Genomic DNA, 55,189 nt, shown 5'->3' on the forward strand with positions numbered 1-55,189 from the left:
ACCGAGCTGGAGACCTTCTTCCCCTTCAGGTCGGCCAGCGTGTGCGCGGGCGAGTCCTTCGGCACCACGACGGAGTTGAGCGCGCCGAGCAGGTTGTAGCCGGTGACCGACACCAGCCGGGTGCCGGGTCCGCCGGCCGCCTGGGCGCGGGAGCCGTTGATCAGCAGCGGGTAGTCGCCCATCGAGCCGATGTCGATCTTGTCGGCGAGCATCTGCGCGGTGATCGGCGCGCCCGCGTCGTAGTCCTGCCAGACCACCTTGTACTGCCGGCCGTCCTGCTCGCCCAGTTCGGCGAGCTGCTGCTCGAAGTAGCCGCGGGCCCGCAGCAGCGTCCCGGCGGTGACGGTGTTGATGGTCTTCGACTGGTAGCCGACCACCACCTCGACGGTCTTCGAGTCGCCGCCCGCGGAACACCCGGCGGCCCCCGCGAGCAGCCCGGCGACCGCCGCCAGCACACCCAACTTTCTTGCTGCACCAGACATGTGACGCATCCTCAGCGAATCAGGTAAGGCATGTTGACGGTGACCGCCCCGGTGGGGCAACGGGCGGCGCAGGGGCCGCAGTACCAGCACTCGTCCACGTGCATGTACGCGGTGCCGCTCTGCTCGTCGATCGCCAGCGAGTCCAGCGGGCACATCTCGACGCACAGCGTGCAGCCGGCGATGCACAGCGAGGCGTCGATGGTCACGGGCACGTCGGTGCGGTGCTCGGCGAGCGCCATCGGTCCAACTCCAAGGTGAGGAAGGTCGGTTCAGGTGAGGTCGCGGAGCAGCCGGCCGCGCATGGCCAGCCGGTCGCCGCGGAAGCGTACGTACTCCAGGTCCACCGGCCGTCCGTCGGCCAGGGTGGTGAGCCGCTCCAGCATCAACAGGGCCGCCCCGCGCGGGACTTCGAGCACCGCGGCGGAGTGCGCGTCGGCGTTGACGGCCTCCAGGGTGATGTCGGCGGCGCCCAGCGGCTGCCCGGCGGCCTCCTCGATCAGCCGGAACACGTCCCGGTGCGCGAGGTCGGCGGGCTCCAGCAGCGCGCCGATGTCCGGCGCCAGGTAGGTCAGGTCCAGCGACAGCGGCAGCCCGTTCAGCCGGCGCAGCCGCTCGACGTACACCACGTCCGCGCCGTCCGGCAAGCCGAACCGGCGGGCCACCGCCCCCGGCGCCCGGACCGGCCCGAACGAGCGGACCTCGTTCACCACCTCGCCGTGCTCGTGCAGGGTCTCGGCCAGGCCCTCCAGCCGGTTCAGCCCGTGCGGCACCTTCTCCGCCGCCACCAGCGTCCCCGACCCGGGCACCCGGCGCACCAGGCCCTCCCCGCGCAGCAGGTCCAGCGCCTGCCGCACGGTGTTCCGGGACGCCCCGAACTCCCGCGCCAGCACGTCCTCGTGCGGCAGCGGCCCGGTCCCGAACGCCTCGCTCAGCACCTGCTGCCGCAGCACGTCCGCGACCTGCCGGGCCCGGTCGGCCCGCGGCCGCCTGGCCGCGCCGCTGTTCCGGCTGCGAACGGTGTTGTCGCTGGTCATCGGGTCTGCTCCGGCCCTCGGCTGCGCTGTCGGCGGCAACCCTAGGGCCGGGCGGTCCCGGTTTTCGTTGCCGCACCATTACGCCACCTGACGACCCGTCGGAACCGCCCCCCACCTGCGCGGACACCGCCCCCGCCGGATGAACCGCCACCCGCCGCGCCGATGCGCCATGCTGGGAGGAGCGGCTGCCCACGAGCGGAACGGGGAACACGATGATCGGCACACTGCAGTGCGTGGTGCTGGACTGCCACTACCCGGCGGGCCTGGCCCAGTTCTACGCCGCCCTGCTCGGCGGCGAGGTCGACCGCCCCGACCCGCGCTGGTCGCTCGACGGGGAGTGGTCCACCGTCCACCTGCCCGACGGCCGGGTGCTCGGCTTCCAACGGGTCGAGGACTACCGCCCGCCGATCTGGCCCGACCCGGCCCACCCGCAGCAGCTCCACCTCGACATCGACGTCCCCGACCTGGCCGCCGCCGAGACCGCCGCGGCCGCGCTCGGCGCCGAGGTCAAGGCCCGGCACGAACGCTGGACGGTGCTCACCGACCCGGCCGGCCACCCCTTCTGCCTGGTCCCGCGGACCGGGGCCCCGCAGCGTCCGGCCTGAGGCTCAGGCCAGCGACAGCGCGTCCCCGACCCGCAGCCGCCCCGACCGGGCCACCGTCGCCAGCGCCCCCAGCACGCCGTCCCGCTCGTGGGCGATCGTCTTCAGGATCTCCGGCGCCTGCGGCAGCCCCGGCTGCGCCACCCCCACCATCACGCACCGGGTGCTGGCGCGGACGAACGCCAGCCGCGCCCCGGCCCTCACCCGGCCCTCCCGGCCGTACCAGCCGTCCTCGACGAACGGCGGCGTCCCCGGCGGGGTGCGCAGCAGCACGTTCGGCCGGAACCGGCGCTCGTCCACCACCGCCGACGGCACCGCCCGCGCCACCCACTCCAGGGTGGCCGTGGTCAGCACGCTCACCGGCAGTTCGTCGAAGTGCGAGACCGCGTCCTCGCGGGCCAGCGCCACGTCCTCCTGCTCCAGGTACGCGCGCAGGAAGGCGTCCGCGTCCGGCACCGGCATGCCCAGCGGGTCGAACAGCTCCGGGCCGTCGATCCGCGGACCCAGTCGGGCGCCCAGCCGCAGCAGGCCGTCCATCCGGCGGAAGCGCCGGGTGCTCTTCCCCGAGCCGAGCTTCCCGGCCCCGTCGCGCACCGCGTACAGGCGGTCGCCGACCAGGCCGCGGTCCTCCACCCCGACGGTGTCGAGCAGCTCGCCGCCCATGGACTTCACGGGGTAGCGCCACAAGCGCTCGACCACACCGACGATCTCAGGCATGGCGGGAGCCTAGCGGGGCGCTCCCGGGATGGTCTAGACCAAGTCCCGGAGCCGACGGGGCCGTTGGGACCCCCGGCCCGGCCGCCCCGCGCGGCGGCCCCGCTCAGCCGATCCGCGCCACCGCCCGCACCGGCGCCCCGTCCGCCGCCGTCAGCCGCAACGGGAACAGCGAGACCTCCACCGGCGTCCCCGCCGCCTGCGCCGCCAGCAGCGCCGACAGGTCGGTCAGGTTCTCCGCGATCACCCCGCCACCCTCCGGCCCCAGCAGCACCCGGTGCGCCGTCAGCGTCGCCTGCTCCGGCTCCGGGTCGTGCTCGTCCGCCAACTCGGCCAGCAGACTCGCCACTTCCGGGTCCGACGGCCCCGGATCCGGCGTCGGGTCCACCGACAGCGCGTCGATGCCCACCGTCCGGACCCCCGCCGCGACGATCGCCTCGGCGGCCTCCTCGGTCAGGTACGGGTGCGCGAAGTACCGGTCCGTCCCCCAGTACCGCGGCCACCCCGTCGCCAGCAGCAGCACCGTTCCCGGCCCCGAGACCGCGAGCGCCGCCGCCAGGTGCCCCGCCGTCACCCGCCCCCGGGCCGGCAGCCCCCGCAGGTCCACCACCACCGCGGGCCCCGTGAACAACTCCAACGGCAGCCCGTCCAGCGTCGGCCACCGCACGTCCAAGTGGTACGGCGCGTCCACGTGCGTCCCCGTCTGCGACCCCAGGTGCACCGCCAGCACGTTCACCCCCTCCCCCTCCACCGTCAGCGCCGCCCGCAACTCCACCCCCGGATCCCCCGGATACACCGGCATCCCGGACACCACCGGATGCGTCAGATCCACCAACTCGGCTGCCATGTCCCCATTGTGATGCGCATCCAGGGCTCGGGGAACTGTCGGCAGACGAGCATGCACCACCAGGGGCCCGGGGAACGGCGGGTCGATGCTGCTGACGGCCGGAGCCCATCGAAGGTCCGTGCTGCTGCGTGTAGTAACAGAACCCGAAGCCGATGCGCGCCACGGCAGTGCACCGCCCGCAGCCACGGCCTCGCCGTTCCCCGAGCCCCTGGCGGGGCTCTTCGCCGTCCCCCGAGCCCCCGCCACCAGCCCCCACAATGGGAATCATGAGCACCACCCGCACCCCCTGGGTCGTCGGCGTCTCCGGCGCCAGCGGCACCCCCTACGCCGCCTCGGTGATCCGCGCGCTGCTGGACGCCGGGGAGTCCGTCGACCTGATCGTCAGCCGGGCGGCGCGGCTGACCATCCTGGACGAGACCGGCATCTCCTTCCGGGACGCGCACTGGCGGGCCGACCTGGCCGCCTGGCTCGGCACCGGCGAGGAGGCGCTGCACGACGTCCGCCACTGGCCCGCCGGGGACTTCGCGGCGGGCCCGTCCTCCGGCTCGTACCCCGCCAAGGGCATGCTGGTCGTCCCGGCGACCACCGGCGCCGCGGCCGGCATCGCGCTGGGCCTGTCGAAGGACCTGCTGCAGCGCACCGCCTCGGTCACCCTCAAGGAGCGCCGCCCGCTGGTCCTGTGCCTGCGCGAGACCCCGCTGACCGGCAGCACGCTGCGCCACCTGGTGGCGCTGGACGAGCAGGGCGCGGTGGTCCTGCCGGCCTCCCCGGGCTTCTACGCGGGCGGCTCGACCGCCCGCGAACTGGTGGACTTCGTGGCCGGCCGGGTGCTGGACGCGGTGGGCGTCCCGCACGGGCTGTACCGCCGCTGGTCGGGCACCCTCGGCGGGGCCGCGAGCACCCCGGTGCGGAGTCCGGAAACCGCCCCGCGCCGGGGCGAGTGAGCGGGCACGCTACGGGAGAGTATGTTCTCTGGGATACCCGGGTTGATCGGTGCGCAGCGCCTTGGATTCCGGATAATGATCTGTGGTTCCGGTGAGGTTCGGAAGGACGCGGCAGGCAATGGACTCTGTGGACAGACAGCTCATCCAGGCACTCCGGGAGAACGGTCGGGCCTCGTACGCCGAGCTGGGCCGCCTGGTGGGCCTGTCCGGGCCGAGCGTGACGGACCGGATCAACCGCCTGGAGCAGGCGGGCGTGATCACCGGGTACCGGGCGACGGTCAATCCGGCGACGCTCGGTTACGGGGTGACGGCGCTGATCGGCCTGCAGCTCACCGACGCGGCCGACCACGACGACGTCTCGCACCGGCTGAAGGACCTCCCGGAGGTGGAGGACTGCTGGTTCATCGCGGGTGACGACTCGTACATGCTGAAGGTCCGGGTGCCGGACGTGGAGGGCCTGGAGTCGGTGGTCAAGCGGCTGTCCGGCACCAAGGGGGTGGCCCGCACCCGCACCACGGTGGTGCTCTCCACCAAGTGGGAGAACCGGGTCAGCGAACTCCCGCTGCACCCCGCCGAGTAGGAACCCCCGTCACAGCACCGGAGGAAGCCCCCGCCATGACCCTGGTCGACCTGGAAGACCTGCGCGCCGCCCAGCGCCGGATCGCCGGCACGGCGGTGCGCACCCCGCTGCTGCCCTGCCCGTGGGCCGAGGACGGCGGGCGGCGGCTCTGGCTGAAGCCGGAGAGCCTCCAGCCGACCGGGGCGTTCAAGATCCGCGGGGCGACGAACCGGCTGGCCGCGCTCACCGGGGAGGAGCGGGCCAGGGGAGTGGTGGCGCAGTCCAGCGGCAACCACGCCCAGGCGGTGGCGTACGCGGCGCGGCGGCTCGGGATCAAGGCGGTGATCGTGATGCCCGACACCTCGCCCGCCGTGAAGATCGAGAACACCCGCTCGTTCGGCGCCGAGGTGGTGATCGTCACCGCCGAGCAGCGCGACACCGTCCCGGCCGAGCTGGCCGCCGAGCACGGCTACGTCTGGGTGCCGCCGTACGACGACCCGTACATCGTGGCGGGCCAGGGCACGGTCGGCCTGGAGATCGCCGAGGACGCCCCGGACGAGCTGGACACCGTGCTGGTGCCGGTCTCCGGCGGCGGCCTGATCTCCGGGACGGCCGCCGCGCTCAAGCTGGCCTGCCCGGGCGTCCGGGTGGTCGGCGTGGAGCCGGAGCTCGCGGCGGACGCGCAGCAGAGCCTGCGCGCGGGCGTCCGCACCGCCTGGCCGGTCGCCGACACCTACCGGACGATCGCGGACGGCCTGCGCACCCCGTCGGTGGGCGTGCTGCCGTTCGAGCACATCACCGCGTACGTGGACGACATCGTCACCGTCTCCGAGGACGAGATCCGCTCCACCGTCGCCCTGCTGGCCCGCCGCGGCCGGCTGGTCGCCGAGCCCTCCGGCGCGGTCGCCCCGGCCGCCTACTTCCACCGGGCCGGTGAGCTGGGCGGGAGGGTGTTCGCGGCGGTCGTCAGCGGCGGCAACCTCGACCCCGCCCTGCTGGCCGGTCTGCTGGCTACCTAGGCGTAGTCTCGGTCCCGGCAACGAATCGAAGTCGCAAGGAGGCGGAGCGCCGCATGGACGCAGGGCTCAAGCGCGAACTGGAGGCGAAGGTCCACGCCGGTGAGCGGCTGACCCGCGAGGACGGGATCGCGCTCTACGCGAGCGACGACCTGGCCTGGCTGGGCGGGCTGGCGCACCACGTGCGGACGCGGAAGAACGGCGACGTCGTCCACTTCAACGTCAACCGCCACCTGAACATGACCAACGTGTGCAGCGCCTCCTGCGCGTACTGCTCGTTCCAGCGCAAGCCGGGCGAGAAGGACGCGTACACGATGCGGATCGAGGAGGCGGTCCGGCTCGCCAAGGCGATGGAGTCGGAGTCGCTGACCGAGCTGCACATCGTCAACGGCCTGCACCCGACCCTGCCGTGGCGCTACTACCCGCGCTCCCTCAAGGAGCTGAAGGCCGCGCTGCCGAACGTCTCGCTGAAGGCGTTCACCGCCACCGAGATCCACTGGTTCGAGCGGATCAGCGGTCTGAGCGCGAGCGAGATCCTGGACGAGCTGATCGACGCCGGCCTGGAGTCGCTGACCGGCGGCGGCGCGGAGATCTTCGACTGGGAGGTCCGCCAGCACATCGTCGACCACGACACCCACTGGGAGGACTGGTCGCGGATCCACCGCCTGGCGCACGAGAAGGGCCTCAAGACCCCGGCCACCATGCTGTACGGCCACATCGAGGAGCCCCGGCACCGGGTCGACCACGTGCTGCGGCTGCGCGAGCTGCAGGACGAGACCGGCGGCTTCCAGGTCTTCATCCCGCTGCGCTACCAGCACGACTTCCACGACTCCAAGGACGGCAAGGTCCGCAACCGCCTGATGGCGCGCACCGAGATGGCCACCGGCGCCGAGGCGCTGAAGACCTTCGCGGTGTCCCGCCTGCTGTTCGACAACGTCCCGCACGTCAAGGTGTTCTGGGTGATGCACGGCGTCACCACCGCCCAGCTGGCGCTCAGCCACGGTGCGGACGACATGGACGGCTCGGTGGTCGAGTACAAGATCACCCACGACGCGGACAACTTCGGTACCCCGAACAAGCTGGGCCGCGACGACCTGCTCGGCCTGATCCGGGACGCCGGTTTCCGCCCGGTCGAGCGCAACACCCGCTACGAGATCATCCGCGAGTACGACGGCCCGGACCCGGACCGCCGGGAGGCCCCGCAGGCGATGCGGCTCTGACCCCCGCGCGGCGGGGCGCCCCGCGGCCCCGCCGCCCTGACGCCCCGCCGCCCTGACGCCCCGCCACGCGCGCGGCCCGCGCCCGGTGACCGGTTTTCGGCCACCGGGCGCGCGGCATTCCCGGGGGCGTACGGGGTAGAGGCGCACTACCGGGGCGGGCTGCTGAGCGGAGAAACGTTTCCTTGGCGGGTATGCTCACAGGCTCATCACACGGCCCGGGTTCCGTCTCGTCCCCGTGGTCTGGGAGGATCGTTCGCATGTCCGGTTCCCATCGCACCTCCTCGTCCCGCCGATCGGCCTCCGCGCCGACCAACCGGGACGAGGCAGAGCAGCCCCAGGGCCGAGCCGCCACCCGCCGCAGCCGCCGCAAGCCGAAGCCGCGCCGGGCCCGCAAGTTCACCGTCGGCACCGCCACCCTGCTGGCCCTCGCCGCGGGCTGGTTCACCGTCGGCCCCGGGCGGACCTTCCAGGGGAGCACCGCCGCCGCGGCCCCGGACCACGAGCCCGAGGTGGTGCCGATGCAGGCCGCCGACGCCGGGCAGCACACCGTGGCCCCCGCCGCGGACCGCTCCGACCGGGAGCGGATCACCACCATCCCGGGCATCGGCGACTCCTGGATGGCCAAGGTCCCCGCCGAGACCCGCCAGCTGCTGGTCGCCAGCGGCCAGGGCAAGGACTCCTCGGACAACACCGTCACGCTGTGGACCCGCGGCGACGACGGCAGCTGGCAGGCCGGCCAGGCCTGGCCCGCCCACAACGCCTACAAGGGCTGGACCACCGACCACCGCTCCGGCGACCTGCGCAGCCCGATCGGCCTCTTCTCGCTCACCGACGCCGGCGGCCGCGAGGCCGACCCGGGCGCCAAGCTGCCGTACGACCACAACAAGAACTTCGTGATGTCCGGGCGCGGGTTCAACAACGAGCCGCTGGCCGGCTCCTTCGACTACGTGATCGCGATCAACTACAACCGGGTGGAGGGCAGGTCCCCGCTCGACACCGCCTACCCGGAGGGCGCGGCCAAGGGCGGCGGCATCTGGCTGCACCTCGACCACGGCGGTCCCACCCACGGCTGCGTCTCGCTGACCGAGGACCACATGGTCGAGCTGATCAAGACCCTGGACCCGGCGCTGCACCCGATGATCATGATGGGTGACGCCCAGTCGCTCGCCGCCTGAGCGCGGTCGCCCGCCGCCCGGGCGGGCCCCGTTGTCAGGGACCTACAGCATCCGGCACCCGATCCTGTGCAGGGCCGTCACCTCCTGACTCGTCGGTAACCCGGTTGAGTGGGTGGTATGACCGCCTCCCGCATCGTGGCGCTGGGCCACCATCAGCCGTCGAAGATCCTGACCAACGACGAGCTCTCGACGCTGGTCGACACCGACGACGAGTGGATCCGCTCCCGGGTCGGCATCCGCACCCGGCACATCGCGGAGGACGAGACCCTGGTCGACCTCGCGGTGGCCGCCGCCGAGAAGGCCCTCGCCAACTCGGGGTTGACGCCCGACCAGATCGACCTGGTCGCCGTCGCCACCTGCACCGCCATCGAGCGCAGCCCCAGCACCGCCGCCGCCGTCGCCGCCCGGCTCGGCATCCCCACCCCCGCCGCCTACGAGCTGAACACCGCCTGCTCGGGCTTCTCCTACGCCCTGGCCACCGCCGACCACGCGATCCGGGCCGATGCCGCCACCCGGGCGCTGGTGATCGGCGTGGAGCGGATGTCCGACACCCTGGACTGGACCGACCGCACCACCTGCGTGATCTTCGGCGACGGTGCCGGCGCGGCCGTGCTGGAGGCGGTGCCGGACGACCGGGCCGGCGTCGGCCCGGTGGTCTGGGGCTCCGAGCCGGAGAAGGGCGACGCGGTGCTGATCGGCGGCGGCTGGAAGCCGGTCATCAGCCAGCAGGGCCAGACCGTGTTCCGCTGGGCCACCACCCAGGTCGCCCCGCTGGCCCGCAAGGCGTGCGAGAAGGCCGGCGTCGACCCGTCCGAGCTGCGCGGCTTCGTCGCCCACCAGGCCAACCTGCGGATCATCGACGCCATCGCCGGCAAGCTCGGCCTGGCCGAGGACGCGGTGGTCGCCCGCGACGTGGTCGACTCCGGCAACACCTCCGCCGCCTCCATCCCGCTCGCGCTGTCCAAGCTGGTCGAGCGCGGCGAGCTGTCCAGCGGCGACCCGGTGCTGCTGTTCGGCTTCGGCGGCGGGCTGGCCTACGCCGGGCAGGTCGTGCGCTGCCCCTGACCGGCCGCACGCGGAAACGACAGGGGCGGCCGGGAGGAGGAATCCTCCCGGCCGCCCCTGTCGTCCGTTGCAGGACGGCGCTCCGCGGTACGTCGGCGAACCTCCCCCGAGGCACGGCCGCATCCGACACACCCGGACAGGAACCGGGGCCGAGCGCCGATGGGCTGGGTTCTTACTTCGGCGGCTTCTTTCCGGTGACTCCCAGGTACACCTGGAGCGCCAGGTTGGGCTTGAGGTCCTTGACCTTCACGCCCCAGGAGGTGAACGCCTTGCCGTGCTCGGCCGCCGCGGCGAGCAACGACACCAGGGCGCCGGCGACCGCCGACGGTTCGACCGTCTTGTCGGTCTTGCCCTGGTTGTTGCGGACCGCTTCGGCCAGCGGGCCCGCCACCGAGTTGAGGACCTTCATGCGGATCTTGAAGAACCGCTTGTCCCCTTCGGCGGCACCGAGTGTGACCACTCGGAGAATGGCGTCATTCTTGCGCCAGAAGGCGAGGAATCCGTCCACCAGTTCTTCGGAAGTGGTGAAGCCGGACTTTCCCGCCCAGGACTTTCCATCGACGAGCTCTTTGAGCCCGCCGCTGTCCTCGGCCATTTCCTCGGCGATCTCAAGGACTGCGCCCTCGACATCCGGGAAGTACTGGTAGAAGGTCGCGGGGGAGGTTCCCGCCATACGGGCGACGTCGATGACCTTGACGTCCCGGTACGGCGACGTGCTGAGCATCTCGCGGAGGCAGTCGAGCAGCTTCTGCCGCGTCTCCTGTCCGCGCCGCCCGGCGACGCGACCGTCGACGGTGCGAACTTGTCCTGTCATGTCGTCAGCTTACAGTGGCACGATCTTGGCGCTAATCGGTAGTGCGACTATTAGTCCGGCTGAGGGGGAAACGATGCCATTTCCGCGCGGAGTTGTTGCCCCCCCGTGTGCTGATGACCCCACAGCGTGACGACAAGTCAGCTGGGGCCGGTCCGGGAGCCCCCGCGGGCGGGTGCGGAGGCGGCGCCTCCGGTACCCGGGGGCGTGTCACGGGCGGGGGAGATTGGCTCCCGGGCGGCGGGCATTGGAGAATCGGGGGGCGCCACCGCCGGGGGGCGCTGGCGGAATGGGGAGGTGGCTGCGGAGTGGACCAGCTGACGGCGCACGATCCGAGGCGGATCGGGCCCTTCGAAGTGCTGGCCCGGCTCGGCGCGGGCGGCATGGGCCTGGTGTACCTGGCCCGGTCGGCCTCGGGCCGGCGGGTGGCCATCAAGACCGTGCGCAGCGAGCTGGCCGAGGACAACCTGTTCCGGGTCCGCTTCGCCCGCGAGATCGCGGCCGCCAAGACGGTCGGCGGCTTCTACACCGCCGCCGTGGTGGACGCGGACGCCGACGCCGCCGTCCCGTGGCTGGCCACCGCGTACGTGCCGGCGCCCTCGCTGGAGGACCTGGTCCACGACTGCGGGCCGCTGCCCGCCGACGCGGTGCGCTGGCTGACGGCCGGCATCGCCGAGGCGCTGCAGTCCATCCACGCGGCCGGGCTGGTGCACCGGGACCTCAAGCCGTCCAACGTGCTGGTGGTCGAGGACGGGCCGCGGGTGATCGACTTCGGCATCGCCGCCGGGGTCTCCAGCACCCGGCTGACCATGACCAACGTCGCGGTCGGCACGCCCGCCTACATGTCGCCCGAGCAGGCCCGCGACAGCCGCAGCGTCACCGGCGCCAGCGACGTGTTCTCGCTCGGCTCGCTGGTGGTGTTCTGCGCCACCGGGCACCCGCCGTACCGCGGCTCCAACCCGGTCGAGACGGTGTTCCAGCTGCTGCGCGACCAGCCCGACCTGTCCGGGCTGCCGGTCGAGCTGGTCGACCTGGTCCGGGCCTGCATGCGGCCGACGCCCGAGCACCGGCCGACGCCCGCCCAGATCCAGGCCGAACTGGCCCCGCACCTGTTCTCCCGGGCCGACGCCTCCGGCGAGGCCGGGGACTGGCTGCCGCCCGCCGCGCTCGACCTGATCGAGGCCAAGCGCAGCAGCAGACGGCACGTCAACGCCCAGCAGCAGGCCCAGGCCCGGTCGCAGCCGCCGGTGGTGCTGCCGGCCCAGCCGGTCGGGCCGCCGTCCGTGCCGCCGGTCCCGGCCCCGGTCGGCCCGGTCTCCGAGGCCGAGGTGGCCACCGAGCGGGTGCGCCCGCACCCGCTGTCGGCCCCCGCGCCGGTGGCCCCGAGCGACGGCGAGATCCGGCTGCCCGGCGCGCACGTGCCGATAGGACCCGGGCCCCGGGCGGAACCGGCCGCGCCCTCGGTCGCCCCGGTCGGCACCGACTGGGTGCGCCGCAGCTCCGCGCCGTCCGCCGCCCCGCCGCAGCCCGCGGCCCGCTGGCGGCCCTGGCGGTTCCGGATGTCCAACGACGTGTGGGGCACCCCGGTGGTCGCCGACGGCACGCTGTTCGCCTCCAGCTTCGAGGTGCACGCGCTGGACATCGGCTCCGGCGAGCGCCGCTGGAAGACCCGGGACGTGGCCTGGGCGCTGGCCGTCGACGCCGGCCTGCTGCACGCCGCCGACGGCCCGCACCTGTACACGGTGGACGCCGGGGACGGTGCCGAGCGCTGGCGGCACTCGCTGGACGGCTGGGTGTACTCGCTGGACGCCGCCGACGGCGTGCTGTGCTGCGGCGTCCGCGGCGGCGGCGTGCAGCTGCGCTCGGCGGTCACCGGCGCCGAGCTGTGGCGGGCCGACGACGCCCAGCAGGAGTACGAGAACCCGCAGTCCGGCCCGGCGCTGGTCGGCGGCGCCGCCTACTACCAGGGCGGCGGCCGGCTGTACTGCGTGGACCCGCGGCGCGGTGCGGTGCGCTGGGCGGTGCCGGTGGGCGGCAAGGTGCCGTCCCGGCCGGTCGAGCAGGGCGGCATGCTGTACGTCACCTCGGGCCAGCAGGTGTACGCCCTGGACGCCTCCTCCGGCGCCGAGCGCTGGCGCTTCGACGCGCCCGTGGTGCTGTTCACCCCGCCCGCGGTGGACGGCCGGGCGGTGTACGTCGCCGACTACCTCGGCACCCTGTACGCGCTGGACGCCGTCACCGGCCACGGCCTGTGGCGGGCCGCCACCGCCGCCCGGCAGGGCGCCGAGCCGGCCGTGGTCGCCGACGGGACGGTGCTGCTGGGCTCCGGCGACACCCTGTTCGCCTTCGAGGCGGCCGGCGGCCGGGAGCGCTGGCGCTACACCACCCGGGGCGACCTGGTCGGCTCCCCGGCGGTCGCCGAGGGCCTGGTCCACCTGGGCAGCCGGGACCACTCGCTGCACACCCTGGAGCTGGCCACCGGCCGGCTGCGCTGGGAGCTGGGCACCAAGGGCGAGCTGACCGGCTCCCCGGTGGCGGTCGGCGGCCGGGTGTTCGTCGGCTCCAAGGACCGCTGCGTGTACGCGCTGGACTCCTTCTACGGCACGGCCGTCCCGCAGTAGCCGCCGCAGGAACGGTACGGCCCCGGACCGCGCGGTCCGGGGCCGTCCTGCCGTCTCCTGCCGTCTCCTGCCGTCCGGCCTACGGGTGGAGGTGCTGCCAGCCCGCCCAGGCCGAGGTGACCATCGAGCGGACGTCGTGCCGGGCGCTCCAGCCCAGCTCGCGGCGGATCAGTTCGGCCGAGGCCACCACCCGGGCCGGGTCGCCGGGACGGCGGGGGGCCGTCTCGGGGGCGATCCGGATGCCGGTGACCTCGGTGATCTCGTCGACCATCTCCAGCACCGAGGCGCCCCGCCCGGTGCCGATGTTGAGGGTCAGTCGGACCCGCTCCGCGGGGCCGGCCGCCTCCAGCCGGCGGACGGCGGCCAGGTGCGCGGAGGCGACGTCCGAGACGTGGATGTAGTCCCGGACGCAGGTGCCGTCCGGGGTCGGGTAGTCGTCGCCGAAGACCAGCGGCGGCAGCCCGGCGGTCAGCCGCCGGAAGACCAGCGGGACCAGGTTGGCCGCGCCCGGGTCGGACAGCTCGGGGGCGGCGGCGCCCGCCACGTTGAAGTAGCGCAGGGACACCGCGGAGAGGCCGTGCGCGGCGGCGCAGGCGTTCAGCAGCCACTCGCCGGCCAGCTTGGTCTCGCCGTACGGGTTCATCGGCAGGCAGGGAGTGGACTCGTCGACCAGGTCGACGTCCGGCATGCCGTAGACGGCGGCGGAGGAGGACAGCACCACCCGGCCCACGCCCGCGTCGACCGCGGCGGCCAGCACGGTGCGCAGGCCCTCCACGTTCTCGTGGTAGTAGAACAGCGGCCGTTCGACCGACTCGCCCACCTGCTTGCGGGCGGCCAGGTGCAGCACGCCGGTGACGCGGTGCTCGGCGAGGGTGCGGTCCAGCAGCGGGCGGTCCAGCGTCGAGCCGGTCACCAGCGGGACGCCCGGCGGCAGGTGGGCGGTCCGGCCGCTGCTCAGGTCGTCCAGCACGACGACGGGGACACCGGCCGCGGCCAGCTCCCGGACGACGTGGCCGCCGATGTAACCGGCCCCTCCCGTGATCAACCAGGTCATGGCGCCGATCCTACGACGGCGCCTTTCGGCGGGGCCCCTGGTGTGTCCGTACGGGCATTCGGACATTTCGGTGAAATAGTGGCAAAGCTCTGTCCAGCGACCGGAGGTGGCCGCCGTGCGCCCGAAGAAGGAACCGACCCGTCCGAACCCGGCCGGCCCCCGGCCCACCGGCCCCAAGCTGTGGCTGGGACCTGCGGCGGTTATCGCCGCGGCGGCGCTGCTGGCCACCGGTTGCTCCAGCTCCGGCTCCGGGTCCAGCTCCACCGCGGCGGCCAGCGGTTCCTCGTCCGCGCCCGCCCCGTCCAGCAGCAACCAGCTGGAGCAGGACTACCAGCAGGTGATCTCCCAGGTGCTGCCCTCGGTGGTGCAGATCACCGCGGGGGACAGCCTCGGCTCCGGGATCGTCTTCGACGACAAGGGCGACATCGTCACCAACGCGCACGTGGTCGGCAGCGCCACCACCTTCACCGTGACGCTGGCCAACAGCACCAAGCCGCTGGACGCCACCCTGGTCGGCAGCTACCCGGAGTCCGACCTCGCGGTGATCAAGCTCGGCAGCACGCCCGGCGGCCTCAAGCCCGCTGCCTTCGCGGACAGCGCCAAGGTGTCGGTCGGGCAGATCACGCTGGCGATGGGCAGCCCGCTCGGCCTGTCCAGCAGCGTCACCCAGGGCATCGTCTCGGCGGTCGGACGGACGGTCAGCGAGCCGCAGTCCGCCGGCTCGCCCGGCGCCACCATCGGCAACATGGTGCAGACCTCGGCCGCGATCAACCCCGGCAACAGCGGCGGCGCGCTGGTCAACCTCTCCAGCCAGGTGATCGGGATCAACACGCTGACCGCCGTCGACCCCGAGCTGAACGGCTCGGCCGCGCCCGGCATCGGCTTCGCCATCCCGGCCGCCACCGTGACCAGCATCGCCAACCAGCTGATCAAGGACGGCAAGGTCAGCAACTCCGGCCGGGCCGGGCTCGGGGTGACCGTCCGCCCCTACTTCGACGCGAACTTCCAGCCGGCCGGCGCCGCGGTGGTCTCGGTGGTCGACGGCGGCCCGGCCGCCTCCGCCGGGCTCCAGGCGGGCGACGTGATCACCAAGGTCAACGACACCGCGATCACCAGCCCCGCCGCGCTGACCACCGCGCTGGCCTCGCTCAGCCCCGGCGACAAGGTCACCGTCGGCTACCAGCGGGACGGGCAGGGCAAGACCGCGGAGGTCACCCTCGGGACGCTGTAGCGCCCGGGGCCCGGACCCGACGAGGCCCGGAGCCCCCGACAGACCCGGGCCCGGAGTGCCGTACCGCGCAAGGGAGGCGGCACTCCGGGCCCGTCCACGTCCGGACGCCCCCCGAGGGCGCCCGGACGTCACTTCTTGGCGGGGCCCGAGCGGGTGTGCCAGGGCAGCTCGACCGTCACCGAGGTCGGCCCCTCCGCCGGGCTGTCGACCACGAACACGCCGTCCACCGACTCGGCGCGCTCGGCCAGGCCGGCCAGCCCGCCGCCCGGGTGCACCCGGGCCCCGCCGCGGCCGTCGTCACGGACCGTCAGCATCAGCCGGCCGTCCTGGCGCCAGACGTCCACCGAGGCGGTGCGGGCGCCGGAGTGCTTGGCGGCGTTGGTGAGCAGCTCGGTGACGGTGAAGTAGGCGATGCCCTCGACCGCGGAGTCCGGCCGCTCGCCGCCCAGCTCGACGTGCACCCGGACGCCGCCGGGCAGCGCGGTGCGGGCCGCGACCGAGGAGAGCGCCGCGTCCAGCCCGCGGTCGGTGAGCACCGCGGGGTGGATGCCGCGGGCCAGGTCGCGCAGCTCCTGCAGGGCGAGCTTGACCTCGCCGTGCGCCGCGTCGACCATCTGCCGGGCCGCCGCCGGATCCTCCGTCAGCTTCTCCTTGGCCAGGCCCAGGTCCATCGCCAGGGCCACCAGCCGGGCCTGCGCGCCGTCGTGCAGGTCCCGCTCGATCCGGCGCAGGTCGGCCGCGGCGGTGTCGACCACCACACCCCGGTCGTCCTCCAGCTCGCGGACCCGCTCGGCCAGCGCGCCCGGGGACAGCAGCACCTCGACCAGCCAGCGGGAGACCCCGGAGATCGCCCGCATCGCCCAGGGCAGCACCGGCCAGCCGACCACCAGCAGCACCAGCGTCAGCACGAAGCCGAGGATCCCCCAGATCAGCAGCACCACGCAGTACAGCGCGGAGCGCCAGCTCAACCCGTCGCCCAGGGCGGCCGTCACCCGGCCGGCCAGCCCGCTCCGGGTCGGGCGCAGCGGCTCCGGCTCGGCCACCGGGCTGCCCAGCTCGGCCCGGGCCCGGGCCCGGCCCAGCCGGCCGAACCAGCGGCAGCAGGCCAGCCCGAAGGCCAGCAGCGGCAGCCCGACCAGCGTCACCGCCAGGCCGAGACCCGCGGTCAGCAGCACCGCCGTCACGACGAACCCGGCCACTCCGATCGGCAGGTTCAGCAGCGCGTTGCGCACCTGCCGCCACAGCGGTGCCCCGTACAACGACGGGCGCTTCGCCTCGTTCTCCATGGTCGGCGCCCTCTCCTGGTGTTCTCGCCGTCGCTTGTCGATCACCAGCATCCCGGTCGGCGACCCCCTCCCGCCATGGTGCTGCACTCCCTCTCCGTCCGGGGGTTATCCCCACCCCCCGCCCCGCGCCCGGCTCCCGGACCGTCCGCAGACGGAATTCCGTCCGGTGTCCGGCGGGAGTCCACCGGCCGTCTTGCAGGACGGGCGGGTGACGGAGTAAACGGACGGTGCACATAGACTCCCGCGATAGCGATGGTTATGGACGGGCAAAGAAGAAGGGCGTGACCCATGGAGTGGCAGCCGCTCGCTGCCGACCCCGCCGCCGGCAGCGGCTACTTCGACGCCTACGCGGCGGTCGGTCTGCTGGCGGTCATCGGCGTCCTCTTCGTCGCGGTGGCCTTCACCGCGAACCGCCTGATGCGACCGGTGGTCGACACCCCCGAGAAACTCCTCGCCTACGAGTGCGGGGTGGACCCGGTCGGTGAGAACTGGGCGCACACCCAGATCCGGTACTACGTCTACGCCTTCCTGTACGTGATCTTCGCGGTCGACGCGATCTACCTCTTCCCGTGGGCCACGGTGTTCGCCGCCGCCGGCTTCGGGGCGGCCACGCTGGTGGAGATGTTCGTCTTCATCGGCTTCCTCGCGGTCGGACTGCTCTACGCCTGGAAGAAGGGCGTCCTGGAATGGACGTGACGCACTCGCACGGGACGCCCGGCAACGGCCCCGTCCCGCTCGGCATCCCCGATCCGGCCCGCCCCGGCGCCGCCGTCGAACAGCGCCGCCTCGGCCCGCTGGCCCGGCTCGCCCCGGACCCGGTCAAGGTGGTGCTCAACTGGGGCCGCCGCTACAGCCTCTGGTGCTTCAACTTCGGACTGGCCTGCTGCGCGATCGAGTTCATCGCCGCGTCGATGGCCAAGCACGACTTCATCCGGATGGGTGTCATCCCGTTCGCGCCCGGCCCCCGGCAGGCCGACCTGATGATCGTCTCGGGCACCGTCACCGACAAGATGGCCCCCGCGGTCAAGCGCCTGTACGAGCAGATGCCCGAGCCGAAGTACGTCATCTCCTTCGGCGCCTGCGCCAACTCCGGCGGCCCGTACTGGGACTCGTACTCCGTCACCAAGGGCGTCGACCAGATCATCCCGGTCGACGTCTACGTGCCCGGCTGCCCGCCCCGGCCCGAGGCGCTGCTCCAGGGCATCCTCAAGCTGCAGGAGAAGATCGCCGCCGAGGACGTCCCGCAGCGCTACGCCCCGTCCGCCGACGCGCTGCGCCGCCCGCTGCGGTCCGCGCCGGACGCCACCGGGGAGGGGAAGCGGTGACCGACACCCCCGAGACGTCCGGGACGCCCGAGGTGCCCGGGACGCCCGCCGAGCCGGTGCCCGCGCCCGAACCGACCCCCGCCGAGCGGACCGCCGCGTCCGTCGGACCCTGGGCGAGCGCCACCGAGGCGTACGACCTGCTCACCGTCGACGTGCCCGCCGAGCACTGGACCGAGGCGCTCACCGCCGCCCGCGACGTCCTCGGCCTGGCCTTCCTGGACTGGCTGAGCGCCGTCGACGACCTCGAACGCGGCTTCGCCGTCTGCGCGCACCTGGCCGCGGTCGGCGGGCCCGGCGGCGTGCGCCGGCTGCTGCTGCGCACCCGGGTGCCGCGCGAGAGGGCCGTGCTGCCGACCGCCGTCGGGGTGTACGCCGGTGCCGCCTGGCACGAGCGGGAGACCCTGGAGATGTTCGGCATCGAGTTCACCGGCCACCCGCACCCCGTCACCCTGCTGCTGCCGGACGGCTTCGAGGGCCACCCGCTGCGCAAGGACTTCGTGCTGGCCGCCCGGGTCGCCAAGGACTGGCCCGGCGCCAAGGAGCCCGGCGAGTCCGCCGACCACGGCGGCCCGGCCCGGCGCAAGATGCAGCCCGCCGGCGTCCCCGACCCGAACGAGTGGGGCCCGCTCAAGGGCACCCTGCCGCCGGTCGCCGAGCGCCCCGCCCGCGGTGCGCGCGCCGCCGGAGCGGCCGGGGCCCGCGCGGCCGGAGCAGCCGGAGCAGCCGGGGTCGACCGCCCGCGCCGCGCCCGCAGCGTGGAGGCCGGCTCCGCGAGCCAGGCCGCCGCGCCCGACGCGGCGGCCGCGCCCGAGACCGCCCCGCCGGTGCGCGCCGACCGGCCGCGCCGCACCCGCAGCGTCGGCGAGGGATCGGTCAGCCAGGGCGGGCCCGAGGCCCCGGCCGAACGGCCCGAGGCCCCGCGGCGCACCGCCCGCACCCAGTCGTCCGACGCCCCCTGGCACGCGCCCGTACCGGCGCGGGACGGGAAACCGGAGCCCGAGCGGTCGGAGCGGCAACCCGCCGAGCAGCCCGAGCAGCCCACCGAACAGCCCGAACAGCCCACCGAGCAGCAGGACGGAGACGGCGCGTGAACCTCCTCGACACGCTGCTGCGCTGCGTCGGCACGCTGGTGGCGTTCCTGGTGCTGCCGCTGGTGGTCGGCCAGGCCGAGCACAAGGTGATGGCGCACATGCAGGGCCGGCTCGGCCCGATGTACGCGGGCGGGTTCCACGGCTGGGCGCAACTGGTCGCCGACGGCGTCAAGTTCGTCCAGAAGGAGAACATCGTCCCGGCGGGCGCCGACCGGAAGGTCTTCCAACTGGCCCCGGCCGTCGCGCTGCTGCCCTACCTGCTGGTGCTGCTGGTGATCCCGGTCGGCCCGGACGGGATGGTCGGCCAGGTGGTCGACGCGGGCATCTTCTTCGTGCTGGCCGTGATGGGCGTCGGCGTGCTCGGCTCGCTGATGGCGGGCTGGGCGTCGGCCAACAAGTTCTCGCTGCTGGGCGCGCTGCGCACGGCCGCGCAGCTGATGTCGTACGAGCTGCCGATGCTGCTGGCCGCCGCCTCGGTGGCGATGGCGGCGGGCACCGTCTCGCTGCCCGGCATCGTGGACGCCTTCCACTGGTGGTGGGTGCCGTGGCAGCTGATCGGCGCCTTCGTGTTCTTCACGGCCGGCCTGGCCGAGCTGCAGCGCCCGCCGTTCGACATGCCGGTGGCCGACTCGGAGATCATCTTCGGCGCGTACACCGAGTACACCGGCCTGCGCTTCGCGCTGTTCCTGCTCTCCGAGTACGCGGGCATCGTGGTGCTCTGCGGCCTGACCACGGTGCTGTTCCTGGGCGGCTGGCACGGCCCGTTCGAAGACGGCCTCGGCTGGCTGTGGACGCTGGTGAAGACCTTCGCGCTGGCCTTCGTGGTGCTCTGGCTGCGGGTCACCTACCCGCGGCTGCGCGAGGACCAGCTGATGCGCTTCGCGTGGACCGGCCTGATCCCGCTCGCCCTGGTCCAGCTCGCCCTGACCGGCATCATCAAGGTGGCGATCTCGTAATGGGAATTCCCGGCTCCGGCCTGGCCAAGGGCCTGGCCGTCACCATGCGCACGATGATGCGGAAGACCGTCACCGCGCAGTACCCCGACGTGCAGCCCGACCTGCCGCCGCGCAGCCGCGGCGTGATCGCGCTGCTGGAGGAGAACTGCACGGTCTGCATGCTGTGCGCCCGCGAGTGCCCGGACTGGTGCATCTACATCGACTCCCACAAGGAGACGCTGCCCGCCGCCGACCCGAACGCCCGCGCCCGCACCCGCAACGTGCTGGACCGCTTCGCGATCGACTTCTCGCTCTGCATGTACTGCGGGATCTGCGTCGAGGTGTGCCCGTTCGACGCGCTGTTCTGGTCCCCGGAGTTCGAGTACGCGGAGACCGACATCCGCGAACTCACCCACGAGCGCGAGCGGCTGCGCGAGTGGATGTGGACCGTCCCGCCGCCGCCCGCGCACGACGCCGCGGCGGAGGAGCCCAAGGAGATCGCCATGGCCCGCAAGGCCGCCGACAAGCTGGCCGCCGCAGCCGCGGCGGCAGCCGCCGCCGAGGAGGGTGGGGAGAGTTGAGCACCCTGCTGGCCGCGGCGGGCTCGCTGGAGCCCGCCGCGCGCTCGTACCTCTCGCCGACCGGGCAGGAGATCGTCTTCCTGCTGGTCGGTGTGCTCGTGCTCGGCGCCGCCGTGGTCTCGGTGACCACCCGCCAACTGGTGCACGCCGCGCTGTGGCTGGTGGTCGCGCTGGGCGGGCTCGCGGTCGAGTTCCTGCTGCTGACCGCCGAGTTCGTGGCCTGGGTGCAGGTGCTGGTGTACCTGGGCTCGGTGATCGTGCTGGTGCTGTTCGGCCTGATGCTGACCCGCGCCCCGATCGGCCGCTCCCCGGACGCCGACTCCGGCAACCGCCCGGCCGCGCTCGCGGTCGGCGCAGCCTCCGCCGCCACCCTGGTCACCCTGGTCGTCGACGCGTTCCGCTCGTCCTGGATCGACCTGGGCGGCGCGGCCGGCACCACCCGGCTCACCGGCGAGTACCTCTTCTCGCACTGGGTGCTGCCGTTCGAGGCGCTGTCGGTGCTGCTGCTGGCCGCCCTGGTCGGCGCGATCGTGCTCTCCCGCACCGGGGACGGCCGGACGAAGCCGCGGGCCGGGAAGCTGCGCACCGGCCCGACGAAGCAGAAGGAGCGCTGAGGTGCACCTCGCCTACCCCGCCGTCCTCGCCGTGCTGCTGTTCAGCGTCGGCGTGTACGGCGTGCTCGCCCGGCGCAACGTCATCCTGGTGCTGATGTCGGTCGAGCTGATGCTCAACGCCGTCAACCTCAACCTGGTCGCCTTCGACGTCTGGCTGCGCGACACCCTGCACGCCGGACAGGCGCTCACCCTGTTCACCATCACCATCGCCGCCGCCGAGATCGGCCTCGGCCTGGCGATCGTGCTGCTGGTCCACCGCACCCGCCGCACCGCTGCCGTCGACGGGGTCACCGCGCTCGGCGACCGCCACGAGGCGGACACCGAGGAGGTCGCCCGATGAACCTCGCGCTGCCGATCCTCGTCCCCGTGCTGCCCGCGCTCGGCGCCGCGGCCGGCCTCGCCACCGGCCGCCGCCACCCCGGCCTGGCCCGCCCGCTGGCGGTGCTGCCGGTCGCGGTCTCCGCCGTGCTCGCCCTGGTCACCGCCCTCCAGCTGGGCACCGGCGCCACCCTGGACGCCGCCACCCGGCTCGCCCCCACCGGCGGCCCGGAGATCTCGCTCGCCCTGCACCTGGACGGCTTCTCCTCGCTGATCTCGGTGCTGGTCGGCCTGGTCGCCACCTGCGTGCAGGTGTACTCGACCGCGTACCTGAAGGACGACCCGCGCTACCCCTCGTACGCGGCCCTGGTCTCGCTGTTCACGGCCGCGATGTTCCTGGTCGTCTACTCCGGCGACCTGATCGTGCTGCTGGTCGGCTGGGAGGTGATGGGCATCTGCTCGTACTTCCTGATCGGCCACCACTGGGAGACCGCCGACGCCCGCAGCGCCTCGCTGAAGGCGTTCCTGGTCACCAAGCTCGGCGACGTGCCGTTCCTGTTCGGCCTGTTCCTGCTCGGCGCGGACGCCGGCACCTTCCGGATCACCGAGGTGCTGCGCACCGCCGCCGACGGCGGGCTCGACCACCCGACGCTGATCGCGCTGCTGCTGCTCGCGGGCGTGGCCGGCAAGAGCGCCCAGTTCCCGCTGCACACCTGGCTGCCGGACGCGATGGCCGGCCCGACGCCGGTCTCCGCGCTGATCCACGCCGCCACCATGGTCGCCGCCGGCATCTACCTGGTCGCCCGGCTGCTGCCGGTCTTCCTGCTGTCCTCCGCCGCGCTGCTGGTGCTGGCCGTGATGGCCGCCGTCACCATGGTCGGCTCCGCGCTGTGCGCGCTCGCCCAGGACGACCTCAAGCGCGTCCTCGCCTACTCCACCGTCGGCCAACTCGGCTACATGGCCGGGGCGCTGGCCGCCGGCGACCGGCAGGCCGCCGTCTTCCACCTGGTCGCGCACGGCGCGTTCAAGGCGCTGCTGTTCCTCACCGCCGGCGTGGTCATCCACGCCGCGCACACCAACTCGATCAGCGCGATGTCCCGGATCGACGGCCTGCGCCGCCGCGTCCCCGACGCCTACTGGACGATGGGCATCGGCCTGGTCGCCCTGGTCGGCCTGCCCCCGTTCGCGGGCTTCTTCTCCAAGGAGTCGGTGCTCACCGCCGCCGAGCACGCCGCCCACGGCGAGGCCCTCACCGGCACCCTGGGCCCCGCCTCGGCCGTCCCCGCCGCCGCGGGCTGGACGGTCCTGGTCGCCGGACTGCTCACCGCCCTGCTCACCGCCGCCTACGCCACCCGGCTCTGGCTGGTCGCCTTCCACACCGGGCCGGCGGCCCCGGTGGCCGCCCCCGCCGACGCCCCGTACTCCCCGGAGATCGACGAGGCCGACCCGGCGCACGCCGAACCCGCCGCGATGCGCTGGCCGCTGTGGGTGCTGGCCGTGCCCACCACGGGCTTCGGCCTGCTCGGGCTGCGCACCGACTGGCTGCCCCGGCTGCTCGACGGCGAGAGCCTGCGCCCCGGCACCGAGACCATGGTGCTCGGCACCGGCGCCGCCCTGATCGGCCTGCTGCTCGCCTACGCCGCCTGGCGCACGGCCGGCACCCGGGCCGCCGCCGGACAGCCCGCCACCGACCCCGGACGCCTGCTGCTCGGCCCGCTGCACGGGCCCGCCCGGCACGGCTTCGGCGTCGACCGGCTCTACACCGCGCTGTTCGTCCGGCCCACCGCGGCCGCCGCCCGGCTGGTCCGGTTCCTGGACCGCGCCGTGGTGGAGACCTACGTGCGCGGCGCCGGCGCCGCCCCCGGCTGGCTCGGCCGCGCCGTCCGCTTCGCCCAGACCGGCAACGCCCAGGGCTACCTGAGCGCGCTGCTGGCCGGAGCCGTCCTGCTCGCCGTCCTGGTGGCGGTCGGCTCATGACCCGCCCCCACCTCCCCGTCCCGGCACGCCCTTGGAGCCCCCGATGAACGCGGTCCTCATCGCCCTCCTGGCCCTGCCGCTGCTCGGCGCCGCCCTGACGCTCGCCCCGATCGGCGACCGGCGGGCGCTGCACCTCGGCACCGCCGTCACCGGCGCCACCCTGCTGCTGGCGGTCGCCCTCGCCGCGGGCTTCGACCACGACGACCCGAGCCGGATGCAGGCCGTCACCGACGTCTCCTGGATCCCCGCGCTGGACGTCCGGCTGCACCTGGGCACCGACGGGATCTCGCTGCCGCTGCTGGTGCTCACCGCGCTGCTCACCTTCCTGTGCGCGCTGTACTCGGTGAAGAAGCTCCCCGCGGGCCCCGGCGGCCGGGCCTTCACCGGCCTGCTGCTCCTGCTGGAGACCGGCATGCTGGCCACCTTCGCGGTGCTCGACCTGGTGCTGTTCTTCCTGGCCTTCGAGATCGTGCTGATCCCGATGTACTTCCTGATCGCGCGCTGGGGCAGCGGGAAGAAGACCGCCGCCGCCAACCGGTTCATCCTGTACACCCTGCTCGGCTCCGCCGTGATGCTGCTCGGCTTCCTGCTGATCGGCGTCAAGGCCGGCACCTTCGACATGGTGGAGCTCGCCGACGCGCACGGCTCCGGCCTGTCGCACACCACCCAGCTGATCGCCGCGCTGGCCATCCTGATCGGCCTCGCCGTGAAGGCCCCCGCCTGGCCGCTGCACTCCTGGCTGCCCGACGCGCACACCGCCGCCCCCACCGCGGGCTCGGTGCTGCTGGCCGGCGTGATGCTCAAGATGGGCACCTACGGCCTGGTCCGGGTGCTGCTGCCGGTCGTCCCCGACGGCACCGCGACCTTCGCCCCCTACCTGGGCGCGTTCGCCGCCGTCGGCATCGTCTACGGCTCGCTCGCCTGCCTGGCCCTGGCCCGGCCCGGCGCCAAGGGCGACCTGAAGCGGCTGATCGCGTACTCCTCGGTCGGCCACATGGGCTTCGTGCTGCTCGGCATCGCCTCGCTCACCCCGACCGGCCTGAACGGCGCGCTGTTCGCCAACATCGCGCACGGCCTGATCACCGGCCTGCTGTTCTTCGTGGTCGGCGCGGTCAAGGACCGCTACGGCACCGCCGACCTCGACACCCTCGCCGGGGCCACCGGCGCCGCCCTCTACGGCCGCGCCCCGCGGATCGGCGCGCTGCTCGCGTTCGCCGCCGTCGCCAGCCTCGGCCTGCCCGGCCTGGCCGGGTTCTGGGGCGAACTGCTCGCCATGTACGGCGCGTTCGACCCGGCCGCCGGGCTCTCCCGGCCCGCGTTCGTCACCTACATGGCGCTGGCCGGACTCGGCACCCTGCTGACCGCCGGCTACCTGCTGGTCGTGGTCAAGCGGGTCTGCATGGGCGACCCGGAGCAGCCCGCCCCGGTCACCGAGCTGCCCGACCTCAAGGGCTACGAGGCCGCCAGCTGGACGCCGCTGGCCGCGCTCACCCTGCTCGCGGGCCTGTGGCCGGCCCTGCTCCTCGGCCTCTCCGACCCGGCCGTCAAGCACCTCCTCGGAGGCGGCTGATGACCACCGCTCACGACCTGGGGCAGCCCCTCATGACTCCGCTCGCCGTCGCCGACCCGGGCGGCCTGATCCAGTCCGTCGACTGGGTGGCCGTCGCCCCGCCGCTGATCGCCGCGCTCGCCGCCCTCGCCGTGCTGGTCGCCGACCTGTTCCTGCCCGAGGCCCGCAAGCGCCTGCTCGGCTGGCTGAGCGCGGCCGGACTGCTGGCCGCGCTGGCCGCGCTGATCCCGCTGGTCGGCGACACCCGCTCGACGTTCTGCTTCAAGAGCCCCGGCGGCGGCTGCTCCTACACCGCCGACCACTTCGCGCTCGCCTTCCAGCTGCTGGTGCTGGGCGGCGCGCTGCTGACCGTGCTGCTCTCGCTGCACGCCGTCGAAGAGGACGCCCTCCCCGGCGGCGAGTACTGGTTCCTGCTGCTCTCCTCCGCCTGCGGCGCCGCCCTGCTGCCCGCCGCCCGCGACCTCGCCACCCTGGTGATCGCCCTGGAGGTGGCCACCCTGCCCGCGTTCGCGCTGGTCGGCCTGCGCCGGGACGGCCGGGGCGCGGAGAGCGCGCTCAAGTTCTTCCTCTCCTCGGTCACCGCGACCGCCGTGATGCTGCTCGGCGTCAGCTTCGTCTACGCCGCCGCCGGAACGATCCAGCTGCAGGGCGTCGCCGACGGGCTGGCCCACGCCCCCGGCCAGTTGAAGCCGCTCGCCGAGGCGGGCGCGGTGCTCACCCTGGTCGGCTTCGCGTTCAAGGCCGCCGCCGTCCCGTTCCACTTCTGGGTCCCCGACACCTACGTCGGTGCCCCGCTCCCGGTGGCCGGCTACCTCTCGGTGGTCGGCAAGGCGGCCGGCCTGTCCGGCCTCGCCCTGGTCACCACCGTCGCCTTCCGCCCGTACGGCCACACCTGGGGCCTGGTGCTGGCGGTGCTCGCCGCGCTCACCATGACGGTCGGCAACGCGGCCGCGCTGCGCCAGCGCACCGACACCCGGCACGGGGCGGTCCGGCTGCTGGCCTGGTCCTCGGTCGGCCAGGCCGGCTACCTGCTGGTGCCGCTGGCCGCCGCCGGGTACGCGGGCTCGGACGGGCCGCTGGGCGCGACCGTGGCGTACGCGCTGATCTACGGCCTGGTGAACCTCGGCGCGTTCGGCGTGGTCGCGCTGGTCGGCGGCTCCGGGCGGCTGGACGGCTTCCGCGGCCTGGCCGGGCGCAACCGGTGGGCGGCGTTCGCGCTGGCGTTCTTCCTGCTCTGCCTGGCCGGCCTGCCGCCGGGCGTGGTGGGCCTGTTCGGCAAGGTCGTGGTGTTCCGCTCGGCGGTGGACGCTGGCCTGGGCTGGCTGGCCGTGGTGATGGCGGTGAACGTGGTGATCGCGCTCGCCTACTACCTGAAGTGGACCGCGCTGCTGTTCGCGCCCGCCGAGACCGAGTCCGAGTCCGAGCCCGCGTCCGGGTCCGCGCCCGCCCCGGAGGCCCCCGGCCCGCGCCGCGTCCCGGCCCCGCTGACCGCCGCGCTGAGCCTGGCGGCGGCCGGAGCGGTGGTGCTCTCGGTGGCTCCGCAGCTGGTGCTGAGGGTGGTGTCGGGCAGCCTGTTCTGAGCCGTGGTCGAATGCCGGGGGGAACGAACCGACCGGTTCGCCGCGTTGATCCCGGCAGAGGGAGGCGGCTCCACGGCTTCCACCGGCACCACAGGAGGGCCCCGCAGTGCACAGCCACCACAACGGATTGCGGACGGCCGTCCTGCTGGGCGGCCTGTCCGCACTGGTCCTGGTGATCGGCGGTCTCTTCTTCGGCCGCACCGGGCTGCTGGTGGCGCTGCTGGTCGCGGTCGGCACCAACGCCTACGCGTACTGGAACAGCGACAAGCTGGCGCTGCGCGCGATGCGGGCCCGCCCGGTCAGCGAGATCGAGGCGCCGCAGCTGTACCGGATCGTCCGCGAGCTCTCCACCTCGGCCCGCCAGCCGATGCCCCGGCTGTACATCTCGCCCACGCCCGCGCCGAACGCCTTCGCCACCGGCCGCAACCCGCGCAACGCGGCGGTCTGCTGCACCGACGGCATCCTGCAGCTGCTGGACGAGCGGGAGCTGCGCGGCGTCCTGGGCCACGAGCTGAGCCACGTCTACAACCGGGACATCCTGATCTCCTCGGTGGCGGGCGCGCTCGCCTCGGTGGTGATGTTCCTGGTGAACTTCGCCTGGCTGATCCCGATCGGCCGCTCGGACGACGACGACGGCCCGGGCCTGGTCGGCATGCTGGCGATCATGATCCTGGGGCCGGTCGCCGCCGGCCTGATCCAGCTGGCCGTCAGCCGCTCCCGCGAGTACCAGGCGGACGCCGACGGGGCCCGGATCACCGGCGACCCGCTGGCCCTGGCCAGTGCCCTGCGCAAGCTGGACGCCGGTACCCAGCGGCTCCCGCTGCCGCCCGAGCCGCAGTTGCAGACCGCCAGCCACATGATGATCGCCAACCCGTTCCGGCCCGGCGAGCGCGGCGCGAAGCTGTTCTCCACCCACCCGCCGATGCGCGAGCGGATCGCCCGGCTGGAGCGGATGGCCGGGCACTGACCTCTTCGGGCGAGCCTGCGGCGAGCGTCCGCCGGGCGCCCCCGCCCCGCTGGTAGGGCTGAACGCACTGACCAGTCCGAGGCCGGAGGTGCGGTGCGGTGACCATGCTGCCGAGCGATGCCGAACTGGGCGGCCCGTCCGGCCCGCCCGTCCCGCAGCAGCCCCCGCGCCGCCGCTTCGGCCGGGCCTCCCGCCCGCGCCGGGGCCGGGCGCTGGTGGTGTGGCTGACCACCACCGACCACAAGCAGATCGGCACCCTCTACCTGGTCACCTCGTTCGCCTTCTTCCTGCTCGGCGGGGTGCTGGCGCTGGTGATGCGGGCCGAGCTGGCCCGCCCGGGGACGCAGATCCTCTCGAACGAGCAGTTCAACCAGGCGTTCACCATGCACGGCACGATCATGCTGCTGATGTTCGCCACCCCGCTGTTCGCGGGCTTCGCCAACTGGTTCATGCCGCTGCACATCGGCGCCCCCGACGTCGCGTTCCCGCGGCTGAACGCCTTCGCGTACTGGCTGTACCTGTTCGGCTCGCTGATCGCGGTCGGCGGCTTCCTGACCCCGAACGGCGCGGCGGACTTCGGCTGGTTCGCCTACGCGCCGCTGAACAGCGCCGTGCACTCGCCGGGCGTCGGCGCCGACATGTGGATCATGGGCCTGGCCTTCTCCGGGTTCGGCACCATCCTCGGTTCGGTCAACTTCATCACCACCGTGGTCTGCCTGCGGGCGCCCGGCATGACCATGTTCCGGATGTCGATCTTCACCTGGAACGTGGTGCTGACCTCGGTCCTGGTGCTGATGGCCTTCCCGGTCCTCGCGGCCGCGCTGCTCTGCCTGGAGGCGGACCGGAAGTTCGGGGCGCACGTCTTCGACCCGGCCAACGGCGGGCCGATCCTGTGGCAGCACCTGTTCTGGTTCTTCGGGCACCCGGAGGTGTACATCATCGCGCTGCCGTTCTTCGGCATCGTCACCGAGATCCTCCCGGTGTTCTCCCGCAAGCCGGTGTTCGGCTACTCCGGCCTGATCGGCGCCACCATCGCCATCGCCGGCCTGTCGATCACGGTGTGGGCGCACCACATGTTCGTCACCGGGCAGGTGCTGCTGCCGTTCTTCTCGTTCATGACCTTCCTGATCGCGGTGCCGACCGGCGTGAAGTTCTTCAACTGGGTCGGCACCATGTGGCGCGGTTCGCTCTCCTTCGAGACGCCGATGCTCTGGTCGGTCGGCTTCCTGGTCACCTTCCTGTTCGGCGGCCTGACCGGCGTGCTGCTGGCCTCGCCGCCGATCGACTTCCACGTCTCGGACTCGTACTTCGTGGTCGCGCACTTCCACTACGTGGTGTTCGGGACGGTGGTCTTCGCGATGTTCGCGGGCTTCTACTTCTGGTGGCCGAAGATGACCGGGCGGATGCTGGACGAGCGCCTCGGGAAGATCCACTTCTGGACGCTGTTCGTCGGCTTCCACACCACCTTCCTGGTCCAGCACTGGCTGGGCGCCGAGGGGATGCCGCGCCGCTACGCGGACTACCTGGCGAGCGACGGCTTCACCACCCTGAACACCGTCTCGACCATCGGGTCCTTCCTGCTCGGCCTGTCCACCCTGCCGTTCCTGTACAACGTCTGGCGGACGGCCAAGTACGCGCCCGGGGTCGGGGTCGACGACCCGTGGGGCTACGGCCGCTCGCTGGAGTGGGCGACCTCCTGCCCGCCGCCGCGGCACAACTTCACCACCCTGCCGCGGATCCGCTCCGAGTCCCCGGCCTTCGACCTGCACCACCCGGACGTCGCCGAGTTCGACCGGCTGCAGAACGACCCGCGCTGACGCCGCCCGGGCTCCGCTCGGGCGCCCTGCTCGACATGCGATGTCCGTTTCGCGGTGATAGGAATCGTTTCGTCCCTACGCCGTTCGAGGCGCGGGGACGTTCCGTCTGACTGCGCGCGGGATCGGAGCGTCATGGACAACTATCCGCTGCTCGACATCTTCTGGACGATGCTGGAGCTGTTCCTCTGGATCCTCTGGTTCTTCCTGCTGTTCAAGATCATCACGGACATCTTCCGCAGCGAGGACATGGGCGGCTGGGGCAAGGCGGGCTGGACGATCTTCGTGATCCTGCTGCCGTTCCTCGGCGTGCTGGTCTACCTGATCGCCCGCGGCGGCTCGATGCACCAGCGGGACGCCGACCAGGCCAGGAGGGCGGACGCGGCGTTCCAGGACTACGTCCGCAGGGCGGCGGGCACCGGCGGCGGCACCACCGGCGGCGGCACCACCACCGGGCACGTGGAGGACCTGGCGAAGTTGGCCGACCTCAAGAACAGCGGCGCGCTGTCCGAGGAGGAGTACCAGCGGGCCAAGGACAAGCTGCTCGCCTGACGCCCGCCCGGAACGACGGGAGGCCCGCCCCCGCGGCGGGCCTCCCGTCGTTCCCGTTCGGGCCCGAGCGCTTGGACCCGCCCGCCACCCCGCCCGCCACCCCGGCCGAACGCCGGGTGAACGAGCGGCCCTGACCGCCCCTCAGCCCGCTCCCGCCACCCCCGCCCCCGCTTCCGTCACACCCCTGCCACAGTGCAGCGCCGCCACCTGCCACCGGTGGCCCGGGTGTGCGAGCCTGGAGGCATGAAGCTGGTCAACTTCCTGCTCAACGTCATCTGGCTGCTGTTCTGCGGCCTGTGGATGGCGATCGGCTACGCGCTCGCCGGGATCATCTGCTTCGTCCTGATCGTCACGATCCCGTTCGGGACCGTTCCTCGGCGCTCAGCATCACGCGGGGGTCGACCCGCCCTTCGATTCGCATAGGCGGCAGCAGTTCCACCGCGGGGAGCGGTACCCGCTCGGCCTCCGCGAGTGCTGCGTCAACCCTCGCCCAGGAGCCTTGTGCCACCCACTCGTTGAAGTGCTTCGAGGCCGTGCTCGTCGAGCCGTACGCTTCGCGGAGCAGCGGCCACGCGACGCCGGTGCGGGCCTTGGCGAAGATCGCGTCGACCGAGCTGCGGACCCGGTCGCGGCGGCCGGCGGGGAGCAGGGGGGAGACCAGCGCCCACTGCTCGTCCGACAGGTCGGCGGCCGGAACGTCCACCCCGGCGGACCGGTACCAGGACTGCACGGTGCAGGCATGGCCACCGGCCCGGACCGGCACCGGGCCCTCGATGAACACCTTCACCTCCAGCAGGCCCAGCACTTCGCTCTGCTCCTCCAGCGTCATGTCCACCAGCTGATGCTGCGCCAGGTTCGCCAACGCCTTCAGGTCGCGGGCCCGGCGGTCGGACTCCTCCACCTCGGCCAACCACGCGGCGGCCTCGGCGCGCATCTCCTCCAGCTGCTGCAACTCCTCGTTCAGGGCCGCCGTCGCGGCGGCGATGGCGTCGGCGGACTGCTGCTGCTTCGCGGAGGCCACGATCACGGCGGTGATGGACGCCTTCATGGACTCGATCTGCCGGTCGAGGCCGGCGATCCGCTCGGCGTGTGCCTCCTGGTCGCCGTCGGACATGCCGACCCACTCGGCGGCCAGTTCCTCCAGCTTCCGCGAGTCGCCGAGCAGGGCTACGACCTCGGACCAGACGCGCTGCTCAACCGTCCCAGCGTCCAGGTACGAGCAGGCGCAGACCGGCCGGTAGGGCAGGGAGCCGGCCTTGCCGCCGCACCGGTAGTTGCGGTGGCCGTACGGGAGGGACTCGCGGCTGATCCCGGTGTACCGGGCCCCGCAGAGGCCGATCAGGCGGCCGCTGAGCGGGTAGACCGCCCGGTTGCGGCCGCTGGTCCGCGCGCGGGCCGCCACCTTCCGGCGGAGCGTGGCGGCTTCGTCCTCGGACAGGACGCGGGGCAGCGAGATGCTGACCGACTCGCCCCACAGCGGCCGGCCCTCGGCATCGGTCTTGGCGTGCGCGCCGCGGAAGACCAACTCGGCGTCCAGCACCGCGCGGGACATGATCCGGTCGCGGAGGTTCGCCGCCGACCAGGGGCGCCCCGAACGGCAGGTGACGCCTTCCGCGTTGAGGCGGACGGCGACCTGGCGCAGGTTCAGCCCGTCGATCACCACCATGTCGTGGACGCGGCGCACGACCTCGCTCTCGGCCTCGTCGACGACCAGGTGCGACGCGCCCTTGATGCCCTTGTCCGCGATCCGGTAGCCGTACGGGGGCCGGCCGCCGACGTGCGGGGAGCCGGGGTCCTGGGCCTTCTCCTGGAGGCCGCCCTGGGTGCGGGACCGGATGTTCTCCCACTCGGTCTCGGCGTAGTCGGCCTCGCGCCGCATCTGCGCCCGGCCCTCAGGGGTGGTGTTGTCGATGTTCCGGTTGGTGATCGCGACGAAGATCCCCACGTCCTCCAGCGCCCAGACCCAGCGCCAGAAGGCCCGGCCGACCCGGCCGATGCGGTCGCCCTTCTCCACCACGACGACGTCGAACGCGTCGAGCTTCGCCTGCTCCATCAACCGGTCGAAGTCCGGGCGCTCGCCCATCTCCTTGGAGCCGGACACGCCTTCGTCCTTGAAGGTGCCGACGTGGTCCCAGCCCTTGCCCGCGATGTGACGGCTGTTCTTGCGGCCCTGGCTGGCGATGCCGTAACCGAGCTTCTGCTCCTCGGTGCTCACCCGCAGGTAGTCCACGGCGCGGAGGGCGCGCGGCCGGGTGATGCGGGTGACCGTGTCGGTGGCGGTCCGTATGTGTGTGCTTGGATTCGGCACGTCGACTCCTGAACAGTCGGCCGGCCCCGGGACGGTTGCAGCCGTCGCCGGGGCACTCGATGTGGGGTGAGGGTAGGCGAATTACTCGCGGCTCGCCGCGGTTTCCGGGCGGGCGGGAGCCGTTGTGGTGCGCGGACCGAACAGCAGGCGCAGGAGGCGGGTGCGCTCGGCCGGGGTCAGGCCGCTTCCCGGTGCCCAGATCACGGAGACGGTGGGACGGTGGGCGCACACGGGGGCGGGGGCGCGCTTCGGCTGGGGAGGGCAGGTGTTGGTGATGGGGCTCCTCGGGTAGCGGGGGAGTGGGAGGTGGCAGGCATCGACGCGGTCGGTTCGCGCGATGGGGGTGGAGGAACGGCGTCGGGTGATGGACGGACGGCAGGCTTCCTTACGGGGCTGCCGGGCGGTGGTGCGACTCAGTTTCCGGGCGTCTGCCCCGACTGCTGCTGAGCCTGCTGGAACGCCGGGTACCGGAGGAAGACCATGGGGCTTTCCCGGACGGGTCCGTGACGACGGTTCTCCTCAGTGAGGGCACGGGCGATGCGGCTGTTCAGCTCCTCGGCGTGCTGGGGGAACATGGCGCAGTACTGGTCGACGAGCTTGAAGGCGTTGCCGGTGCTCTTCATCAGGTCGAGCAGTCTGCGGTACATGTCGAGCACGACATCGGTGACCTCGGCGATGTGCTTGTCGGAGGAGGAAGCGGGCGGGCCGAGGAACTCCTCCAGCGTGAGGCCGAAGACCTTGGCGAACCCGATCGCCTCGTCCAGGTTGATCCGCCGGCGAGGTTCGCCGCTCTCGATCCGCCAGACCGAGGACTGGTTCATCGGGTAGCCGGCGGCGGTCATGCGCTTGGCGAGCTCGCCGGTGCTCCAGCCCAGGTACTCGCGTTCCAGGCGGACCCGTTCGGCGGCGTGCTCCTCGCTGAGCGGGGGAGTCGTCGGGGCGTCGTTCGGCGCTTCTGGCTGGTCGGGCATTTGATTCACCTCGCATCAGGATTCGATCGTCCTTGCATGAGCGACCGATCGCATGCTAGCTTGATGCGTGTCGCATGGCAAGTAGATGCGAAAAGAATCGTTGCCGAGTCCCTGGAGCCACCCACGACCACCGCCGCACCGATATCCCCCACTCGCGTTCCACTCCGCGCGGGCGCCGTTCGCGTCGCGTCCGGTGACCGCCTTGCCGTCGTCCTGATCGGGGCGGCAGGGTTCGCCCTGTCCTTCGACGCGCTGCAGCAGGTGGCCGTCGCCGTCCACGTGCGCGGCCCGTTGACCTACGTCTTCCCGGTGACCCTCGACGGCTTCATCGCCTACGGAGTGCGCGCCCTGCTGGTGCTGCGCGCTGCGCCCCGGACGGCCCGTGCCTACGCCTGGGCCCTGTTCGCCGGCGCGACCGCCGCCAGCGTGTGGGCCAACGCCCTGCACGCCGTACGCCTGAACCACCTGCCTCTTCGGGCTGGAGGGCTCCGGCTCGGCGACAGCGCGGTCGCCGTCCTGTCCGCCGTCTCCCCGCTGGCGCTCGGGGGTGCCGTCCACCTCTACATCCTCATCGCCCGCTACGCCCCCACTGCAGGGCGGTCGTTCGGAGGCGCCCACACCGAGTCTGGGCGGGTGGTCCCCGTCCAGCACGGGACCGGTCCGTCCGCCGGACCGGTCCGTGGTCCGTCCGCGAGTGCCGTCCCCGTCCCGGACTCAGGGGCGGTGGGGCCGCTCGGCATCGAAGCCCGGACGGACGGAGGCCCGCCGCAGGCCGACGAGCGGACCGCTGGCGATGCCGGTCCGGCCCGACGAACGGGTCGGCCGCCGGGCGCCTCGATGGAGAAGCTGCTGGAGGTCAGCCGACCGGCGGTCCGGGCGCACGGCCGTCCGAGCCGCGCAGTCGTCGAACGAGCGGTCCGCGAGGCCGGCCTCCCGCTCGGCAGCACCCGCTTCACGGCCCTCATGAAGGAACTCCGCAAGGAGTTCCGGGACGGCCCGGTCCGCCGCCGCCCGTCCGGCTGAGCCCGTTCCGGCGATTCCCGGGACAGTCCGGACCGTTCTCCGGACTTCTGCCGATCGGCAGAAGTCCGACCTGGCGCGGTCCGGCTCCCACTTCCACCGCGGACCGGACCGTCCGCGTCTCCTCGCCCGTCCGACCCCGGCCCTCCCATCCGGCACTTCCACGCCACGGCCGAGCCCCGAACACCCCAGCCCCGTCCACCCCCGTAACCGACGCTCCGGGAGCATCCCCTGACCGACACCCGTCCCGCACCGCACGAACCCGCCGACAACCCCGAGGCGTCGTCCGACCGCGGTGACATCACCGACCGCACCACCCCCGGCGGAGCAAGCGAGTGGCTGCGCCCGTCCTACGGACGGTCGCAGCCGCAGGCCCCCGAGGGCGGGGGCCCGCCGGTGACGCCGAGCGCGGCATCACCGGACCGGTACCGCGAGGGCGCGGCACCGGCGGAGGAGGAGCAGCCCACCGCAGCGACGCCCGCCGCCGTCCGCACTTCGAGCGCCGTGCCGTCGCCCGCTGTGCCGCGTGCCGTGCGCGCGACCGAGATCGCCGCGCTGCGCCGCAAGCCCAAGCGCCGCCAGCGCGACGCCGCGAACCTGAAGAACGCCAAGATCACGGTTCGGTTCAATCCCGACGAAGCCGCCGGCCTTCGTCGGCGTGCCGGGGAGCTGGGCGTCTCGGTGTCCGCCCTGATCGCCCGCAAGGCCCTGGCCGACGAGGGCAGCACCACCGTCTCGTGCGACGGGCAGCTGGACGCGGCGATCGAGGAGCTGGCCGCGCTGCGTCCGCAGGTCGCGGGCATCGGCCGGAACATCAACCAGATCGTCCGGGACGTCCACCGGGACGCCGCCCCGCCGCCCGGTCCGGTCCGTGACGCCTTCGCCGCCGCCACCGAACTGCTCGTCGCCGTCCGCACGGCGGTGGCTGGCATCGACCGGACGGCGATGCGGCTGGCGGGCGCGGGGCGCGGGTGATCAGCAAGGCGGTCCGCGGCAGCAACACCTTCGGCGCGCTCGCCTACCTGTACGGGCCGGGCCGGGCGAACGAGCACACCGCCCCGCACCTCGTCGCGTCCTGGGACGGCTTCGCCCCCGACCCCGGCCGCGACGACTCCGCGACCCTCCAGGAGCTGCGGGACGCCCTCGACCTCCACGTCGTCCGCTACGAAAGGAAGATCAGGAGCCACGTCTACCACCGGATCGTCCGCGCCGACCCGACCGACCGGATCCTCGACGACGAGGAGTGGGGCGACATCGCCCGGTGCCTGATGGCCGCCGCCGGCATCGCCCCCGACGGCGACCCGGACGGCTGCCGGTGGGTCGCGGTGCGGCACGCGGACGACCACATCCACATCCTGGCCACCACGGTGCGCGCCGACCTGCGGCAGGCCAACCTGCGCAAGGACCAGTACCGCGTCGAGGACGAGCTCACCACCGTCGAGCGCGAGTACGGGCTCAAGTGCCTCGCCGACACCCGCACCCGCGCCTACCGGGCCGCGGCCCCCAAGCGTGCCACCGGCGCGGAACTGCGCAAGGCCCAGCGTCAGGGCAGGGAGGCCAGCGAACGCGACCGGCTGCGGGTCGCGGTGCGCCGGGCGCTGGCCGGGGCCGCGAGCGAGGAGGAGTTCGCCGCCCGACTCGCCGCCCAGGGCGTGCTGCTGGGCGTGCGCCGGGCAGCGTCCGGGGACGTGACCGGCTACAAGTTCGCCCTCCCCACCGGCGACGGGGCCGGACCGGTGTGGTTCTCGGGGAGCAAGCTCGCCGCTGACCTCACCCGCCCGCGGATCCACGCCCGCTTCACCGTCGGCACCGACCCGCCCACCACCAGCTCACCAGCAGCGGTCCGCTACCGGGCCAGCGCCACCGTCGACCACGTCGCCCGCACCCTCCACGACGATCCCGCCCCCGCCGAGGTCGCCGCAGCGGTAAGTGGCGGCATCGAGGCCCTGGACGCCCTCGCCCTCACCAGCCCCGTCCTCTCCCGGAAGGAGATCAACCACGCCGCCCGCGCCCTCGAATACACCGCAGTCGCCCACACCCGCGCCGCCCGGGACGACCTGCGGGCGATGCGCTCCGCCGCCCGAGAGCTTCTCCACGCCGGGCCGGTCACCGGCCGGGGCGGCGAGGGGGCCGCCGCCGTCACGATCCTGTCCAGCCTGATCCTGCTCGCGATCGTCATCGCCGAGTGGCACGCCGCCCAGGGCCACCAGCGCCAGGCCGAGGCCGCCCGCACCGCGGCCGACCACCTGCGCACGGCGTACGGCCGACACGCCGCCCGCCCGGCAGCCCTGCTCGATGTCCAGGGGCAGCGGCTGCCTGCCCCGGTGCGTGATCGTCAGGAGGAGGCGGTGCGCCGCGCTCTGCCCGTCGACCAAGCCGCGCTGGTGCTTGCCGGGGAGGACTGGGCGGTGCTCGCCGCCACCCTCGCCGAAGCCGAGCAGGCCGGTCACGACCCCACCGCCCTGCTCGCCGACGCCGCTGGACGGCGGGAGCTCGCCAGCGCCGACTCGCCAGCGGCCGTGCTGACCTGGCGCGTCCGTCGCGACGCCCGGCTCCCCGCTCCCGCGCCCAGGGGCCGTACCGCCGCGGCCGCGTCCAGGACCACCAGCCGCGCCACCACCCCGCCGACGACAGCGGCAGTGCCTGCTTCGCCGGGGCCTTCGTCGCCCGACACGGCCCGCCGAGGCCGCTGACCGGAGCGGCATTCGCCCACCCCCACCCGCCGACCGGGCCCCCACCAGGTCGGCGGACGCCTCTGCCAGGCCGCCCCCAGGCCACCCTCATCCGCAAGGAGCCACGTGAAAGTCCACCCCCTCATCGCCGAGTTCCCCATGCTCAGCGAGGCCGAACTCCTCGGCCTCGCCGAGGACATCAAGACCAACGGCCAGTACGAGCCGATCCTCCTCGACGCCCACGGCACCCTCCTGGACGGTCGCAACCGGCTCGCCGCCTGCGAACTGGCCGGCGTCGAACCCCGCTTCACCACCTACCAGGGCGACGACCCGGCGCACCTGATCTGGATCTCCAACGCCCTGCGCCGCCAGCTCAACCAGGGCCAGCGCGCCATGATCCTCGCCAAGGCCCGTTCAGCTTCGAAATCCGTGGCGCGCGCCGACGCCGAAGGCTTCGGGATCAGCCCCGCGCGGCTGTCCCTCGCCACCACCGTGGTCGAGCACGCCCCCGCGCTCGTCGATCCGGTGATCAGCGGCGCGATGGGCCTGGACGCCGCCTACGAGCAGGCCCGCAAGAACAAGGCCGAGGCCAAGACCCGGCAGGCCCAGTACGACCGGCTCCGCGACCAGGCCCCCGACCTCGTCGGCCGCCTCGGTGAGGACGACCTCACGCTGGCCGAAGCCCTCGCCGAACTCGACCGCCGCCACGAGGAGGAGGAACTCCGCGCACACGTCCGCAGGATCGACGACCTACGCGCAGCCGATGGAGACCCCGGCCCCGGGCATGCCCGACTCGCGGAGGACGAGGAGATCGACTGGAACGAGGCCGGCCTGCGTGCCGACCGCTACCTCGCCCAGCGCCGGGAGCGCCTCCAGCAGGTGCAACAGGCCCTCCACCTGATCACCGACAACTGGAGCGGCCTCCTTCGCGTCGCCCACCACCCCGGCAGCGCTCTCACCCGCGAGGCCCTCGACAGCCTTGCCCCCGAAGCGCGTGCTCTCGCCGACCGGCTCATCGCTCGCGAAGCCGAAACCCCGTAGCACCGGCTGATGCACGGCCTGCGGTAGTCGTTGCGGCGGGGCCGGTCTCCGTCCGGAGAACCCGCTGTGGTTCTCCGGACGGGGCCGCCGGAATTTCGAGAGTAAACGGCAGGGTGACCGCTTCAAGCGGACCGTGGCACGATTTCGGTGTCGATTCGATGTCCTTCGCGGAGACCGGGAATCAACCGGCTGCCGGACGTCTTGTGGTGCTCGCGACCACTACCGATGCGAAGGGCACCGCATGACCGAATCTGCCGACCCCAGCCGTGACCAGCACCCTGGTCTGGTCCTCGCCGTCCCCCACCCCGGCCCCCTGGTCCTTCGCGGCGCGGTCCTCGCCTGTGCCGCGTGCGGCGCCGAACGGGATTGGCTACTCATCCATGTCCAGCCTGGGCTGGTCTTCGTTCGCTGCCGCTGCACCCATGAATGGCGCGAACACGACCTGGAGGCTGACCACGTCGCCGCTGCCCGGGGCGAGGGAGCTGGAGAACGCTCTTGGGAGAGCATCGAGCAGATGTATCGAGGGCTCGGCTACGACGGGCTCCTCGCGGGCACCTACTTCGGGTGAAGCCTTTCGGTCTCGTGGTTCCCGAGTGAAACCGGGGGCGATTTCCGCAGTAAGTTGGCCGGATTTCGGCTAATGGGAATGTGATGCTGGTCGCTCGCTGATCACGCCGATCTTCGGGCGAGCTTGTGCTACGTTCCGTGGTCCAATCGAAAATAGGCGACCCCGGCGGTGCTGGTAACACCCCGGGGTCCGGCAACAGGAGCGATCAACTCCCGATGCGTGTTCATCGTAGCGCCCACGCGCGCAATTTCACGGTGCTGCCCAACGCGATGCTGCAGTACCGGCAGTTGTCCTACACCGCCCGCGGCCTGCTCGCCGACCTTCTCTCGCGCCCTGACGGCTGGCGTGAGGACGGCCGCCACATGGCCGACACCAGCCCGCAGGGCCGGGGCGCCATCCGCAAGGCCCTGAAGGAGCTGACCGAGGCCGGCTTCTACCGGGTCGAGAAGATCCGGATGCCCGACGGCACGATCGTCACCGAGACCCACGTCTACGACACCCCGCAGCTCCCGCCGCTGCCGGGTGCCACCCGTCCGGTCTCCGGTGAACCGACCACCGGCGGTGCTGACGCCCTTCCAAAGGACCGGTACCAAGAACCCTCCCTCCCCACCGGCGCGGTGAGCGAAGAGACGGTCGCCGACGAGGCGACCGAGACGGAGGGCGGGCGGGAGGGCGACCAGCAGGAAACCGAGGACGCCCCGGCGCTGCCGGACGAGCGGACCCGCGCGGCGGTCGACACCCTGTTCCGGGTGATCCGCCCCGAGCCCCGCCTCCACCTCGGTGAGGCCGAAGCGCTTGCGCTCGCCCCGTTGGTAGCCGAGTGGCTGGAGCGCGGCGTAACCCATGTCGACCTCGCCCATGCCCTGTTGCCCGGCCTGCCGGCCCCGCTGCACTCCGCGGCAGCGGTGCTCCGCAACCGGCTTGAGCGCAAGATGCCGCCCGCCCAGGCCCCCGTGCGGTCAACAGCAGCTCGGTACGTCGAGTGCGCCAAGTGCCACGATCCGGTGCCCGCATCGGGCATCTGCCGCCCCTGCGCGGGCCTCGGAACCGTTCGCCCGCCCGCCGTTGGAGGCGGCGCAGCAGCGACCCGCGTCGGTGCTGCGCGGGTCCGGGAGGCGATGCGCTCCGTTGGGGCCGTGCAGCGGATCTGTCGGGAAAGGGCGGCCGTCGGCTGATGCGGCGAACGGCTTCGCGCCGCGCCGTGAGTTCGGAGCACTGCCGTCAGTGGGACTACGCTCAGCCGGCGGCGGCGGCGCGGTTGGTGGTGACGCGGCCCCAACTGCCGACGGTGAGGAGGATCTTCTCTTCACCTCCGCGGGCAGCCGTCGACGACCGTTCGCCTCACTCGCTCGGCTGGTGCCGGCCGAGATCGGAGAGCCTCCGGCCGGCAGTCGTCCCGATCCATTCGGCCAGGGTGCGGACGTCCCGGGCCTGTTGGACGGTCCAGGTTTCGAGGTCGCCTTGCGCGTCCAGGCGGACGAGCTGAGCGAGAACGGCCCGTACCTCTGCGCCGGTGGTGTCGGCCGAGACGTGCTGTGAGTGGGACATGACGTGGTCTCCGTCCGCCGGTGATTTTGCCGGACTCTCCCGCATATCGTTCGTCCCCGCCGGAGAACCACGATTCTGTCCCCAGGAAACCCCCGCTGAACTGCTGCGATGAGTTCCAGCCAGCCAGCCCGGGCCGCTCTTGACCGTACGGGCGGCCGCACACCGCAGACCGCGCCGCTGGCGCGTTCGCTTGGATCAGGGGAAGACGAGCTCGCGGAAGCGGTTGCGGAGGGTGCTGAGCGGTTCGCGGTCGCGGGTGAAGTAGAGCTTGTTGGTCAGCAGGACAGCCCAGGTGCCCTGCCCGGGGGAGACCCACAGGCCGGTGCCGGTGAAGCCGTAGTGCACCCAGACGTCCTCGGCCAGGCCGGTGCCGGGGGCGGGGTGCCAGAACAGGCCGCGGGCGGGTTCCAGGGGGCCGGTCCGGACGGTCAGGGACTCCTGCGTCCAGGCGGGGCCGAAGCCGGGCTTTCCTGGGTTGCTGGCGGGATCGAGCAGGTACTGGAGGAAGCGGGCGAGGTCGGCGGCGGTGGAGAAGGCGCCGGCGATGCCGCACACGCCGTTCAGGAGGCGGGCGGAGAAGTCGTGGGCGGTGCCCTTGAGGTGGGTGCCGGTGTCCTGGTCGAGTTCGGTGGGGGCGGCGAGGGCGGCCTGGTCGGCGGGCAGCGGGCCGAAGCGGGTGGCGTCCATCCCGAGGGGCTGCCAGATCCGGGTCTCGGCGAGGCGGTCGAGCGGCTGCTCGGAGAGGTGTTCGGCGAGGTAGCCGAGGACGAGGGCGGCCCGGTCGGTGTATTCGACGGCCTCGCCCGGTGGCCGGTGCAGGGCCTCGTGCAGGACGCCCGCGCGGATCTCGGCGGGGTCGGCGCCGTAGCGGTTCTTCAGCTGGGCCCGCAGCGGCAGCCCGGCGGTGTGGGTGAGCAGGTGGTGTGCGGTGGCCCGGCCCAGCGGGCGGCCGGTCACCTCGGGCCAGAAGTCGCCGAGCGGCTCGTCCAGCGGCAGCAGGCCGTCGTGCCACAGCGTGCCGACGGTGGACCAGACGGCGAGGATCTTGGTGAGGCTGGCGACGTCGAACAGGGTGTCCGGTCGCATGGCCTCGCCGGGGCGCGCCGGGTCGAGGACGCCCACGGCGCCGCTGGCCAGGGTGCCGGTCGCGTCGCCGACGGCCCACACTGCCCCGGGGTAGGTGCGGTCGCGGACGCCGTCGGCCAGGAGCCGGTGGATGCGGTCGGTGCTGGGTGTCATGGTCTCCCCGAATCACGGTGGACGTCCGCCCCGGTCAGCCTAGTGAGCCGACCGGGGCGGGGCGGGCTTCGGCGCGGGGCCGAGTCAGCGGAGCTGCGTGCCGAGGTCGGCCAGTGCGGCTGCGGTGGTGCTGAGCGGGTGGCGGGCCGCGTTCGTCCGGCCGGCCTCCCGCAGGGCGGGCAGCAGCGTGGGCGAGGTCCGCAACCGTTCCAGGTCGCGGGCGAGTGTGGCGGCGTCGGTGAAGTCGGTGGCCAGGGCGGAGCTGCCGAGGGCCTCGCGCAGGCCGGGGACGGGCTGGTAGAGGACGGGCAGGCCGCACGCCTGGGCCTCCAGGGCGACCAGGCCCATCGCCTCCAGGGTGGTGGAGGGCATGACGAGCGCGTCGTGCTCGGCGAACGCCTTCCACAGCTGGGGACGGCGGAGCCAACCCAGGTAGCGGACCGGGTGAACGGCTTGGCGGAGCGCGGGTCGGAGCGCGTCGAACTCCGCGCGCGGGGCGGCGACGCTCAGTTCGACGTGCTCTGCCGCGGCCAGCGCCTCGGCGAGGACGCCGCCGCCCTTCTCCGGGGTGAGCCGCCCGGCGTACAGCAGCCGCAGGCGGGGGCTGCCAGGGCGGGTGGCCTGAGCGGGCGGGGCGGTGAGCAGGTGGTCGGGGATGCCCCACGGGATGTGGTGGATCTTGCCGGTGCCGGTCCGGGGTGCGAGGCGGGTCAGGTGGTCGGCCATGGCCGTGGTGGGGACCACGATCGCGTCGGCGAGGCGGGCGCTCTCGCGCAGGACGCGCAACTGGTCGCGGTGCTGCTCGGCGAAGAGCAGGTCGGTGCCGTGCACCAGGGCGATCCGCGGGTGCCGGGGCAGCGCCCGCAGCAGGGTGGGGGTGGCGCCGAACGCCAGGTGGTGCAGGTGCAGCACCCCGATCCGCTCGGCGTCCAGGGCGTGTACGAGGGCACGGCCGAGAGCGGCGGTGTAGCGGCGGAAGGCGGGGCCCTCCAGGGCCTTGCCGCTGACGGGCAGCAGGTCGAGCCCGGCCGGGACGGTGGGGCGGGGTCCGGCGGGCTGGAGCATGAAGGCGCGGGCGGGGAGGAGCGGGCGGTCGCCGGTGTACAGGTCGAGGAAGAGCTCGACGCTGCCGCCGGGGCTGCCGAAGGGCAGGTCGAGGCAGGTCGCCACCAGGGGGCGGCCGGGGCGGGGGAAGGTCACGTGGTGCCTCCGGGGATCTCCTCGTAGAGGCGGGAGATGTCGATGCCGTCGGTGGCCGTGTACTTGAGGCCGAGCTGCTGGTAGCTGGCCGGGGCGCCGAAGGTCTGCAGGAAGACCAGCTTCCCGAAGGTCATGCCGGGGTAGACCCGGACCGGTTTGGCGGCGCGGATCTCCAGCGTCCAGCGGATCGCGTGGCCGGCGTGGCCGAGCGGGGCGGAGACGTGCACCCAGATGCCGAGCGCCCCGGTGGTCCGGTCGCCGTTGAGCAGCTGCGCGTACCGCTCGGAGCCGGTGTGCTCCAGCGTCGCGCCGAGGTACAGCACGCCGGGTTCGAGGACGAGGCCGTCGGCGGGGAGGCCGGTCTCGGTGAAGGCGGTGGGCTCGGCGGCGTCCAGGTCGCCTTCGCACACCCGTAAGGTCTCGCCGAGGCGCCAGTCGTAGGCGTTGGGGGAGAGCCGGGCCGGGTCGAAGGGGTCGATGGTGATCTCGCCCGCCGCGACGGCGGCGGCGATGGCTGCGGCGGTGAGGATCATCGGGCCGCCGCCTCGGTGCCGGGCCGGTCGCGCCAGTAGCCGGAGGGCTGCGGGCCGAGCGCCGCCTGGTACTTGCCGCTGTAGAGGTCGACCGGTCCGACGGACAGGAAGAACATGATCTGGCCGATCTTCATGCCCCGGTAGACCCGCAGCGGGCGGGTCGGGGAGAGCATGAGCGTCCACTGGCCGTGGAAGCCGAGGTCGCCGATCGGGGCGGTGATCTCGACGAACAGGCCGAGCCGCCCGACGGAGGAACGGCCGAACAGCAGTGGGACGAAGGTGTCGGAGCCGACCTCCTCCACGGTGTGCCCCAGGTAGAGCTGGCCCGGCTGGAGGACGAATCCGCCCTCGCCGATCTCGAACTCCCGGGTGGGGTTGGGGCGGTGGGCGTCGATGACCTCCTCGGTGTACGTCAGCAGGGTGGGGCCGAGGCGGACGTTGTAGCTGTTGGGGTTGACCTGGCCGGGTTCGAAGGGGGCGATGCGCAGGCGGCCGTCGCGGGCGGCCGTGGTGATCTCCGGGCCGGTGAGGATCATTCGGCTGCTCCTTCGACGCTCGGGGTACGGGTGAGGACGTGCCGGACGACCTGGCCGAGCGGCCGGCTGCTGTCCTCGGCGGGCCCGGCCGGGAAGGTCTCGGCGAGGTAGTCGGTGGTCAGCACGTGGCGGAAGCCGGGCGGAGGCGGGTCGGGCACGGTGACGAGCGGCCCGGCCCGTTCGGTCAGGCGCGCCAGCAGCGCGGACAGGTCGTCGGGCGGGCCGGTGCGGACGAGCCGGTTGCCGAACGGTTCGACCGCCATCAGGTCCTCGGTCCGGAGCACTTCGCCGAGGGGAGCGGGCCGCAGGGCGGTCTCGTTGAGGACGACGAGCGTGCTGCCGCCGAGATCCCGGTGCAGTTCGGCGGCGACGGCCTCCAGCAGCGCCCTGCGGTCGGGGACGGTGTTGCGCCAGCGCTCGGCGACGGGGCCGAGCGGGTCGGCCAGGCGGTCCTTCAGTGTGTCAATCTCCCGGCCGATCTCCGCCAGGTCGGCCGGGAGCCGGCCGGTGGTGGGGAAGCGGCAGGGGCGGGCGCTCCAGCCGGGCCCGGCAGCCGGTTCGGCCAGCGCGTACCCGGCCCCGTGCTCGGGGCCCTTGACGACGAGGGCACCGCCGACCGCCTCGGGCCCGTAGCGGTCGCTGTGGCAGTGCCCGGCGAAGACGACCTCCAGGAACGGGCACTCGGCGGCCAGTTGCACGTCCTGTTTGAAGCCCGAGTGCGACAGCAGCACCCAGGAGTCCACCTCGTGGTGATGGGCCAGCAGCAGTTCGCGCAGCGCCCGCACCGGGTCCGTGACGCGGTGCCCGGCGCGCTGGGCGAGCGGGACCGCGGCGAACGCCTGCGGGCCGATGACGGCGGTGACCGCCACCCGCCGTCCGCCGACCTCCGCCAGGTGTAGCGGGCGGAACAGCGGCCGGTCGCTCACGGCGTCGACGGCGTTCGCGCACACTGTCAACTCGTGCAGCCCGGGCTCGAAGTGGTGGCTCCAGCCGTGGTTGCCCGGTGCGATCACGTCGTACAGCGCGAGCAGGACCTCGCGCTCGACGCCGCCGCGGCCGAGTCGGTAGTAGCCGGTGCCCTCGAAGAAGTCCCCGCAGTCCACGATCAGCGACCGGTCGCGTTCGGCGCCCAGGTGGGAGAGCAGGCCGGCGGCGTGGGCGAGGTGGGAGTGGACGTCGGTGGTGGCGAGGATCCGCTCCAGCACCCGCACGGCCCCGGTCACCGGGCGGCCTCGGTGACGTCGGCGCCGAGGGCGCGGAGCTTGGCGGGCAGGTCGGCGTGGCCGCGCCGGAGCTGGTCGAGTCCGGTGACGGTGGTGGTGCCGCGGGCGGTGAGTCCGGCGATCAGCAGCGCGCTGCCGGTGCGGATGTCGGTGGCCTCCACCACGGTGCCGGTCAACCGCTGCGGGCCGGTCAGGCGGCAGCGGGTGGCGGAGAGCTCCTCGAACTCGGCTCCGAGGAGGCGGAGTTGCGGCAGCAGGTTGCCGTGGCGGCCGGGGTTGACGGCGTCGGCGAACAGGTGGGTGCCGGGCAGGCCGAGGGCGAGCGCCAGCAACGCGGGCTCGAAGTCGGCGTCCAGGCCGTCCGGGTCGAGCGAGGCGACGGCCGTCAGCGGGGCACCGGTCGGGGTGCCGCCACCGGGCAGGACCAGGGCGTCGGGCTCGGCCCGGACGGGGATGCCCAGCCGGTTCAGCGCCTCGGCGACGGGCCGGACGTCCGGGGCGCGGACGCCCTCGATCCGGCTGCTGCCGCCGGTGGCGGCGATCGCGCAGGCCAAGGTCCCGGCCTCGATCTTGTCGCCCGGCACCGACCAGTCGAGCGTCGCCGTCTCGTCGGGTGCGGCGGGCGGCTCGACGCGCAGGACGTCCCGGGCGAGGTCCGCCTGCCAGCCGGCCTGCCGCAGGAAGTCCAGCACCCCGGTGAACTCCGGGGACAGGTTGGGGTTGCCCAGCCGCAGCCGGTGGCCGCCCGCCACGGCGCGCAGGACGGCCACCACGCTCGCTCCCCGCGAGCGGAACGGCAGGTCCACCGTCACCTGCGCGGGGCTGCTCGGCGAGGTGGTGACGCGGTAACCGGCCTGGTCGGTCTCGACCTTGTCGTCGAAGGCGGCGTAGACCTTGAAGTGCTCGTCCATGCCCCGGTCGCCGATCCGGCAGCCACCCGGCCACGGCAGCCGGGCCTGGCCGTAGGCGGCCAGCAGGGCGGGCACCAGGTAGTAGGAGGCCCGGATGCGGCCCGCGTCCGGCAGTTCCGGCACCGCCGGGCGACTCTCCAGCGGCAGCAGGGCCACCGACCGGGGGACGGCGGAGGGACGGGCCAGCTGTCGGCCCGAGCGCTGGAGCAGGGTCAGCAGCAGTTGCACGTCCGCGCTGTCGGGCACGTTGCCCATCCGGACCGGGCGGCGGATCGTCGCGGCCGCCGCCAGCAGGGGCAGCGCGGCGTTCTTCGAGCCGTCGACCCGGACGGTCCCGGACAGGGGGCGCCCGGGACGGACGGTGACGGCGGGGACGGGGGCATGCGTCATGGATACCTCCAGGCAGTGGGCAGAGCAGGAAGCGGAAGGGGGCGGTCAGGACGAGGCGGGTTCCCCGTGCGGCAGGGTGCAGGTGATCCGCTTGCCCACCGGGGTGGGGGCGACGCTCCAGCCCGGGGCGAGGGCGTCGAGGATCCACAGGCCGCGGCCGGTCTCGGCGCGGGTGTTGTCCGGGGACTCGGGCTTCCGGCCGGGCGCCGTGGACGGCACCGGGTCGTGGACCTCCACCACGACTCCCTCGTCGGTGCCGGCCACCAGGACGACCACCGGGGCCCACGGACCGCACAGCCGCACCACGTTGGCGACCAGTTCGCCGGCCACCAGCCGGGCCGAGTCGGCGACGTCCTCGGAAGCCCCGGACGAGGTCGCCGCCTTGAAGACCAGGGCCCGCATCTCGCTGACGTGCTCCGGGCTCGCGCTCATGTGCAGCACGAAGCCGTCGGGGCGGGGCAGCAGGAAGAAGCCGCACGAGACCGCTTCGGGCTCGTGGCGACGACGGGTTCGGACTTCGTGCATGGCGGGCTCCCCGGTCGGCGGAGCGAGCCGCCGCCCGCGGAGGGCAGGGGTTCGCGCAAGGGTTCGGCAGGCACGTCGGCGTCGGAGCGTGCGGGCTCCGGAAGTCGGCGCGAGGCAGGCAGCGGCATATGACACGAGAAGCGACCAGGTGGTCACGTTTCGCTACCGTCAGTCAGCATGCCCGCCCCTCCTGCAATTGGGCAATATGCCCAAGCGAAGTTTCCCCGGACTGATTGTCCTCCGGCTCGGTGGAGGTGGAGACTTGCGCCATGGCGAAGAGGAACCCGGCCCCGCAGTCCGTGTACCGCCGTCAGCTCGCTTCCAGGCTCAAGGAGTTGAGGGACGCGCGCGAGCTGACGCTGACCGAGGTCGCGGGCATCGTGGAGGTCAACCAGAGCTCGCTCAGTCGCATCGAGAACGGCGAACGGGGCACCACTCCCGTCCTGGTGAAGGCTCTGCTGGACTGCTACGAGGTCACCGACCCGGTCGAGCGCGAGGACATCCTCGACCTGGTCCGGGCCGACCAGGCCCAGCGCCAGCAGTGGTGGAAGAAGTACTCCACGGTCATCAACACCACCCAGTACGCGGGCTACCTGGCCCTGGAGTCCAGCGCGACCAGCTTCCGCTCCTACGAGCCGCAACTGGTGCCCGGCCTGCTGCAGACCGCCGACTACGCGCGCCAGGTCATCACCGCGATGCGGGTGGACCTGACCGCCAGGCAGGTCGACGCACTGGTGACGGTCCGGATGGAGCGCCAGGAGAAGGTGATGGGCCGCCCGGACGCACCGAAGCTCTGGGCGGTGATCGACGAGGCGGCCATCCGGCGGATCGCGGGCTCGCCGTCCGTCCTGAAGGGTCAGCTGGAACACCTGCTGGCCGTCGCGCCCAGCCCGAACCTCACCGTCCAGCTCCTGCCGTTCTCGGCCGGCTTCCACCCCGGCCTGTACGGGTCGTTCATGCTCATGGGCTTCCCCGAACCCAATCCGGACGTGGTGTGGGTGGAGAATCTGACCAACTCGGTGGGTTTCGAGGGGTCCGAGGACGTGGAGCGCTACGCCGAGGTCTTCGACCACCTGCGGGCCCGCGCACTCGGCCCGCCCGAGACCCGCGGTCAGATCAACAAGATCCTCAAGGAGCTGTGAGCGTGAGCACCACCAAGCCCGACCCCGCCGAGCTGGACTTCTCCGCGGTCACCTGGGAGAAGAGCCCGTTCAGCGGGGGCAACGACAACTGCGTGGAGTTCGGCGTGGTCGGCGGGTTCGTCGCCGTCCGCGACTCGAAGCGGCCCGAGCAGACCCCCCTGCTCTACACCCGCACCGAGATCGCGGCCATGATCGCGGGCGCCAAGGCCGGAGCCTTCGACCACCTGACCTGACACGGTCGGTTCCGGCAGTCGGACGGCGAAACGGCGGTCGGCCCCAGCGTTAGTGGGGCCGACCGCCGTTGCCATCATCCCAGACCGGGCCTGGAGGACGACCGGGGGAGGGGCAAGTGCCCTGCTGGAGCCAGGCTTCAGCGGCGCGTGCGGCGGAACTCCCGGACGCGTTCGATGAGGGCGGCGTCCTTCTGGCACGCGCATTCGGGGACGGGTGCCCAGTGGTCGGTCATCTGATCGGGCTGGGGGCCGAAGCGGGTGTCGTACTCGATGCGCCGCACGGGGCCGGTGATCAGACCGGTGCTGCGGGCGATCCAGGCGCCGACGACCAGGCAGGCGGCCTGTTGGGCCACGAATGCGGCCGAGGGACGGAAGACGTCGTCCGTGCCGCCGCCCAGCTCCGGGGAGTTGATCAGCCCGCACACCGGTCGGCCGAGGAACTGCCGTACGAGCTGCCGTTGTTGGTCGTCCAGTCCTTCCAGGTCCTGCTCGGTCAGGGGTTCCTGGCCGCGGGCGATCCGCGCGAGCGGGAGTCCGGTCAGCTCGTTGAGTCGCTGTTCCGCGCTCTTCCCGGTGTGGTCGGCCTTGTAGTAGCAGCGCAGGCAGGGGCCGGTGGGCAGTGCCTCGTGCAGGGCGACGGTGGTGCCGACCGGGCCGCCGGTGCTGCCGTCCAGGGTGAGGTCGGCGTGCAGGCGCTGCAGGTCGTGCCGGGCACTGACGCTGTCCAGTCCGCCGAGGACGGTCCGGGGCCACGGCAGGGTGCCGGTGTCGACGGCCTCGATGGCGTCCTGGACCGTGCCGTGGAACGGGGTCACCGCGATCCGCCGCAGGCGCGCGGCGATCAGCCGAACCTTCGGCAGGAGCGCGGCCGCCTCGGCCAGGGTGCCGGTGCTGTAGGAGGTGACGTTCGGCTTCTCGAAGACCTCCCTGTCCACCACCGCCAGCTCGCCGGAGACTCGCAGCAGGTCCAGGATCAGGGCGATGCCGGTGCCGATCGCACCACCACCGCCCAGCAGCACCCGCTCCAGCTCGGGCGGCGGGGCGACGGCGGTTCCGGGCTGCTCACCGGGCAGGACGGGGCAGAAGTCCACCACCGGGGTGACCTGGAATTTCCCCTCCGGCAGTCCGGCGACGACCTTGAACGCCTCGCCGGCCAGCATCGCTGCGGTGAGGACCGCGCCCAGCCCGGTGCCGGGCGCGTTGAGCCCAGGGAAAGGGTGGCCGGCGTGCCGCAGCCGGGCCCCGTGTCCGTCCGGTGCACCGGCCACCGCGACGTCCGGCGTTGGTTCGGTGCCCACGTGCAGGCGCAGCGGCGCTTCACCCGGGGGCGCGCCGATGCGAAGCGGCCGGTCCGGGTCGATCCCGGCCGCCGTCTCCACCAGTCGGCGGACGAGTGCGTCGTCGAGCCGTCCCGGTTCGTGGCCGGGGTCCAGGCTCAGCGGGACCGGCCACCGGCGCAGGTCGGCCACCAGTACTTCGAGGGTCTCGGCGACCGCGGGCAGGCACCCGTCCGCGGTCAGATGGACGGGGCTGCCCTCCATCCGCTCCCGCAGGGTGGTTTCGTTCACGCCGGCGGCCAGGCCGCCCAGGCGCACGCTGCGGCTGTAGTCAGTACGCACGGACGCCCTCCTCGTCGAACAGCACCGTGAGCACCGGGGGCAGCGCATCGTCGACGACCGGGGCGGAGCAGGGGAACCAGTCCTGGTCGAAGCGCCACCACCCCCACGCCGCCGGGTCGGCGGGCGGTGCCGCATAGGTCGGGACGACGGCGCTGACGAACCCCGGCACCCGCAGCGAGTACAGGCGGTCGGTCCGCGACAGGAAAGCCTCGTCGGGGTGCGAGTGGATCATCGCCCGTGTCCGGTAGGACCGCTCCTCGGCGAAGGTGAACAACCGGTCGTACGCGACGGCACTGACCCTGAACAGCCCCGGGCCCCGCACGATCCCCGCCGTCCCGGCCACCGCCACGACCAGGACGTCCATCTCCGACGGCCCGGTCAGCAGCAGCGCGCCGGTCTCCCGGTCGGCCAGCCCGTGGCGCCGGATCTCCCGGAGCACCGGGTCGACTGCACCGGCCGGCAGGACCAGGCTCCTCGCATCGGCGCTCATCCGGCACGCCTCCCGTCAACGCGGTCGATGTCGCCCTGCACGTTCTCCACCACGTACAGGAAGGGGTTGCCGGTGCTGCGCCAGGCGTGCGGTCCGGTGCCCCACTCGGGGTGGAGCTGCTGGCCCTCGGCGGTGAACGGCTTGCACACGTCGTTGGGGCCGCAGCGGTAGCCGTCCGCTCCCGGCAAGGCGTTGGGCGTTCCAGCCGTCAGGGCGCCGACCGACTCGACGAAGATGAGGGACGGGGCCCGATGCGGGTAGACCGTCCACTCGATTCGGGCGACCAATGCCGCACGCTCACTGTTGCTCGGCTGAATCTCGGCCCAGAACAGGCCGTCGGGGTCCTGCTCGCGGTGGTGGAGGCGGCCGGCGGTCGAGGCGAGGAACGCCTCGACCGCCGGGACGTCGTCCGCCAGCCGCAGATTGCTTTCGAGATCCACGACTGACTCCCGGGCCTCAGCCGTTGGTGGTCTCGGTGCGCAGGCCCAGGTGCAGGGCCTTGGCGTGCCCGGCCAGCTCGCCCACCGTCGCCTCGGGCGGGACCTCGTGCCCGTCGTGGAACAGGTAGTAGCGGGTGGTGCCGTCGCTGGTGAAGCCGAAAGCGGCCATGGCGTCGGACAGGACGGTCGCGGCGGTCGTCTGCGGGGCGTAGTCGTGCTGGTACGGGTGCCCGGCGAGGGAGGAGGTCACCGTGGTCTTGATCTCGTGAGGCTGGGGCTGGGACATGCCGATCTCCTTGGACGTTCGAGGGCTGTTGGAGAAACGCTTTACTGATTCAGCAAAGCGTCAATGTTGCTGTAGTGATTTTAGTAGTAGCACCCCGGACTGATGCAGTCAAGCTTCAATGCCGTACCGCTGCGCGCTACGCTGCCCGTATGAGCCCCGACCGGAGCCAGCTCCCTCTCCCAGACCTTGAAACAAGCGGGCCGGACGCCGTCGAACAGTTCGACATCGCCGAACTCGGGCGTCTCCTCAAGGAACGCCGCGGCCCCCTGTCCCTTCGACAGGCCGCCGCCGAAGCGGGCGTCAGCTTCAGCACCCTCACCCGGGTCGAAGCCGGAGCCCAGCCCGACCTCGCCACCTTCACCCGCCTCTGCGCCTGGCTCGGCGTCCCCCCGAGCCGCTTCTTCACCCCGACCGCGACCCGCCAGATCTCACCCCTCGACCAGGCCATCACCCATCTCCATGCCGACCCCCGCCTCACCGGCGACGCGGCGAACAAGATCAGCTCCGTCCTGCGAGACCTCTACGACGCCCTCGCCAAAGAAGCGGTCCCCGCCACCCCCGCCCTCGCCTGCCACCTCCGCGCCGCCTCGGTACTGCGCCCCGGCGTCCCCCAGCGGCTCGCCGGCCTGCTCACCGACATGAACACTGAACTCGAACGACTCGTCGAAGCGGGAGAACTGTGACCCTCCCCCGGGGCTTCAAGGCCAACGCCGAACGAGAAGCCCTCCGACTGCGCCGCGAACTCCACCTCGGCGACACCGACGCACTGAACGTCGACGACCTCGCCGAACACCTTAAGGTCAAGATCGTCAGCGCCGAGAAGCTCGTCACCCGCGACCGCCTCGAAGACCTCGAACGCGTCCAGGCGTACGCCTTCTCCGCCGCGACCTTCCAGATCGCCGACAGGAACATTGTCGTCACCAACCCGCTCCGCACCCCGGGCCGCAGAGCCAGTGACGTGGCCCACGAACTCTCCCACCTCGTCCTCAAGCACGACCTCACCGAGATCCGCGAAGTCAGCGGCATGCCCTTCAGGACCTGCCGCCCCGACGAGGAGGAACAGGCGACCGCCTTCGGCGGAACCCTGATGCTGCCCCGCCCGCTGCTGCTCAGTGCGGTCCGGCGCCAGTGGGGGCCGGCGCAGATCGCCGAGCACTACGGGGTGACCGAGGAGATGGCCCGCTACCGGTACAACACCACCGGCGTGGCCAAGCAGGTACGGGCGCACTGACGGTGCCGGAAGCGGACGCGCCCGGCCTGCTGCTCGCTGAGAGACATGGTGCACAAGCTGCCGGGTGTTTCGGTTGACGGGAGTCGTCTTGCCGTCGAGGCCTCGGCGGCTTTCCTCGGTAGTCCTGCCACTGCCGGTCGTGCTCTGCCCCCATCGGGCCTCGGCCTGCAGCGCACGGGATTCTCCACGGGGTTCGACGGCCACGCGCTTACCAGGGCCGACCTGCTTCCCGCTCTGCGGGCGGCGCACGCGGGCTGGGAGTCGCCCGCGCCGCGATGCCCAGGCCGAAGCCGTCGGACGTAGCAGCGGATACCCCTGCCGTTGAAGGCTGAGGGCGTGCGCGCCATGCCAGGTTGGGGGAGACGCGGTTCCGCCGCGGGGCGGCGGAACCGCGGGGAGCGATCAGCGGTGCTTCCACCACTGGTGGAGTTCGACACGCTCGGCTGCCAGGTGGTCGGCCAGAGCCTGGTCGAGAGCAGGCAGCGGGCGGCCGAGCAGGTGCGCGACATCGCGGTACAGCTGGAGGGAGAGGGCGCTGTCTGCTGCCGTCAGGAGGACGGACAGCAGGGGTTCGTCCTCCTGGGCGTGTTGGTCCACCAGGTACAGCACCTCGGCCTTGTCCCGGAGGCCGAGTCGGGTGAGGCGCCGGTCGCCGCTCCGCCGCCGGAGGTCATCCCAGGAGGTGACGCGGCCTTCCCGGGCGGCCCTCTTCAGGGCGCCGTACACTCCTCGGGCGATGTCGGCGAGTTCCGACGGATCAACCTGCCCCGGAGCGCGAGGCCGGGGCATCGGCTGCGGTGGGGCCTGCTCGATCCGGGCGGGCCTGGTGCGTGCCGCCCGTTCGGCTTCCAGCCGTGCGCGCTTCGCCTTCTCCTCCTCGACCCGCAGCACGAAGCGCGTTCGGATGTCCGTGACGGTGGCCCGGTCGTCGTTGGAGGCGTCCTCGTCGGCGACCAACTCCACGGCTTGACGCAGCAGCACGCCCACCGGTCGGCCAGCGGTGAAGTCCTCGCGCAGCTGCGAGACGACCGTGGCCCGCCGCCGCGAGCGCTGTTCCTGCCAGCGGTGCCCCTTCGCCACCGCAGCACGCAGCTCCCGGCGGTCTTCCGTCTCGGGCAGCCCGGAGAGCAGGAGTTCTTCGGCATGGCGCACTGCCGCCGCGACCTGGCCGGGATGTTCGAGATGCAGTGCGCTGTCGATTCGCTGGAGCGCCTGCAGCGTCTGGTCGGAATGCCGCGCGGCCGGTGCGGGGGCGACGGCAGTCCGGGGGAGGGGAACGGCGGCGTTCTTTGTGGGTACTGCGGCGGATTTCCGCTCGGAGAGGTGAGGTTGCGGAGCCGCGAGGGGGATGCCGACGTCGGGCGCGGAAAGGCCGTCGGCGGACAGCGCCAGCCCCGCCAGCGGGAACCAACGGGTTCCACTGCCCGGCTCCTGCACGCCTGTGGTCGTGGTCGGGGCACCGTTGTCGTTCTTGTCCAGGCGGATCCGGTGGACGCGGCCGCGCCGGTCGAGCACCTCGGGGCCGGCTTGCACGCCGGGCCCGAGGAAGAACTCCCAGACCGTCTCGTCGTCCCAATCGACTTCCCGCTGCCGGTCGAGGTGGACCAGCAGGATGCGGCCGTCCTCCAGGCGCGCCCGCACCGCGGACCCGATCGGTTCCGGGAAGTCGAACTCGGCCACGACGCCCTGCGAGCGCAGCCAGGTGGCCAAGTCGGCTTTCACGAAAAGGTGGTTCGCGCTGTCCTTGCCGCGCGAAGCGCTTCCGCAGCGGTGTTCCGAGCTGCCGTCGGCGTAGTGAGCGAAGTGGGAGATTCGGTCCCGGTACAGCTTGGTCGTCAACCGTCGACCACAGCCTCCGGGCAGGTGCGTGCCGCACCACCAGGTCTCGTCGGCGTGTTCCCGCCGAAAGGCATCCAGTTCGTCAGCGTCTTCTGGGCACACCACGGGTACGTCCGAGTCCGGGCTGCCGAGAACTGCCGTCTGGATGAGTCGTGTGTCCATTCTGCTCCAGTTGGTTGATATCGGTTGGTTGTCTCATTGTGCGCCCGGGTGCCGACAGGAAGGTCAGATGCCTGTCTCGCAGCAGGTGCTCACGGTGCCTACGCGCCGATCGGGAGAGTCAGTCACCCCGGCTACGAGCGGGGAGGCTCCCTCCCCGCGCTGGCGCGGTTCGCATACGGTGGTGCCGACGATTCGGGAGGCGGCATGGCAGCCGGGGGCAAGCGGTCGGCGGCAGTGGTGGAGTTCTGGCGCGCGGTGGAGCTGTTCAGCGCCCAGACCGTGCCGGCGCCGAACGACCGGGAGCGGATCTACGACCTCGACGGTGCGGGGCGGCTACCCTGGGAAGCGGGGCACCGGCTTCGGCAGGTTCCGCTGCCGGCGGGGTTCGTCTGGCAGCACGTGGTCTACGGCGGGCTCTTCCCGCTGGCGAAGGTCCGCGACACCCTGATGGAGGTCTTCGGTCGGGACGAGGAGAGCCACGACGGCAGGTTGGACAGCCAGAGCGCGCTGTTCGCCCTCACGGTCGACGACCGGGGGACGGTGGTGTCGGACTCACCGGTCATCTCGACCTGCGGCTGGGCGGTGGGCCGGGCCCTGACCCGGAACGTGGACCTCTTCGGCTGGCTGGTCGGCTTCGAGACGGACGAGGCGGCATGGCGGGCCCGCGCCGCCGAGCTGGGACACCCGCCCGAGGACGGAGAACTGCTGGAGCCAGAAGCTGACCCGGAGGAGGATCCGGAGGGCACCGACCGCAAGGTCGTCGACGCGGCGGACCTGCTGGCGTTCGTCACCGGCCTCTCCCGGGCCTGGGGCGTCGAGCAGGGCCTCGAACCCGCCGGGCTGAGGGTGCGCAGCGTCCAGGTCCGCAGGGACCGGGCCCAGGACGCCGACCAGCAGGACTTCCTCAACAGCTTCATCGCCGCGGACCTCGCGCGGGTCGCGGCTTCCCTCGAAGCGCGCCCTCCGGGCCGGGCCCTGGCCGAGTACCTGACCCCGCTGGGTGAGCGCAACCAGGACCTGCGGATCGATCTCCGCGAGCGTCCGCAGGTTGCCCTGGAGAGGGTCGAGCCCGGACGC

Annotated in this window: 56 protein-coding genes and 1 pseudogene (2 of these 57 cut by a window edge); 34 read left to right on the plus strand and 23 right to left on the minus strand. The window is 72.9% G+C overall.

Annotated features, from left to right (window positions below):
* The 3 genes in view from ABD345_RS19310 to ABD345_RS19320 are tightly spaced (at most 30 nt apart) and all read right to left on the minus strand, a layout consistent with a single transcriptional unit that may run on beyond the window.
* Positions 1-482 carry the beginning of an ABC transporter substrate-binding protein gene (locus ABD345_RS19310; RefSeq protein WP_344553552.1) on the minus strand. It extends 907 nt beyond the left edge of the window, so the window shows 482 of its 1,389 coding nt (coding positions 1-482); it begins with the start codon at positions 480-482; its stop codon lies beyond the left edge, outside the window.
* A gap of 11 nt (positions 483-493) precedes the next feature.
* Positions 494-721 (minus strand): 4Fe-4S dicluster domain-containing protein, encoded by a 228-nt coding sequence (locus ABD345_RS19315; RefSeq protein ID WP_099900096.1) that lies wholly within the window; start codon positions 719-721, stop codon positions 494-496.
* Between the two features lie 30 nt (positions 722-751).
* Positions 752-1,516: a GntR family transcriptional regulator gene (locus ABD345_RS19320; RefSeq protein ID WP_344553553.1), complete on the minus strand. Its 765-nt coding sequence runs from the start codon at positions 1,514-1,516 to the stop codon at positions 752-754.
* Between the two features lie 212 nt (positions 1,517-1,728).
* Here ABD345_RS19320 and ABD345_RS19325 point away from each other — a divergent pair, with 212 nt between their 5' ends.
* Positions 1,729-2,121, plus strand: a complete 393-nt coding sequence (locus ABD345_RS19325; RefSeq protein WP_344553554.1) for a VOC family protein — start codon at positions 1,729-1,731, stop codon at positions 2,119-2,121.
* Positions 2,122-2,124: 3 nt separating this feature from the next.
* Here the strand turns inward: ABD345_RS19325 and ABD345_RS19330 are convergent, their stop codons facing one another.
* Both ABD345_RS19330 and ABD345_RS19335 read right to left on the minus strand, forming a co-directional pair.
* A complete protein-coding gene (locus ABD345_RS19330) occupies positions 2,125-2,835 on the minus strand; it encodes an MOSC domain-containing protein (RefSeq protein WP_344553556.1) in 711 nt (236 codons plus the stop codon).
* A gap of 103 nt (positions 2,836-2,938) precedes the next feature.
* Positions 2,939-3,679 (minus strand): cyclase family protein, encoded by a 741-nt coding sequence (locus tag ABD345_RS19335; protein WP_344553557.1) that lies wholly within the window; start codon positions 3,677-3,679, stop codon positions 2,939-2,941.
* 266 nt (positions 3,680-3,945) lie between these two features.
* Here ABD345_RS19335 and ABD345_RS19340 point away from each other — a divergent pair, with 266 nt between their 5' ends.
* The 6 genes from ABD345_RS19340 to ABD345_RS19365 all read left to right on the plus strand — a co-directional run bounded on the left by ABD345_RS19340 (position 3,946) and on the right by ABD345_RS19365 (position 9,658).
* Entirely contained in the window at positions 3,946-4,623 is a 678-nt protein-coding gene (locus ABD345_RS19340) for a UbiX family flavin prenyltransferase (RefSeq protein ID WP_344553558.1), read from the plus strand.
* A 118-nt stretch (positions 4,624-4,741) separates the two neighbouring features.
* Positions 4,742-5,203 carry an Lrp/AsnC family transcriptional regulator gene (locus ABD345_RS19345; RefSeq protein ID WP_033250846.1) on the plus strand — a complete coding sequence of 154 codons (462 nt, stop codon included), beginning with the start codon at positions 4,742-4,744 and terminating at the stop codon, positions 5,201-5,203.
* Between the two features lie 35 nt (positions 5,204-5,238).
* Positions 5,239-6,201: a threonine ammonia-lyase gene (locus ABD345_RS19350; RefSeq protein WP_344553560.1), complete on the plus strand. Its 963-nt coding sequence runs from the start codon at positions 5,239-5,241 to the stop codon at positions 6,199-6,201.
* Positions 6,202-6,254: 53 nt separating this feature from the next.
* Positions 6,255-7,418 carry an aminofutalosine synthase MqnE gene (gene mqnE, locus ABD345_RS19355; RefSeq protein ID WP_344553561.1) on the plus strand — a complete coding sequence of 388 codons (1,164 nt, stop codon included), beginning with the start codon at positions 6,255-6,257 and terminating at the stop codon, positions 7,416-7,418.
* Positions 7,419-7,675: 257 nt separating this feature from the next.
* Positions 7,676-8,593 (plus strand): L,D-transpeptidase family protein, encoded by a 918-nt coding sequence (locus tag ABD345_RS19360; RefSeq protein ID WP_344553562.1) that lies wholly within the window; start codon positions 7,676-7,678, stop codon positions 8,591-8,593.
* A gap of 117 nt (positions 8,594-8,710) precedes the next feature.
* A complete protein-coding gene (locus ABD345_RS19365; RefSeq protein ID WP_344553563.1) occupies positions 8,711-9,658 on the plus strand; it encodes a beta-ketoacyl-ACP synthase III in 948 nt (315 codons plus the stop codon).
* Positions 9,659-9,830: 172 nt separating this feature from the next.
* On the opposite strand, the gene ABD345_RS19370 is transcribed toward ABD345_RS19365, so the two are convergent.
* A complete protein-coding gene (locus ABD345_RS19370) occupies positions 9,831-10,472 on the minus strand; it encodes a TetR/AcrR family transcriptional regulator (RefSeq protein WP_344553564.1) in 642 nt (213 codons plus the stop codon).
* Between the two features lie 305 nt (positions 10,473-10,777).
* On the opposite strand from ABD345_RS19370, the gene ABD345_RS19375 reads away from it, so the two are divergent.
* Positions 10,778-13,090, plus strand: coding sequence for an outer membrane protein assembly factor BamB family protein (locus ABD345_RS19375; protein WP_344553565.1), 2,313 nt, complete (start codon positions 10,778-10,780; stop codon positions 13,088-13,090).
* 79 nt (positions 13,091-13,169) lie between these two features.
* On the opposite strand, the gene galE is transcribed toward ABD345_RS19375, so the two are convergent.
* Positions 13,170-14,144: a UDP-glucose 4-epimerase GalE gene (gene galE / locus ABD345_RS19380; RefSeq protein WP_344553566.1), complete on the minus strand. Its 975-nt coding sequence runs from the start codon at positions 14,142-14,144 to the stop codon at positions 13,170-13,172.
* Positions 14,145-14,328: 184 nt separating this feature from the next.
* Here galE and ABD345_RS19385 point away from each other — a divergent pair, with 184 nt between their 5' ends.
* Positions 14,329-15,375 carry a S1C family serine protease gene (locus ABD345_RS19385; protein WP_380276358.1) on the plus strand — a complete coding sequence of 349 codons (1,047 nt, stop codon included), beginning with the start codon at positions 14,329-14,331 and terminating at the stop codon, positions 15,373-15,375.
* 128 nt (positions 15,376-15,503) lie between these two features.
* Here the strand turns inward: ABD345_RS19385 and ABD345_RS19390 are convergent, their stop codons facing one another.
* Positions 15,504-16,661 (minus strand): sensor histidine kinase, encoded by a 1,158-nt coding sequence (locus ABD345_RS19390; RefSeq protein ID WP_344553568.1) that lies wholly within the window; start codon positions 16,659-16,661, stop codon positions 15,504-15,506.
* Between the two features lie 288 nt (positions 16,662-16,949).
* On the opposite strand from ABD345_RS19390, the gene ABD345_RS19395 reads away from it, so the two are divergent.
* The 14 genes and pseudogenes from ABD345_RS19395 to ABD345_RS19460 all read left to right on the plus strand — a co-directional run.
* Complete coding sequence (locus ABD345_RS19395) at positions 16,950-17,357, plus strand: NADH-quinone oxidoreductase subunit A (RefSeq protein ID WP_344553569.1); 408 nt, start codon at positions 16,950-16,952, stop codon at positions 17,355-17,357.
* Positions 17,348-17,986, plus strand: coding sequence for an NADH-quinone oxidoreductase subunit B (locus ABD345_RS19400; RefSeq protein ID WP_344553570.1), 639 nt, complete (start codon positions 17,348-17,350; stop codon positions 17,984-17,986). The genes ABD345_RS19395 and ABD345_RS19400 overlap by 10 nt, the downstream gene beginning before the upstream one ends.
* Positions 17,983-19,077, plus strand: a complete 1,095-nt coding sequence (locus ABD345_RS19405) for an NADH-quinone oxidoreductase subunit C (RefSeq protein WP_380273615.1) — start codon at positions 17,983-17,985, stop codon at positions 19,075-19,077. The genes ABD345_RS19400 and ABD345_RS19405 overlap by 4 nt, the downstream gene beginning before the upstream one ends.
* On the plus strand, positions 19,074-20,033 hold the full coding sequence (gene nuoH, locus ABD345_RS19410; protein WP_344553571.1) for an NADH-quinone oxidoreductase subunit NuoH: 960 nt from the start codon (positions 19,074-19,076) through the stop codon (positions 20,031-20,033). Before ABD345_RS19405 ends, nuoH begins: the two co-directional genes overlap by 4 nt.
* On the plus strand, positions 20,033-20,593 hold the full coding sequence (locus ABD345_RS19415) for a NuoI/complex I 23 kDa subunit family protein (protein WP_344553572.1): 561 nt from the start codon (positions 20,033-20,035) through the stop codon (positions 20,591-20,593). Before nuoH ends, ABD345_RS19415 begins: the two co-directional genes overlap by 1 nt.
* Positions 20,590-21,207 carry an NADH-quinone oxidoreductase subunit J family protein gene (locus ABD345_RS19420; protein WP_344553574.1) on the plus strand — a complete coding sequence of 206 codons (618 nt, stop codon included), beginning with the start codon at positions 20,590-20,592 and terminating at the stop codon, positions 21,205-21,207. Before ABD345_RS19415 ends, ABD345_RS19420 begins: the two co-directional genes overlap by 4 nt.
* A gap of 1 nt (position 21,208) precedes the next feature.
* Positions 21,209-21,547, plus strand: a complete 339-nt coding sequence (gene nuoK / locus ABD345_RS19425) for an NADH-quinone oxidoreductase subunit NuoK (protein ID WP_344553575.1) — start codon at positions 21,209-21,211, stop codon at positions 21,545-21,547.
* Positions 21,544-23,502, plus strand: coding sequence for an NADH-quinone oxidoreductase subunit 5 family protein (locus ABD345_RS19430; protein ID WP_344553576.1), 1,959 nt, complete (start codon positions 21,544-21,546; stop codon positions 23,500-23,502). Before nuoK ends, ABD345_RS19430 begins: the two co-directional genes overlap by 4 nt.
* 43 nt (positions 23,503-23,545) lie before the next feature.
* A complete protein-coding gene (locus ABD345_RS19435; RefSeq protein WP_344553577.1) occupies positions 23,546-25,072 on the plus strand; it encodes a complex I subunit 4 family protein in 1,527 nt (508 codons plus the stop codon).
* Between the two features lie 32 nt (positions 25,073-25,104).
* A complete protein-coding gene (locus ABD345_RS19440) occupies positions 25,105-26,652 on the plus strand; it encodes an NADH-quinone oxidoreductase subunit N (protein ID WP_344553645.1) in 1,548 nt (515 codons plus the stop codon).
* A 106-nt stretch (positions 26,653-26,758) separates the two neighbouring features.
* Positions 26,759-27,619 (plus strand): zinc metalloprotease HtpX, encoded by an 861-nt coding sequence (gene htpX / locus ABD345_RS19445; protein WP_344553579.1) that lies wholly within the window; start codon positions 26,759-26,761, stop codon positions 27,617-27,619.
* A gap of 104 nt (positions 27,620-27,723) precedes the next feature.
* Positions 27,724-29,436, plus strand: coding sequence for an aa3-type cytochrome oxidase subunit I (gene ctaD, locus ABD345_RS19450; protein ID WP_344553647.1), 1,713 nt, complete (start codon positions 27,724-27,726; stop codon positions 29,434-29,436).
* Positions 29,437-29,568: 132 nt separating this feature from the next.
* A complete protein-coding gene (locus ABD345_RS19455) occupies positions 29,569-29,985 on the plus strand; it encodes an SHOCT domain-containing protein (RefSeq protein WP_344553580.1) in 417 nt (138 codons plus the stop codon).
* A gap of 243 nt (positions 29,986-30,228) precedes the next feature.
* Positions 30,229-30,372 (plus strand): annotated as a pseudogene (locus ABD345_RS19460) (YccF domain-containing protein); the annotation flags it as partial.
* Here the strand turns inward: ABD345_RS19460 and ABD345_RS19465 are convergent.
* Entirely contained in the window at positions 30,335-32,293 is a 1,959-nt protein-coding gene (locus ABD345_RS19465; protein WP_344553581.1) for a recombinase family protein, read from the minus strand. The pseudogene ABD345_RS19460 and the gene ABD345_RS19465 sit on opposite strands and share 38 nt — an antisense overlap.
* A 413-nt stretch (positions 32,294-32,706) precedes the next feature.
* On the minus strand, positions 32,707-33,264 hold the full coding sequence (locus tag ABD345_RS19470) for a helix-turn-helix domain-containing protein (RefSeq protein ID WP_344553583.1): 558 nt from the start codon (positions 33,262-33,264) through the stop codon (positions 32,707-32,709).
* 261 nt (positions 33,265-33,525) lie between these two features.
* Here ABD345_RS19470 and ABD345_RS19475 point away from each other — a divergent pair, with 261 nt between their 5' ends.
* The 6 genes from ABD345_RS19475 (at position 33,526) to ABD345_RS19500 (ending at position 39,740) form a co-directional block, all read left to right on the plus strand.
* Positions 33,526-34,287, plus strand: a complete 762-nt coding sequence (locus tag ABD345_RS19475; RefSeq protein ID WP_425556851.1) for a DUF2637 domain-containing protein — start codon at positions 33,526-33,528, stop codon at positions 34,285-34,287.
* Between the two features lie 528 nt (positions 34,288-34,815).
* On the plus strand, positions 34,816-35,259 hold the full coding sequence (locus tag ABD345_RS19480; protein WP_344553584.1) for a plasmid mobilization protein: 444 nt from the start codon (positions 34,816-34,818) through the stop codon (positions 35,257-35,259).
* Positions 35,256-36,977: a relaxase/mobilization nuclease domain-containing protein gene (locus ABD345_RS19485; protein ID WP_344553585.1), complete on the plus strand. Its 1,722-nt coding sequence runs from the start codon at positions 35,256-35,258 to the stop codon at positions 36,975-36,977. Before ABD345_RS19480 ends, ABD345_RS19485 begins: the two co-directional genes overlap by 4 nt.
* A gap of 105 nt (positions 36,978-37,082) precedes the next feature.
* Positions 37,083-37,997 carry a ParB N-terminal domain-containing protein gene (locus tag ABD345_RS19490; protein WP_344553586.1) on the plus strand — a complete coding sequence of 305 codons (915 nt, stop codon included), beginning with the start codon at positions 37,083-37,085 and terminating at the stop codon, positions 37,995-37,997.
* Positions 37,998-38,238: 241 nt separating this feature from the next.
* Positions 38,239-38,565 carry a hypothetical protein gene (locus ABD345_RS19495; RefSeq protein WP_344553588.1) on the plus strand — a complete coding sequence of 109 codons (327 nt, stop codon included), beginning with the start codon at positions 38,239-38,241 and terminating at the stop codon, positions 38,563-38,565.
* A 254-nt stretch (positions 38,566-38,819) separates the two neighbouring features.
* Positions 38,820-39,740: a hypothetical protein gene (locus ABD345_RS19500; protein WP_344553590.1), complete on the plus strand. Its 921-nt coding sequence runs from the start codon at positions 38,820-38,822 to the stop codon at positions 39,738-39,740.
* A 166-nt stretch (positions 39,741-39,906) separates the two neighbouring features.
* Here ABD345_RS19500 and ABD345_RS19505 read toward each other — a convergent pair whose 3' ends face one another.
* The 8 genes from ABD345_RS19505 to ABD345_RS19540 form a co-directional block, all read right to left on the minus strand.
* Positions 39,907-40,113 (minus strand): hypothetical protein, encoded by a 207-nt coding sequence (locus ABD345_RS19505; protein ID WP_344553592.1) that lies wholly within the window; start codon positions 40,111-40,113, stop codon positions 39,907-39,909.
* A 195-nt stretch (positions 40,114-40,308) separates the two neighbouring features.
* Positions 40,309-41,352, minus strand: coding sequence for a serine hydrolase domain-containing protein (locus ABD345_RS19510; protein WP_344553593.1), 1,044 nt, complete (start codon positions 41,350-41,352; stop codon positions 40,309-40,311).
* Between the two features lie 84 nt (positions 41,353-41,436).
* On the minus strand, positions 41,437-42,552 hold the full coding sequence (locus ABD345_RS19515) for a glycosyltransferase family 4 protein (RefSeq protein ID WP_344553594.1): 1,116 nt from the start codon (positions 42,550-42,552) through the stop codon (positions 41,437-41,439).
* Positions 42,549-43,085, minus strand: coding sequence for a dCTP deaminase (locus tag ABD345_RS19520; protein ID WP_344553595.1), 537 nt, complete (start codon positions 43,083-43,085; stop codon positions 42,549-42,551). Before ABD345_RS19520 ends, ABD345_RS19515 begins: the two co-directional genes overlap by 4 nt.
* Entirely contained in the window at positions 43,082-43,621 is a 540-nt protein-coding gene (gene dcd / locus ABD345_RS19525; RefSeq protein ID WP_344553596.1) for a dCTP deaminase, read from the minus strand. The genes ABD345_RS19520 and dcd overlap by 4 nt, the downstream gene beginning before the upstream one ends.
* Positions 43,618-44,844: a metallophosphoesterase gene (locus tag ABD345_RS19530; protein WP_344553598.1), complete on the minus strand. Its 1,227-nt coding sequence runs from the start codon at positions 44,842-44,844 to the stop codon at positions 43,618-43,620. The genes dcd and ABD345_RS19530 overlap by 4 nt, the downstream gene beginning before the upstream one ends.
* Entirely contained in the window at positions 44,841-46,145 is a 1,305-nt protein-coding gene (locus ABD345_RS19535) for a UDP-N-acetylglucosamine 1-carboxyvinyltransferase (RefSeq protein WP_344553599.1), read from the minus strand. The genes ABD345_RS19530 and ABD345_RS19535 overlap by 4 nt, the downstream gene beginning before the upstream one ends.
* Positions 46,146-46,190: 45 nt before the next feature.
* Complete coding sequence (locus ABD345_RS19540; RefSeq protein WP_344553600.1) at positions 46,191-46,670, minus strand: ATP-binding protein; 480 nt, start codon at positions 46,668-46,670, stop codon at positions 46,191-46,193.
* A 269-nt stretch (positions 46,671-46,939) separates the two neighbouring features.
* Between ABD345_RS19540 and ABD345_RS19545 the strand changes: the two genes are divergently transcribed.
* Together ABD345_RS19545 and ABD345_RS19550 are read left to right on the plus strand one after the other, a co-directional pair.
* Complete coding sequence (locus tag ABD345_RS19545; protein WP_344553601.1) at positions 46,940-47,812, plus strand: helix-turn-helix domain-containing protein; 873 nt, start codon at positions 46,940-46,942, stop codon at positions 47,810-47,812.
* A gap of 2 nt (positions 47,813-47,814) precedes the next feature.
* Complete coding sequence (locus ABD345_RS19550) at positions 47,815-48,045, plus strand: DUF397 domain-containing protein (RefSeq protein WP_344553602.1); 231 nt, start codon at positions 47,815-47,817, stop codon at positions 48,043-48,045.
* Positions 48,046-48,182: 137 nt separating this feature from the next.
* On the opposite strand, the gene ABD345_RS19555 is transcribed toward ABD345_RS19550, so the two are convergent.
* From ABD345_RS19555 to ABD345_RS19570, 4 genes are read right to left on the minus strand one after another with little or no spacing between them, the layout of a single operon-like run.
* Positions 48,183-49,664, minus strand: coding sequence for a ThiF family adenylyltransferase (locus ABD345_RS19555; protein ID WP_344553603.1), 1,482 nt, complete (start codon positions 49,662-49,664; stop codon positions 48,183-48,185).
* Positions 49,654-50,154 carry a hypothetical protein gene (locus ABD345_RS19560; RefSeq protein WP_344553604.1) on the minus strand — a complete coding sequence of 167 codons (501 nt, stop codon included), beginning with the start codon at positions 50,152-50,154 and terminating at the stop codon, positions 49,654-49,656. Before ABD345_RS19560 ends, ABD345_RS19555 begins: the two co-directional genes overlap by 11 nt.
* On the minus strand, positions 50,151-50,594 hold the full coding sequence (locus ABD345_RS19565; protein WP_344553605.1) for a hypothetical protein: 444 nt from the start codon (positions 50,592-50,594) through the stop codon (positions 50,151-50,153). Before ABD345_RS19565 ends, ABD345_RS19560 begins: the two co-directional genes overlap by 4 nt.
* 16 nt (positions 50,595-50,610) lie before the next feature.
* Positions 50,611-50,880: a hypothetical protein gene (locus tag ABD345_RS19570; protein WP_344553607.1), complete on the minus strand. Its 270-nt coding sequence runs from the start codon at positions 50,878-50,880 to the stop codon at positions 50,611-50,613.
* Positions 50,881-51,029: 149 nt separating this feature from the next.
* Between ABD345_RS19570 and ABD345_RS19575 the strand changes: the two genes are divergently transcribed.
* Both ABD345_RS19575 and ABD345_RS19580 read left to right on the plus strand, forming a co-directional pair.
* Positions 51,030-51,563 (plus strand): helix-turn-helix domain-containing protein, encoded by a 534-nt coding sequence (locus tag ABD345_RS19575; RefSeq protein WP_344553608.1) that lies wholly within the window; start codon positions 51,030-51,032, stop codon positions 51,561-51,563.
* Positions 51,560-52,111, plus strand: a complete 552-nt coding sequence (locus ABD345_RS19580) for an ImmA/IrrE family metallo-endopeptidase (protein WP_344553609.1) — start codon at positions 51,560-51,562, stop codon at positions 52,109-52,111. Before ABD345_RS19575 ends, ABD345_RS19580 begins: the two co-directional genes overlap by 4 nt.
* 402 nt (positions 52,112-52,513) lie before the next feature.
* Here the strand turns inward: ABD345_RS19580 and ABD345_RS19585 are convergent, their stop codons facing one another.
* Complete coding sequence (locus ABD345_RS19585; RefSeq protein ID WP_344553610.1) at positions 52,514-54,112, minus strand: hypothetical protein; 1,599 nt, start codon at positions 54,110-54,112, stop codon at positions 52,514-52,516.
* Positions 54,113-54,316: 204 nt separating this feature from the next.
* Here ABD345_RS19585 and ABD345_RS19590 point away from each other — a divergent pair, with 204 nt between their 5' ends.
* A protein-coding gene (locus ABD345_RS19590; RefSeq protein WP_344553611.1) for a DEAD/DEAH box helicase crosses the window boundary here: on the plus strand, positions 54,317-55,189 show its 5' end (the start). Its footprint extends 2,352 nt past the window's final position; 873 of the gene's 3,225 nt are visible here — the first part of the coding sequence; it begins with the start codon at positions 54,317-54,319; the stop codon falls past the right edge of the window.

The sequence above is a fragment of the Kitasatospora saccharophila genome (genome assembly GCF_039529925.1).
GTDB classification, from domain to species: Bacteria; Actinomycetota; Actinomycetes; order Streptomycetales; family Streptomycetaceae; genus Kitasatospora; species Kitasatospora saccharophila.

Bases quoted from the DNA above. Each gene is read 5' to 3' on its own strand.
- ABD345_RS19455 (WP_344553580.1), top strand. From the start codon at position 29,569: ATGGACAACTATCCGCTGCTCGACATCTTCTGGACGATGCTGGAGCTG.
- ABD345_RS19330 (WP_344553556.1), bottom strand. From the start codon at position 2,835: ATGCCTGAGATCGTCGGTGTGGTCGAGCGCTTGTGGCGCTACCCCGTG.
- ABD345_RS19440 (WP_344553645.1), top strand. From the start codon at position 25,105: ATGACTCCGCTCGCCGTCGCCGACCCGGGCGGCCTGATCCAGTCCGTC.
- ABD345_RS19390 (WP_344553568.1), bottom strand. From the start codon at position 16,661: ATGGAGAACGAGGCGAAGCGCCCGTCGTTGTACGGGGCACCGCTGTGG.
- ABD345_RS19505 (WP_344553592.1), bottom strand. From the start codon at position 40,113: ATGTCCCACTCACAGCACGTCTCGGCCGACACCACCGGCGCAGAGGTA.
- ABD345_RS19345 (WP_033250846.1), top strand. From the start codon at position 4,742: ATGGACTCTGTGGACAGACAGCTCATCCAGGCACTCCGGGAGAACGGT.
- ABD345_RS19535 (WP_344553599.1), bottom strand. From the start codon at position 46,145: ATGACGCATGCCCCCGTCCCCGCCGTCACCGTCCGTCCCGGGCGCCCC.
- dcd (WP_344553596.1), bottom strand. From the start codon at position 43,621: ATGATCCTCACCGGCCCGGAGATCACCACGGCCGCCCGCGACGGCCGC.
- ABD345_RS19365 (WP_344553563.1), top strand. From the start codon at position 8,711: ATGACCGCCTCCCGCATCGTGGCGCTGGGCCACCATCAGCCGTCGAAG.
- ABD345_RS19545 (WP_344553601.1), top strand. From the start codon at position 46,940: ATGGCGAAGAGGAACCCGGCCCCGCAGTCCGTGTACCGCCGTCAGCTC.
- galE (WP_344553566.1), bottom strand. From the start codon at position 14,144: ATGACCTGGTTGATCACGGGAGGGGCCGGTTACATCGGCGGCCACGTC.
- ABD345_RS19320 (WP_344553553.1), bottom strand. From the start codon at position 1,516: ATGACCAGCGACAACACCGTTCGCAGCCGGAACAGCGGCGCGGCCAGG.
- ABD345_RS19415 (WP_344553572.1), top strand. From the start codon at position 20,033: ATGGGAATTCCCGGCTCCGGCCTGGCCAAGGGCCTGGCCGTCACCATG.
- ABD345_RS19315 (WP_099900096.1), bottom strand. From the start codon at position 721: ATGGCGCTCGCCGAGCACCGCACCGACGTGCCCGTGACCATCGACGCC.
- ABD345_RS19540 (WP_344553600.1), bottom strand. From the start codon at position 46,670: ATGCACGAAGTCCGAACCCGTCGTCGCCACGAGCCCGAAGCGGTCTCG.
- ABD345_RS19360 (WP_344553562.1), top strand. From the start codon at position 7,676: ATGTCCGGTTCCCATCGCACCTCCTCGTCCCGCCGATCGGCCTCCGCG.
- ABD345_RS19325 (WP_344553554.1), top strand. From the start codon at position 1,729: ATGATCGGCACACTGCAGTGCGTGGTGCTGGACTGCCACTACCCGGCG.
- ABD345_RS19585 (WP_344553610.1), bottom strand. From the start codon at position 54,112: ATGGACACACGACTCATCCAGACGGCAGTTCTCGGCAGCCCGGACTCG.
- ABD345_RS19370 (WP_344553564.1), bottom strand. From the start codon at position 10,472: ATGACAGGACAAGTTCGCACCGTCGACGGTCGCGTCGCCGGGCGGCGC.
- ABD345_RS19520 (WP_344553595.1), bottom strand. From the start codon at position 43,085: ATGATCCTCACCGCCGCAGCCATCGCCGCCGCCGTCGCGGCGGGCGAG.
- ABD345_RS19430 (WP_344553576.1), top strand. From the start codon at position 21,544: ATGAACCTCGCGCTGCCGATCCTCGTCCCCGTGCTGCCCGCGCTCGGC.
- ABD345_RS19340 (WP_344553558.1), top strand. From the start codon at position 3,946: ATGAGCACCACCCGCACCCCCTGGGTCGTCGGCGTCTCCGGCGCCAGC.
- ABD345_RS19510 (WP_344553593.1), bottom strand. From the start codon at position 41,352: ATGACACCCAGCACCGACCGCATCCACCGGCTCCTGGCCGACGGCGTC.
- ABD345_RS19470 (WP_344553583.1), bottom strand. From the start codon at position 33,264: ATGCCCGACCAGCCAGAAGCGCCGAACGACGCCCCGACGACTCCCCCG.
- ABD345_RS19335 (WP_344553557.1), bottom strand. From the start codon at position 3,679: ATGGCAGCCGAGTTGGTGGATCTGACGCATCCGGTGGTGTCCGGGATG.
- ABD345_RS19350 (WP_344553560.1), top strand. From the start codon at position 5,239: ATGACCCTGGTCGACCTGGAAGACCTGCGCGCCGCCCAGCGCCGGATC.
- ABD345_RS19495 (WP_344553588.1), top strand. From the start codon at position 38,239: ATGACCGAATCTGCCGACCCCAGCCGTGACCAGCACCCTGGTCTGGTC.
- ABD345_RS19570 (WP_344553607.1), bottom strand. From the start codon at position 50,880: ATGTCCCAGCCCCAGCCTCACGAGATCAAGACCACGGTGACCTCCTCC.
- ABD345_RS19575 (WP_344553608.1), top strand. From the start codon at position 51,030: ATGAGCCCCGACCGGAGCCAGCTCCCTCTCCCAGACCTTGAAACAAGC.
- ABD345_RS19400 (WP_344553570.1), top strand. From the start codon at position 17,348: ATGGACGTGACGCACTCGCACGGGACGCCCGGCAACGGCCCCGTCCCG.
- ABD345_RS19395 (WP_344553569.1), top strand. From the start codon at position 16,950: ATGGAGTGGCAGCCGCTCGCTGCCGACCCCGCCGCCGGCAGCGGCTAC.
- ctaD (WP_344553647.1), top strand. From the start codon at position 27,724: ATGCTGCCGAGCGATGCCGAACTGGGCGGCCCGTCCGGCCCGCCCGTC.
- ABD345_RS19560 (WP_344553604.1), bottom strand. From the start codon at position 50,154: ATGAGCGCCGATGCGAGGAGCCTGGTCCTGCCGGCCGGTGCAGTCGAC.
- ABD345_RS19435 (WP_344553577.1), top strand. From the start codon at position 23,546: ATGAACGCGGTCCTCATCGCCCTCCTGGCCCTGCCGCTGCTCGGCGCC.
- mqnE (WP_344553561.1), top strand. From the start codon at position 6,255: ATGGACGCAGGGCTCAAGCGCGAACTGGAGGCGAAGGTCCACGCCGGT.